The organism is Streptomyces gobitricini (assembly GCF_039532985.1).
Classification (GTDB): Bacteria; Actinomycetota; Actinomycetes; order Streptomycetales; family Streptomycetaceae; genus Streptomyces; species Streptomyces gobitricini.
Genome location: NZ_BAAASR010000013.1, coordinates 319,076 through 376,746 on the forward strand (window position 1 = coordinate 319,076; position 57,671 = coordinate 376,746).

At 72.9% G+C, this 57,671-nt stretch carries 45 protein-coding genes and 1 pseudogene (2 of these 46 running past the window's edge); 21 read left to right on the top strand and 25 right to left on the bottom strand.

Features of this window, described 5'->3' with window-relative positions:
• Both ABD347_RS11030 and ABD347_RS11035 read left to right on the top strand, forming a co-directional pair.
• Nucleotides 1–1,029, top strand: the 3' portion of a protein-coding gene (locus ABD347_RS11030; RefSeq protein WP_344359645.1) for a DegT/DnrJ/EryC1/StrS family aminotransferase. The gene continues 108 nt to the left of window position 1, outside the view; the window shows 1,029 of its 1,137 coding nt (coding positions 109–1,137); its start codon lies beyond the left edge, outside the window; it ends in the stop codon at nucleotides 1,027–1,029.
• 246 nt (nucleotides 1,030–1,275) lie between these two features.
• The gene (locus ABD347_RS11035) at nucleotides 1,276–1,560 is read left to right on the top strand and encodes a hypothetical protein (RefSeq protein ID WP_425575620.1); all 285 of its coding nucleotides are present in this window, start codon (nucleotides 1,276–1,278) and stop codon (nucleotides 1,558–1,560) included.
• Between the two features lie 5 nt (nucleotides 1,561–1,565).
• Here ABD347_RS11035 and ABD347_RS11040 read toward each other — a convergent pair whose 3' ends face one another.
• Complete coding sequence (locus ABD347_RS11040) at nucleotides 1,566–2,534, bottom strand: LLM class flavin-dependent oxidoreductase (RefSeq protein WP_344359648.1); 969 nt, start codon at nucleotides 2,532–2,534, stop codon at nucleotides 1,566–1,568.
• Nucleotides 2,535–2,630: 96 nt separating this feature from the next.
• Between ABD347_RS11040 and ABD347_RS11045 the strand changes: the two genes are divergently transcribed.
• Entirely contained in the window at nucleotides 2,631–3,692 is a 1,062-nt protein-coding gene (locus tag ABD347_RS11045) for a dihydrodipicolinate synthase family protein (RefSeq protein WP_344359651.1), read from the top strand.
• A gap of 98 nt (nucleotides 3,693–3,790) precedes the next feature.
• On the opposite strand, the gene ABD347_RS11050 is transcribed toward ABD347_RS11045, so the two are convergent.
• From ABD347_RS11050 to ABD347_RS11065, 4 genes are read right to left on the bottom strand one after another with little or no spacing between them, the layout of a single operon-like run.
• On the bottom strand, nucleotides 3,791–5,869 hold the full coding sequence (locus ABD347_RS11050; RefSeq protein ID WP_344359654.1) for an NHL repeat-containing protein: 2,079 nt from the start codon (nucleotides 5,867–5,869) through the stop codon (nucleotides 3,791–3,793).
• Nucleotides 5,870–5,903: 34 nt separating this feature from the next.
• A complete protein-coding gene (locus tag ABD347_RS11055; protein ID WP_344359657.1) occupies nucleotides 5,904–6,662 on the bottom strand; it encodes an amidohydrolase family protein in 759 nt (252 codons plus the stop codon).
• On the bottom strand, nucleotides 6,662–7,420 hold the full coding sequence (locus ABD347_RS11060; protein WP_344359659.1) for an amidohydrolase family protein: 759 nt from the start codon (nucleotides 7,418–7,420) through the stop codon (nucleotides 6,662–6,664). Before ABD347_RS11060 ends, ABD347_RS11055 begins: the two co-directional genes overlap by 1 nt.
• Complete coding sequence (locus ABD347_RS11065; RefSeq protein ID WP_344359663.1) at nucleotides 7,417–8,541, bottom strand: DegT/DnrJ/EryC1/StrS family aminotransferase; 1,125 nt, start codon at nucleotides 8,539–8,541, stop codon at nucleotides 7,417–7,419. Before ABD347_RS11065 ends, ABD347_RS11060 begins: the two co-directional genes overlap by 4 nt.
• 132 nt (nucleotides 8,542–8,673) lie before the next feature.
• Here ABD347_RS11065 and ABD347_RS11070 point away from each other — a divergent pair, with 132 nt between their 5' ends.
• The 3 genes from ABD347_RS11070 to ABD347_RS11080 all read left to right on the top strand — a co-directional run bounded on the left by ABD347_RS11070 (nucleotide 8,674) and on the right by ABD347_RS11080 (nucleotide 12,631).
• Nucleotides 8,674–9,930 carry a hypothetical protein gene (locus tag ABD347_RS11070; protein WP_344359665.1) on the top strand — a complete coding sequence of 419 codons (1,257 nt, stop codon included), beginning with the start codon at nucleotides 8,674–8,676 and terminating at the stop codon, nucleotides 9,928–9,930.
• 93 nt (nucleotides 9,931–10,023) lie between these two features.
• Entirely contained in the window at nucleotides 10,024–11,118 is a 1,095-nt protein-coding gene (locus tag ABD347_RS11075; RefSeq protein WP_344359668.1) for a mandelate racemase/muconate lactonizing enzyme family protein, read from the top strand.
• A gap of 310 nt (nucleotides 11,119–11,428) precedes the next feature.
• Entirely contained in the window at nucleotides 11,429–12,631 is a 1,203-nt protein-coding gene (locus ABD347_RS11080) for a heparan-alpha-glucosaminide N-acetyltransferase domain-containing protein (RefSeq protein WP_344359671.1), read from the top strand.
• Between the two features lie 207 nt (nucleotides 12,632–12,838).
• Here the strand turns inward: ABD347_RS11080 and ABD347_RS11085 are convergent, their stop codons facing one another.
• The 6 genes and pseudogenes from ABD347_RS11085 to ABD347_RS11110 form a co-directional block, all read right to left on the bottom strand.
• Nucleotides 12,839–14,710, bottom strand: a complete 1,872-nt coding sequence (locus ABD347_RS11085) for an ABC transporter ATP-binding protein (RefSeq protein ID WP_344359674.1) — start codon at nucleotides 14,708–14,710, stop codon at nucleotides 12,839–12,841.
• Nucleotides 14,707–16,401, bottom strand: a complete 1,695-nt coding sequence (locus ABD347_RS11090; protein ID WP_344359676.1) for an ABC transporter transmembrane domain-containing protein — start codon at nucleotides 16,399–16,401, stop codon at nucleotides 14,707–14,709. Before ABD347_RS11090 ends, ABD347_RS11085 begins: the two co-directional genes overlap by 4 nt.
• A complete protein-coding gene (locus ABD347_RS11095; protein ID WP_344359679.1) occupies nucleotides 16,398–18,020 on the bottom strand; it encodes an AMP-binding protein in 1,623 nt (540 codons plus the stop codon). Before ABD347_RS11095 ends, ABD347_RS11090 begins: the two co-directional genes overlap by 4 nt.
• A gap of 35 nt (nucleotides 18,021–18,055) precedes the next feature.
• Complete coding sequence (locus tag ABD347_RS11100; RefSeq protein ID WP_344359681.1) at nucleotides 18,056–19,987, bottom strand: condensation domain-containing protein; 1,932 nt, start codon at nucleotides 19,985–19,987, stop codon at nucleotides 18,056–18,058.
• Complete coding sequence (locus tag ABD347_RS11105; RefSeq protein WP_344359684.1) at nucleotides 19,984–21,717, bottom strand: carbamoyltransferase family protein; 1,734 nt, start codon at nucleotides 21,715–21,717, stop codon at nucleotides 19,984–19,986. Before ABD347_RS11105 ends, ABD347_RS11100 begins: the two co-directional genes overlap by 4 nt.
• A 138-nt stretch (nucleotides 21,718–21,855) precedes the next feature.
• Nucleotides 21,856–21,957 (bottom strand): annotated as a pseudogene (locus ABD347_RS11110) (XRE family transcriptional regulator); the annotation flags it as partial.
• Between the two features lie 893 nt (nucleotides 21,958–22,850).
• Here ABD347_RS11110 and ABD347_RS11115 point away from each other — a divergent pair.
• From ABD347_RS11115 to ABD347_RS11155, 9 genes are all read left to right on the top strand, one after another.
• Nucleotides 22,851–24,254, top strand: coding sequence for a KamA family radical SAM protein (locus tag ABD347_RS11115; RefSeq protein WP_344359687.1), 1,404 nt, complete (start codon nucleotides 22,851–22,853; stop codon nucleotides 24,252–24,254).
• 19 nt (nucleotides 24,255–24,273) lie between these two features.
• Nucleotides 24,274–25,434 (top strand): capreomycidine synthase, encoded by a 1,161-nt coding sequence (gene vioD / locus ABD347_RS11120; protein ID WP_344359689.1) that lies wholly within the window; start codon nucleotides 24,274–24,276, stop codon nucleotides 25,432–25,434.
• The gene (locus ABD347_RS11125) at nucleotides 25,431–27,368 is read left to right on the top strand and encodes an amino acid adenylation domain-containing protein (protein ID WP_344359691.1); all 1,938 of its coding nucleotides are present in this window, start codon (nucleotides 25,431–25,433) and stop codon (nucleotides 27,366–27,368) included. Before vioD ends, ABD347_RS11125 begins: the two co-directional genes overlap by 4 nt.
• Before the next feature lie 137 nt (nucleotides 27,369–27,505).
• The gene (gene vioC, locus ABD347_RS11130) at nucleotides 27,506–28,540 is read left to right on the top strand and encodes an arginine beta-hydroxylase, Fe(II)/alpha-ketoglutarate-dependent (protein WP_344359693.1); all 1,035 of its coding nucleotides are present in this window, start codon (nucleotides 27,506–27,508) and stop codon (nucleotides 28,538–28,540) included.
• 8 nt (nucleotides 28,541–28,548) lie between these two features.
• The gene (locus ABD347_RS11135) at nucleotides 28,549–29,292 is read left to right on the top strand and encodes a GNAT family N-acetyltransferase (protein WP_344359695.1); all 744 of its coding nucleotides are present in this window, start codon (nucleotides 28,549–28,551) and stop codon (nucleotides 29,290–29,292) included.
• Nucleotides 29,293–29,384: 92 nt separating this feature from the next.
• Nucleotides 29,385–31,409 carry an NAD-dependent epimerase/dehydratase family protein gene (locus tag ABD347_RS11140; RefSeq protein WP_344359696.1) on the top strand — a complete coding sequence of 675 codons (2,025 nt, stop codon included), beginning with the start codon at nucleotides 29,385–29,387 and terminating at the stop codon, nucleotides 31,407–31,409.
• Nucleotides 31,406–32,125 (top strand): PIG-L deacetylase family protein, encoded by a 720-nt coding sequence (locus ABD347_RS11145; RefSeq protein WP_344359698.1) that lies wholly within the window; start codon nucleotides 31,406–31,408, stop codon nucleotides 32,123–32,125. The genes ABD347_RS11140 and ABD347_RS11145 overlap by 4 nt, the downstream gene beginning before the upstream one ends.
• Complete coding sequence (locus ABD347_RS11150; protein ID WP_344359700.1) at nucleotides 32,118–33,350, top strand: ATP-grasp domain-containing protein; 1,233 nt, start codon at nucleotides 32,118–32,120, stop codon at nucleotides 33,348–33,350. The genes ABD347_RS11145 and ABD347_RS11150 overlap by 8 nt, the downstream gene beginning before the upstream one ends.
• A gap of 94 nt (nucleotides 33,351–33,444) precedes the next feature.
• Nucleotides 33,445–34,524, top strand: coding sequence for a glycosyltransferase family 2 protein (locus ABD347_RS11155; protein ID WP_344359702.1), 1,080 nt, complete (start codon nucleotides 33,445–33,447; stop codon nucleotides 34,522–34,524).
• On the opposite strand, the gene ABD347_RS11160 is transcribed toward ABD347_RS11155, so the two are convergent.
• Nucleotides 34,489–36,117, bottom strand: coding sequence for a CocE/NonD family hydrolase (locus ABD347_RS11160; RefSeq protein ID WP_344359703.1), 1,629 nt, complete (start codon nucleotides 36,115–36,117; stop codon nucleotides 34,489–34,491). The two genes, ABD347_RS11155 and ABD347_RS11160, sit on opposite strands and share 36 nt — an antisense overlap.
• A gap of 58 nt (nucleotides 36,118–36,175) precedes the next feature.
• Here ABD347_RS11160 and ABD347_RS11165 point away from each other — a divergent pair, with 58 nt between their 5' ends.
• From ABD347_RS11165 to ABD347_RS11180, 4 genes are read left to right on the top strand one after another with little or no spacing between them, the layout of a single operon-like run.
• Complete coding sequence (locus tag ABD347_RS11165) at nucleotides 36,176–37,699, top strand: AMP-binding protein (RefSeq protein WP_344359705.1); 1,524 nt, start codon at nucleotides 36,176–36,178, stop codon at nucleotides 37,697–37,699.
• Nucleotides 37,696–38,631, top strand: a complete 936-nt coding sequence (locus ABD347_RS11170) for a macrolide 2'-phosphotransferase (RefSeq protein WP_344359707.1) — start codon at nucleotides 37,696–37,698, stop codon at nucleotides 38,629–38,631. The genes ABD347_RS11165 and ABD347_RS11170 overlap by 4 nt, the downstream gene beginning before the upstream one ends.
• Nucleotides 38,628–39,419, top strand: coding sequence for an alpha/beta fold hydrolase (locus ABD347_RS11175; RefSeq protein WP_344359709.1), 792 nt, complete (start codon nucleotides 38,628–38,630; stop codon nucleotides 39,417–39,419). Before ABD347_RS11170 ends, ABD347_RS11175 begins: the two co-directional genes overlap by 4 nt.
• Nucleotides 39,409–40,209: a nucleoside 2-deoxyribosyltransferase domain-containing protein gene (locus tag ABD347_RS11180; RefSeq protein ID WP_344359711.1), complete on the top strand. Its 801-nt coding sequence runs from the start codon at nucleotides 39,409–39,411 to the stop codon at nucleotides 40,207–40,209. The genes ABD347_RS11175 and ABD347_RS11180 overlap by 11 nt, the downstream gene beginning before the upstream one ends.
• Here ABD347_RS11180 and ABD347_RS11185 read toward each other — a convergent pair.
• The 10 genes from ABD347_RS11185 to ABD347_RS11230 all read right to left on the bottom strand — a co-directional run bounded on the left by ABD347_RS11185 (nucleotide 40,185) and on the right by ABD347_RS11230 (nucleotide 50,520).
• Nucleotides 40,185–40,751 carry a GNAT family N-acetyltransferase gene (locus ABD347_RS11185; RefSeq protein WP_344359713.1) on the bottom strand — a complete coding sequence of 189 codons (567 nt, stop codon included), beginning with the start codon at nucleotides 40,749–40,751 and terminating at the stop codon, nucleotides 40,185–40,187. The two genes, ABD347_RS11180 and ABD347_RS11185, sit on opposite strands and share 25 nt — an antisense overlap.
• A 179-nt stretch (nucleotides 40,752–40,930) precedes the next feature.
• Nucleotides 40,931–41,818, bottom strand: a complete 888-nt coding sequence (locus tag ABD347_RS11190; protein ID WP_344359714.1) for a LysR family transcriptional regulator — start codon at nucleotides 41,816–41,818, stop codon at nucleotides 40,931–40,933.
• A gap of 107 nt (nucleotides 41,819–41,925) precedes the next feature.
• On the bottom strand, nucleotides 41,926–43,605 hold the full coding sequence (locus ABD347_RS11195; RefSeq protein WP_344359716.1) for an AMP-binding protein: 1,680 nt from the start codon (nucleotides 43,603–43,605) through the stop codon (nucleotides 41,926–41,928).
• Entirely contained in the window at nucleotides 43,602–45,458 is a 1,857-nt protein-coding gene (locus tag ABD347_RS11200) for an FAD/NAD(P)-binding protein (protein ID WP_344359718.1), read from the bottom strand. Before ABD347_RS11200 ends, ABD347_RS11195 begins: the two co-directional genes overlap by 4 nt.
• Nucleotides 45,455–46,747: a methylaspartate mutase gene (locus ABD347_RS11205; protein ID WP_344359719.1), complete on the bottom strand. Its 1,293-nt coding sequence runs from the start codon at nucleotides 46,745–46,747 to the stop codon at nucleotides 45,455–45,457. The genes ABD347_RS11200 and ABD347_RS11205 overlap by 4 nt, the downstream gene beginning before the upstream one ends.
• Nucleotides 46,744–47,220: a cobalamin B12-binding domain-containing protein gene (locus tag ABD347_RS11210; RefSeq protein WP_344359721.1), complete on the bottom strand. Its 477-nt coding sequence runs from the start codon at nucleotides 47,218–47,220 to the stop codon at nucleotides 46,744–46,746. The genes ABD347_RS11205 and ABD347_RS11210 overlap by 4 nt, the downstream gene beginning before the upstream one ends.
• 111 nt (nucleotides 47,221–47,331) lie before the next feature.
• Nucleotides 47,332–47,751, bottom strand: coding sequence for a cupin domain-containing protein (locus ABD347_RS11215; RefSeq protein WP_344359723.1), 420 nt, complete (start codon nucleotides 47,749–47,751; stop codon nucleotides 47,332–47,334).
• Entirely contained in the window at nucleotides 47,751–49,286 is a 1,536-nt protein-coding gene (locus ABD347_RS11220) for a vanadium-dependent haloperoxidase (protein WP_344359725.1), read from the bottom strand. The genes ABD347_RS11215 and ABD347_RS11220 overlap by 1 nt, the downstream gene beginning before the upstream one ends.
• 52 nt (nucleotides 49,287–49,338) lie before the next feature.
• Nucleotides 49,339–49,977, bottom strand: a complete 639-nt coding sequence (locus ABD347_RS11225; protein ID WP_344359727.1) for an HD domain-containing protein — start codon at nucleotides 49,975–49,977, stop codon at nucleotides 49,339–49,341.
• 63 nt (nucleotides 49,978–50,040) lie between these two features.
• Complete coding sequence (locus tag ABD347_RS11230; RefSeq protein WP_344359729.1) at nucleotides 50,041–50,520, bottom strand: HPP family protein; 480 nt, start codon at nucleotides 50,518–50,520, stop codon at nucleotides 50,041–50,043.
• A gap of 416 nt (nucleotides 50,521–50,936) precedes the next feature.
• On the opposite strand from ABD347_RS11230, the gene ABD347_RS11235 reads away from it, so the two are divergent.
• Nucleotides 50,937–51,464 carry a DinB family protein gene (locus tag ABD347_RS11235; protein WP_344359731.1) on the top strand — a complete coding sequence of 176 codons (528 nt, stop codon included), beginning with the start codon at nucleotides 50,937–50,939 and terminating at the stop codon, nucleotides 51,462–51,464.
• A 579-nt stretch (nucleotides 51,465–52,043) separates the two neighbouring features.
• Nucleotides 52,044–53,282, top strand: a complete 1,239-nt coding sequence (locus tag ABD347_RS11240; RefSeq protein ID WP_344359861.1) for a PP2C family protein-serine/threonine phosphatase — start codon at nucleotides 52,044–52,046, stop codon at nucleotides 53,280–53,282.
• 89 nt (nucleotides 53,283–53,371) lie between these two features.
• Here ABD347_RS11240 and trhA read toward each other — a convergent pair whose 3' ends face one another.
• From trhA to ABD347_RS11255, 3 genes are all read right to left on the bottom strand, one after another.
• On the bottom strand, nucleotides 53,372–54,205 hold the full coding sequence (gene trhA, locus ABD347_RS11245; protein ID WP_344359732.1) for a PAQR family membrane homeostasis protein TrhA: 834 nt from the start codon (nucleotides 54,203–54,205) through the stop codon (nucleotides 53,372–53,374).
• A gap of 475 nt (nucleotides 54,206–54,680) precedes the next feature.
• Nucleotides 54,681–55,019, bottom strand: coding sequence for a MerR family transcriptional regulator (locus tag ABD347_RS11250; protein WP_344359733.1), 339 nt, complete (start codon nucleotides 55,017–55,019; stop codon nucleotides 54,681–54,683).
• Nucleotides 55,020–56,374: 1,355 nt separating this feature from the next.
• Nucleotides 56,375–57,671: the 3' portion of a DEAD/DEAH box helicase gene (locus ABD347_RS11255; protein ID WP_344359735.1), read on the bottom strand. The gene runs 197 nt beyond the window's last position; the window shows 1,297 of its 1,494 coding nt (coding positions 198–1,494); its start codon lies off the right edge, out of view — the gene reads right to left on this strand; the stop codon is at nucleotides 56,375–56,377.

Sequence of the window (57,671 nt, forward strand, 5' to 3'; positions counted from 1 at the left end):
ACCGCGACCGAGGAGTTCGCCGCCGCGTTCGCCCGGCGGGCGGGGGCGGCCCACGGGGTGTGCACGGTCAACGGCACGGTGGCGCTGTTCCTGGCGCTGCGGGCGCTGGGCGTCGGGCCCGGGGACGAGGTGGTCGTCCCGGCGTACACGTTCGTGGCCACCGCGACGGCGGTGGTGCTGGCCGGGGCCACCCCGGTGACCGCCGACGTCACCGAGGACACCCTGCACCTCGACCCCGAGGCCGTACGCCGGGCTGTCGGGCCCCGTACGAAAGCGGTCGTGGCGGTGCACCTCGCGGGAGCGCCGGCGGACACCGAGGCGCTGCGGGCGCTGGGGCTCCCGGTCGTGGAGGACGCGGCGCAGGCACACGGAGCCGCGCGGGACGGCCGCCCGGCGGGGTCCCTCGGGGACGTGGCGTGCTTCAGCTTCCAGTCGGGCAAGGCGATGACCGCCGGGGAGGGCGGCATCGTGGTGACCGGCGACCGCGCCCTGTACGAGCGCGTGTGGTCGCTGCACAACGTGGGGCGGAGCCCGGAGGGTGGCTGGTACGACCACCCGGAGCTGGGCTGGAACCTGCGGATGACGGAGTTCCAGGCGGCGCTGCTGCACCCGCAGCTCGCCCTCCTCGACGGCTGGATCGACCGGCGGGCGCAGGGTGCCGCCGCGCTCGCCGAGGCTCTCGGCGACGTACGAGGGCTGGACCTGGTCCCCGCGCCGGCCGGGACCTCGCGTCACACCTGGCACCTGGCGATGCTGCGGTACGACCCGGCGGCCTTCGGCGGCCGTTCCAAGGCCGCGTTCCTGGCCGCGATGGCCGCCGAGGGGGTGCCGCTGGACGCCGGTTACCGGTCGTTGAGCCGGCTGCCGTACGTGCGGGCGGGGACACCGTGTCCGGTCGCGGAGGCCGCGGAGGACAGCGTGGTGTGGGTGCGGCAGCCGATGCTGATGGCGGGCGCGGCGGCGATGACGTACATCGCCCGCGCGGCACACGCCGTCCGCCTGCGTCCCGGTCCGCCCGCCCCGGCCTGACACCCTGCCGCCCGGCCACTCCCGAGAAGTTTTTACCAAATTCTGTTGGCGAAGTCGGCCCGCCACTCTACCGTCACCCGCGTGACCGACTCCTGATGGGCACGGGCCCGCGCCCTGTCCAGCGGGCCCGCCGAGGCGTGGTACGTCGACACCGTCCAGGCACACTCCGGTGCCGACGCCGAGCTGCGCACCGGACTGGCCCGCGGCGGCACCGCCTGCGCCGCCGCGCTCGCCGTCGGCCTGGGCATGGGCGCCGCCGGCCCGAACGAGAACGACCTGCTCCACCGGAAGGTGGGCAGCGCGACCCGCGCCACCGCCCTGTCCACGCAGTCCCTCGCCCTCCAGTTGGCCGGGGCCCTGGCCGGTCTGGTCGCCGGGTCCCTGCCGATCGGCCCGCTGCCGTGGCTGGTCGCGGCCGCCGTCCTCCTGGCGGGCGCGATGTTGTGGGCCGGGCGAGTGAGCCCCGTGCCCGCGCCGCCGGCGGAGGCCGGGCATCCGCCGGCCGCGGGCGGGGTGCTGCCGGGACGCTGAGGCCGTTACGACGTGAGCGCGCCGAACGCCTCGATCGCGCGGAGCGCGTCCGCCTGCGGCATACCGGGCGGCTGGATGCGCAGGATGATCCCGTCGGCGCCCATCTCCGCGTAGTGGCCGATCCGTTCCGCGCATTCGGCGGTCGAGCCGATGACCGAGCGGGCGGCGATGTCGTCCCACGGCTGGGCGTAGCGGGCGGCATCGGCGGAGGTGCGTTTCCAGTCGCCGTAGGCGTCGTACAGCCCGCGCAGCGGGCCCTCCAGGGCGGTGCGGGCCTGTGCGGTGGTGGGGGCGGCGTACCCCTCGCGGCAGACGATGACCTCGGCCCCCAGGGAGCGGGGGCCGCGGGGGAAGGAGCGGTAGAGGGCGATCTTCTTCGGCAGTTCCTCGTCGGTCTCGTTGAAGGAGGTCGTCCAGCCGTCGCACGTCCAGGCGGTGCGTTCCAGGGCGGCGGGCACGCGTCCGCCGTTCCAGAGGCGCGGCCGGGGGCGCTGGACGGGCCGGGGCGAGAGGAACGCGTCCTCGACCGCGTACCGGCGGCCCTGGTGGGTGACCTTGTCCTCGGTCCACAGCCGGGTGACGAGCTCCAGGCACTCCTCGAAGCGCGACACGCGCTCCTGCGGCCGGGTGCCGTAGAGGGCGAACTCCTCGGGGCGGTAGCCCAGGACGAACCCGGCGGTGAGGCGGCCTCCTGAGAGGACGTCGATGTGGGCGAGCGTCTCGGCCAGCGCCACCGGGTGGTGGACGGGGGCGATCAGGCCGGCGGTGGCCAGTCCGATCCGGTCGGTGTGGGCGGCGAGGTAGGCCAAGGAGGTGATGGCCTCGTGGTAACCGGGCCGGTGGAGGTGCCGTTCGCCGAGGACCGCCCAGGCGAAGCCGGCCTGTTCGGCGAGGCGCACCTGCTCGACGGCGTCGGCGAGACGCGGCCTGTCGGCCTGGTCGGCATAGAGGTTGACGTACAGACCGAGTCGCATCAGAGCGCCGTCCCTTTCCTCGGTGGCTCTTCCTTTACGGTCCGGACCGTAAAGGCTAGCGTGTCGTGGATGGCCGCGACAGACGGGAGCGCACCCATGTCGGCTTCTGAGGACCTGGTACGGCGGTTGCGCGGCACCGTCGTTCCGGCGGTGGTGACTCCGATGGACGCCGCCGGTGTGGTGGACGTCGGGGCGCTGCGCGGGTACGCGGAACGGATCGCCGCCGAGCCGGTGGGTGGGGTGGCGGTGTGGGCCCATACGGGTCGCGGGCTGTACCTGTCGGAGCGTGACCGGCGCCGGGTCCTGGCGGTGTGGCGGGAGACCGTCGACGCGCCGGTGGTGGCGGGCGTCGGGGTGCCGCGTGCGGCCGGGGCGGTGGACCTCGCCGGCGCGGTGGACGCGACGGTGGCGATGGCGGTGGCGGCCGCGGAGGGCGGCGCGGACGCGGTGATGGTCTATCCGCTGGCGCAGTTGGACGGGGACGACGACGCCGCGGTGGAGTTGCACGAGCGGGTGGCGGCGGTGAGCGGGCTGCCGGTGGTCGGGTTCTTCCTGCACGGGGAGGCGGGCGGTTACCCGTATCCGCCCCGCCTGGTGGAGCGGTTGCTGGCGCTGCCGTCCGCCGTGGGCGTCAAGCTGGCGACGCTGGACCGGGCCATGGCCTGCCAGGACGCGATCGGAGCCGCCCGGCCGAGCGGCCGTCTGGTCATCACCGGCGAGGACCGGATGTTCGGGCCGTCGCTGATGTGGGGGGCGGACGCGGCGCTGGTGGGGATCGCGGCGGCCCGGGTGCCGTTGACGAGCGCGGTGCTCGACAACTGGCGGGCGGCGGACTACGAGCGGTTCGTGCGGGCCTCGGCGCGTCTGGACCGGTTCGCGGGGGTCACGTTCCTCGCGCCCATCGAGGGTTATGTGCGGCGGATGCTGTGGGCGGCGGTGTGGGAGGGGCTGATCCCGGAGGAGGCCGCGCACGATCCGTACGGTCCCGCCCTGCCCGACAGCGAGCGTCGAGCCGTCGTCGACTGCCTGGAGGCGCTCGCGAAGGAGCCGTCCGGGGACCGACCGGCCCCGGACCGACCGGCCCCGGACCGACCGGCCCAGGACCAGCCGGCCCCCGACCAGCCGGCCCCGGACGAGCCGGTCCCGGACCTCGCCTAGGTCCGCGCCCGGGGCGGAGTACGGGCCGGGGGGACCGTCGCCCCCGCGGAGCGGACAGGTGCCCCCGGCGGATCGGCCGGGGGCACCTGGTGGGGCCTTCAGTTGGCGAGCAGGCCCTTCAGCACCGCCTCGTACTGCGCGGTGAGTTGCGACGGGGTGCCCGACGGGCACAGCGGGTCGAGCCGGAGCCGGGCGAGCGCGCGGGTGGCCACGCCCCAGGCGTACCACGTGGCCCGCTCCCAGGCCAGTTGCGGCGGGTTGTACCAGCCGTCGCCCAGTCCGCCGAGTACGAGCTCGGCCTCGCCGCTCCCGGGCTCGATCGGTCCGAGCCGGTAGACGGAGCCGCCGAAGACCGAGGCGTAGACCTGGCCGAAGTGGACGCTGATCTCGCCGTAGCTCGGGAGCTTGCCGGTCTTCAGGATGGTCCGGGTCTCGATGTCCATGGCGAACCAGGAGCCCGACCGCCGCTTGTAGACCCCGTACAGGACGCCCTTGTGCACCTCGATGTGCTGGATGCTGGCGTTGCCCTCGACGGGGGTGGCCTCCCAGAGCACGGTGCGGCGGCGCAGGTCGTAGGCGACGACCGTGGCGTCGGGGCGTGTCGGGGTGACGCTGCCGCCGCCCCAGGTGTCGCCGGCGAGGTAGGCGATGCGGTGGCCGGGCCGGTCATCGAGGGCGACGGACATCACGCTCTGGTCGGTGATGACGTCCTTGTGGACGGTGAGCCTGCCGCGTGAGCGCTCCACCAGGGTGAGGGCGCCCTTGAGGCCGCCGGCCGGGGGCGCGCTCGCCACCAGGACGAGGTCCTGCTCGGGGACGTAGGCCATGTCGGTGGGCCGTTGCTGGTCGTTCTCGATGAAGCCCATCGAGCGGACCCTGCCCCGGCGGGGGTCGATCTCCAGGAACTCGGTGCTCGGGTACATCGCCGCGTACACCTTGCCGCCGATGGCCCGGAGCTGCTTGGGCTCGCCGGGGATCCTGATGCGCTTGGAGGTGCCGTGCGCGGGCTGGTGGGTGGTCAGGGAGTAGTGCCCGCCGACGTGGACGCTGCCGCCGGACTCGTACGCGATCGACTGGACGGGGTCGGGGCCGGACAGCCCGACGTCGATCAGTTCGACCAGCTCCGACGTGCCCGTCCGCAGGTTCAGCCACCACAGCCGACCGCTGCCCACCGCGCCGAGCATCTTGCCGTCCGGGAGGGGGACGAGGGCGCGGTGCTCGTCGCCGGTGGCGGGGGCGGCGACCTTGACGAGGGTGTCGCCCTCGCGCCGGTAGACGGTGCCGCTGGGGCGGCCGACGCAGTAGAGGGTGCCGTCGGCGGTGACCGTCATGGCGTCGGCGATGCGCTCGGGGGCGGGGATGGGGATGACGTGGGCGTCGCTGCCGTCGGGTGCCAGGTCGACGATGGACCGGCCGAAGGAGCCGAGGACCCGGCCGCCACGCGCGATGAGCGCGGAAGCGCCGCCGTACGGTTCGGGGGTGATGCTCCGTCTGACTCCGGTGGTCCGGTCGTAGGCGACGATGTAACCGCGCGGGAGGGTGCCGGCGTAGACGTACTGGTCGTCGGCGGCGATGGCGCGGACGTACTGCTCGCCGGCCATCGCGGCGCCGAGGTTGCGGAGCGTGCCGGTCTGCGGCTTGTACTCCCAGACCTCGCCACGCGGGCTGGTGCCGGCGTACACCGTGCCGTCGGGGGCGGTGGTGAGGCACCAGACGAAGCCGCCGGCCGGGCCGATGGTGCCGATGCGGGTGACGGTGCCGGTGCCGGGGTCGATGCGGTGGATGTCGGGGAAGGGGTAGGTGCCGATGTACACCTGGCCGCCGGAGACGGTGGCCGCCCAGCCGCCGTCGCCGCGGTCGAGCCGGAAGGTTCTGGTGAGCTTTCTCGTCGTCAGGTCGATCTCGCCGACGAGGGTGGGGTTCTGGCCCCGGGCGACGAGGTAGGCGTGGTTGCCGAGGACGGTGGTGCCGACGATCGCCGCCGTCAGGGACGCGACGCCGTACGTGGAGACCGGGGCGCCGGAGCAGCGGTGTCCGGCCGTGCTCCTGTCGTCCGCCGGGGCGGTCGCGGCCTTTGGTGTCGTGGCGGCGTGTGCCGCGCTGGGGGTGATGGTCTGTCCCGCCACTGCCGCCAGGGTGAACCCGGCTCCGGTGTTGAGCAGTCGCCTGCGTTCCATGCGTCCCTCTCCTGTTCCGGTGGTTCGGATCGCCTCACACGACCGGTGGCAGTGCCGTGCCGACCTTCAGGCCGAACAGCTCCGCCGCGTTGCGCCACAGCACTCGCTCCAGCTCTTCCTCCGTGAACCGCGCGTCCCGGACCACGCCGAGGGACACGCAGGGGTCGATCAGTGTCGCGTCGGTGCCGAAGAGCATCTGTTCGATCGGAACCCCGGCCTCGCGGGCGTACGCGACGCGGCCCGCGTCGGTGGCCGTACGGCAGTGCTCCAGGTAGAGGCGGTCGCAGGCGGCCGCGGCGTGCGCCGCCTCGCGCCAGGCGTCGCCGCCCGCGTGTCCCATGATCACGCGCAGGCCGGGCCGCGCGTCCACGAGTTCCGGCAGGAGCGTCACCTCCCGCCCCCAGGTGTGCAGCAGCAGCGGTACGCCGGCTTCGGCGACCACGTCGAAGGCCTCCGCCATCTCGCGGCAACCGGGCATCCGCCCCGGGTAGTGGGTGTGGATCTTCGCTCCGACGAACCGGCCGGTGTCCAGGCAGCGCCGGAGGTCGGCGGCGCTCTGCTCGATGCGGTTGGGGTTGACGACGGCGTACCCGTACAGCCGGGGGCGGGTCTCCAGGGCCTCGCGGAGGGCCGCGTTACCGGCGACCGCGTCGTACACCACGGCTTCGGACGCCGAGACGATCTGCAGGTCGATGCCGTAGCGGTCCATCTGGGCGAGGTTGGTGTCCGCGTCACCGGTCGTCAGGTGGAACTGCCAGCGGCCCACGTGGGCGTGCACATCGATGATCGGCATCAGGCGAGCAGCTCCTCGACGTTCTTGGTGGCGATGGCGGCGCGGTCGTCGGGCGAGATGTCGGCGTACCGCAGCTTCAGCGTCTGCGGCGAGATGTCCATGAACGGGGTGCGGGATCCGAAGACGAGGTGGCGCGGGCCGACGGCGTCGATGACCCGTTCGATGGAGTCGGGGCCGGACAGCATGCGTGTGGTGGCCCGGAAGCCGGGCTCGTCGCGGGCCATGAGCAGGAAGTCGGCGAGCAGGTAGGCGTGCAGGTCGAGGAAGACCACGTCGGCGCCTCGGCCCATCAGGGGCGGTCCGAAGCGGCGCGGGTCGCCGTCGTGGAGGAGCACCATGCCGCGCTCGATCGCCAGCTTCACCACGCGCCGGTAGCCGGGGAAGCCGGGCTCGGCCGCCTGTTCGAGGGTGAACAGCCTCAGGAAGCGGACGCCGGCGGCGGCCAGTTCGTCCAGCCGGTCCTCGGCGGTCAGGGCGTCGCGTACGTCGACGGTGCCGACGGGCAGGAGCTCGGGGCAGCCGGCGAGGTCGCGGAGCGTTTCGGCGTTGCCGGCCCCGTCGTCGAAGAGCGGGCCGCGCGTGGACAGCGCCAGGGCGCCCGCGACGGGTGAGGCGCGCAGGTGGGCGCGGATCTCGTCGAGGCCGGTGTCGCGGTGGTGGCGGGGCCAGGGCCCGTACATGACGTCGACGTCCCAGCCGATGTGCTCCTCCGGGGTGGGCCTGAGCCACTCGTACACCCGTTGCGGCGACTCGCTCATGAGGTGGCGACCTTCCCCAGTGCCTGCGCGATCCGGTCCACGTCGTCCTCGCTGTAGGCCTCGTTCCACGGCAGAACCAGCAACGTACGGTCGATGAGCCGCTCGGCGCGAGGACACAGGCCCGGTGGGTACCCGGACAGTGCCGGATTGGCGTACAGCGGACGCTCCAGATAGCCGGGGAGGGCGGGGACACCCAGCTCCTCCAGTGCCGAGGCCCAGCGGGTGTTGTCGTCGACGAGGAGCGGGACGACCCACCAGGCGTGGCCGGGCCGCATCTGAGGCATCGTCACCCGGGGCAGCCCGGCGACGGCTTCGGCGAGGAGCCGCGCGCTCGCGCGGCGCCGGGCGACGACGTCGGCGACGCGCGTGAGCTGGACGCGGGCCACCGCCGCGACGAGTTCGGTCATGCGGTAGTTCAGGCCCATGGTGCGGTGGATGCGGCCCTCGGAACGGTCCCAGCCCTTGTCCATGAACAGCCGCATCCGGGTGGCGAGGGCGGGGTCGTCGGTGATGCTGAGACCGCCGTCGCCGGCCGTGATGTGCTTGTACTGCTGGAGGCTGAAGCAGGCGATGTCGCCGGCGGTGCCGAGCAGCCGCCCGTCGCCGTCCTCACCGAGCCAGGCCTGGGCGCAGTCCTCGATGAGCAGCAGGCCGTGCCGGTCGCAGATCTCCCGCAGCCGTACGGTGTCGGCGGCGCCGCCGAAGAGGTGGACGGCGATGACGGCCTTGGTGCGCGGGGTGACGGCCGCCTCGACGGCGGCCGGGTCGAGGTTCCCGTCGTCCTCGCGCACGTCGGCGAAGACGACCCGGGCGCCCTGGGCGAGGACCGGGGCGACGGTACCGAAGTCGGAGATCGGTGTGGTGACGACCTCGTCGCCGGGGCCGACTCCGGCGGCGGCGACGGCGAGGTGCAGCGCGGCGGTGCCCGAGCTGGAGGAGACGGCCTCGGCGCGCCCGTACAGGCGGGCCATCTCGCACTCCAGCGTCCGGGCCTCCCGGCCGAACGCCCCGCACAGGACGGCCGAGTCGAGGACCCGGAGCACCGCCGCGCGTTCCTCCTCGCCGAACGTCCTTCCCCGGGGATCCAGAACTGTGGGCAGCGGCATTTCCCGTTGCGGCATCGGGGGATTATCCTCTCGGCAGCACGCGATTATGGCCTGGGCCGAAAGTAGAACCCCTGTCGACGGCCGTCAATCAGGCGTCACCGAGCACGTCGCATCCGCGAGTACACCCGGCAGAACGGAGACCTGACCATGCCGCTCACGGTCGGCGTGATAGGTCCCGAGGACCTGGTCCACAAGGTGGTCGCGGTCGGTGACCGCGCCGGAACGGCACGGCTGCTGCCACTGCCGTACCGTCACGAGGACGAGACCACCGAGAGGGTGGCGGCCGCGCGGTCACGGGCGGACGCGCTGCTGTTCACCGGGGTGGTGCCGCACTCGCTGGCCGACGCGGCCGGCGTGCTGGACCGGCCGGCGATGTACGTGCCGTACAACGGGGCCACGCTGCTGCGGGTGCTGGTCGAGCTCCTGCGGCTCGGGCACGACGTGTCCCGGGCGTCGATCGACACGCTGCGCGAGGACGAGGTCCTGGAGACCATGACGGAGGCCAAACTGCCCACCGACCGGGTGCGGGTGCTGCCGTACCGGCCGGGGCTGACCTCGCAGGACATCGTCGACTTCCACCTGGACGCGCGCGACACGAAGAAGACCAGGGTGGCCATCACCTGCCTCGGTTCGGCGTTCCAGGTGCTGGACCAGCACACCCACGCGGTACGCCTCGCCCCGTCGAGGCACTCGATACTGGCGACCCTCCAGGCGCTCGTGCTGGCCACGGCCGGACGGCACAGCGGGGACGCCCAGGTGGCGCTGGGCATCGTCGATCTGCCGCCGGGCACGGGGGCGGACGCGCGACTGCCGGACGACATACGGGTGCTCGGCGGCAGTCTGGCCGAGTTGCCGGACGGACGGCGGCTGGTGGTGACGACCCGAGGGGTGCTGGAGACGGCCACGGAGCAGTTCACCCGCATACCGTTCCTCGACGCCCTGGCGTCCCGGCACGGCTGCGCGCACGTCGGCTTCGGAGTGGGCCGTACGGCGGCGGAGGCGGAGGCGCTGGCCCGACGGGCCGTCAACCGGGCCCGCTCGCTCGGCCCGGCGGCCGGGGTGGTGTCGATGGTGGACGATGTCGACATCGTCATCGCACCGGACGCGCCCACGGGGACGGACCCCGCCGGGACCGGGCCCACCGGGACGCCGGAGAGCCCCGCACTGCTGGCCCGCCGGGTCGGAGTGCACCCGCAGACCCTGGACCGGCTGCGGGAACTGGCCGCGGCGGACGGGGACGCGGGCGTCACGGCCCACCGTCTCGCCGAGCACCTGTCCGTGCAGCAGCGCACGGCCCGCCGCATCCTCAAGCGCCTGGAGCGGGCGGGCGTCGCCGTACCGACCGGCAGTCGTCAGGAAGGGCGGACCGGCCGCCCTCCCATCGTCTACCGGGTCCACCTGTAACCCGCGGCCCGCTGATCGCGGCCCGGGCCCGAAACCCGACATCCCAGCCGCCGCGGTGGGAGCGCCGTGCGGCGGAGAGCAAGGAGCTCGCGCGTGAGAATCGCCTCCTTCCGGACCCGTGTCGTCCGCGCCCGATACCGCCGCCCGTTCGCCATCAGCAGCGGCACCAGCCCCGAACTCGTCAGCCTCGTCGTGGAGGTGCGGACGACCGACGGCAGGTCGGGCTTCGGCGAGGCGTCGCCGATGACCGCGTACACCGGCGAGACCCTCGCGGGGCTCAGCGCGGCGGTGACCGACCACGTGGCACCGGCGCTCGTCGGCCGCGACCCGCGCGACCTGGCCGGCGCCCATGCCGCGATGGACACCGCCATCCGGGGCCAGCACCTCGCCAAGGCGGCTCTGGACCTGGCGTTGCACGACCTCGCGGCCCGCGACGCCGGGTGGCCGGCCCACCTGCTCCTGGGCGGCGGGCGGGTGACCGGCGCGGTCCCGACCACGTGGGTGGTGGGGCTGGGCACACTCGACGAGATGGTGGAGGAGGCGGCCCGGTACGCGGCGGCCGGGTTCGGGCACATCAAGCTCAAGGGCGGGGAGGACCCGGCGCTCGACGTGGAACTGGTGGCCGCCGTGCGCAAGGCGGTGCCCGAGTCGGTGGAGCTGTCGCTGGACGCCAACGAGGGGTACGCCCCGGGTGACGCGGGCCGCGCGGTGGGCCGGCTGGCGGACGCCGGGCTGGATCTGGTGGAGCAGCCGTTGCCGCGCTGGGACGTGGAGGGAATGGCGGCGCTGCGGGCGCGGGGCGGCGTGCGGCTCATGGCGGACGAGTCGGTCCAGTCGGTGCACGACGCGTTGGAGGTGGTGCGCAGGGGCGCCGCCGACGTACTGAACATCAAGATCCTGAAGGTGGGCGGGCTGTACCGGGCGCGTCAGATCGCGGCGCTGACCGAGACCGCAGGGCTCGCGGTGAAGGTGGGCACCATGCCGGAGCTGGGCGTGGCGACGCTCGCGGCCGCGCACCTGTCGGCTGCGCTGCCGCACGCCACGGTTCCGGCGGACCTGGTGGGCCCGTTGCTGGTGGAGGAGGAGCCGCTGGCGCCGTCGGCGTTCGCGGCGACGGTGGGCACGGGCCTGGTGGAGCTGCCGTCGGCGCCGGGGCTGGGGCACGGCCTGGAGGGCACCCCCGGCTGAGGGCGTCTCCGCCCAGGCGTATACAAATGGACCGACAAGGGGACGAAGAACGCGGGGGCGGGTCAGCACGGTGACGCACATATCCACGCCGGGTGCGGCGGACACGCCCGGCACGGCGGACACGCCCTGCACGGCAACCTCGTCGGGCGCGGTGAACGCTCCCGGTACGGCACACGCTCCGGGTACGACGCCCACGCCGGGCGGGGCAACCAGTTCGGGCGGGGCAACCACGTCGGGCACAGCGCCCGCTCCGGACGCGACGCCCACGCCCGGCGCGGCTGCCACGTCGGGCGCGGCGGACGTGTCCGGCGTGACGACCGGTGCTGCGGCTCCGGCGCCGAGGCGGCGCCTGGTCAGCGTGGACGTGGCCCGTGCCGTCGCCGTGTTCGCCATGTTCGCCGCGCACATCGGCCCGCCCGCGAAGCCGGAGGGGGCGGGCCACCTGCTGGTGGCGTTCGACGGGCGCGCGCCCGCCATCTTCACCCTGATAGCGGGACTTTCGCTGACGCTGTCCCGTGGCGGCACCCGGCCCCGTCCGCGGCCGGCCGGCGCGTGGCGCGGCACGCTGGTGCGGTGCGCGGTGCTGGCGGCGCTCGGGCTGGCCCTGACGGAGCTGCGGTCGGGTATCGCCGTGATCCTCACGTTCTTCGCGCTGTACTTCCTGGCCGCCGAGCCGCTCGCCCGGCTGAGCACCCGTGCCCTGACCGCGGTGGCCGCGGTGTCGGTGGTCCTCGGCCCCGTCCTGTCGTACGTGCTCGGTCCGCACTTCGGCTACCGCTCCACCGGCCGTGGGCGTTACCCCGGCTTCGAGGCGGTCACCAGCTGGCCGGGGTTCACCGACGCGCTCGACACGCTGCTGCTGTCGGGCGCGTACCCGTGGCTGACGTACTTCCCGTACGTCGTCGTCGGCATGGCCCTGGGACGTCTGGCCGACCTGCGCCGGTCCGGTGCCGCGCGCCGCCTCATCGGCTGCGGGGCGCTCCTCGCCCTCGCGGGGCACGGCCTGTCCGCGCTGGCGCTGGGACCGGGCGGCGGGCGCGAGGCGCTGCTGCGGGCGATCGCGCAGAGCCACGCGTACGCGGTGAACGCGCCCGACCCGGTGCAGGCCGTGCTCGCCGGGCAGGCGGGCGCGATCCCCAGCACCTCGTGGGCGTGGTTGCTGGTCGACGGACCCTACAGCCAGACGCCGTTCGAGACGGTCGCCAACATCGGCGCGAGCCTGCTGCTCCTCGGCGTGGCCGTCGCGGCCTGCCGCGGCCGGACGATGGAGACGCTGCTGCGTCCGGCGGCCGTCGTCGGCACGATGGGCCTGTCGGTGTACGCCGTCCACGTCGTCGCGCGCGCCCAGCTCCACCCCCATCACGGATGGCCCGCCCTGGCCGCCTTCTGCGGGGTGTCGCTGGTGGCGTGTGCCGTCTGGGCGTTCGTCTTCCGCGGGACACCGCTGGGACGGGGGCCGCTGGAGTGGGCGCTGCACGCGATGACGCCCAGGGCCGGGAAGCCCGGCGCCTGACCCGCTGCGGGTCGCCCGGGGTGCCGTGGCCGATGGAGCGAGGGCCCGGCTCGACCGCGCCGCGAGACCGGTGGGGCGCCGCCTTCCTGGGCACGCGGCACTCACGCGTGCTGCGGCGGACCACGGCGTACCTCCCGGCCACCGGCACCCTTTGGCGCCGGTCCGAGTCCATGACCGTCGGCACGGGAAGGGCCGGCGCGCCCCTCCTCACGCCTCCGGAGTGCCGCCCCCGCGCTTGGTCCACACCACCGGGTCCGACAGCCGGGCCGACTGCCAGGAGCGCCACAGGGACGCGTAGGCACCGTCCGCCGCAAGGAGTTCCTCGTGGCTGCCGAGTTCGACGATGCGGCCACGGTCCATGACCGCGATGCGGTCGGCGTCCCGCACGGAGTCCAGGCGGTGCACGACGGAGATCACCGTGCGGCCTTCGACCAGCGCCGCGAGCGAACGCTCGACCCGGCGGGAGGCGGTGGAGTCCAGCAGCGCCGTGGCCTCGTCGAGGACCAGCGCGTACGGGTCGGACAGCAGCAGCCTGGCCAGCGCCAGTTGCTGGGCCGCGGACGGGGACACCGGAGCGGCGCCCGCTCCGATCTCGCTGTCGAGGCCGTCGGGGAGCGAGCGTACCCAGTCCGTCAGCAGGACGGTTCCCAGCGCCTCCCACAGCCGCTCGTCCGGCGGGGCCTGCTCGCGGGCGAGGGTGAGGTTGTCCCGTACCGTGCCGCTGAACACGTGCTGCTCCTGGGTCACGAGCACGATCTCGCGCCGCAGTTGGTCCACCGGCAGGGTGCTGATCTCGGCACCGCCGATGCGCACGGTCCCCCGGGTCGCGTGGTGCACACCGGCCAGCAGCTTGCCGAGGGTGGACTTGCCCGCACCGGAGGCGCCGACGACGACCAGGCGCTCGCCGGGGGCGATGTCGAGGTCGATGCCGGACAGCACCTCGCGGCCGGGGCCGTAGCCGAAGCCGACGCCCTCCAGCCGGATGGCGTGGCCATCGAGGGCCGCGGGCGGCCGGGGCTCCTCGCACGGCAGCCGGTCCACGCCCAGGATCCGGCGCAGCGCGGCGTTACCGATCTGGAGTTCATCCGTCCAGGTCAGCAGATCGTTGAGGGGCTCGCCGAGTGCCTGTACGTACAGGACCACGGCGGTGAGCGCGCCCAGCCCCACCGCCCCGCGCTGGTAGGCGAGTCCGCCGATCAGCAGGGTCAGCGCCATCGGCACCATGGTGGCGAGATCCAGGCTGGGGAACCAGACGGTCTGGAGCCAGGTGGTGCGCTGCCGGGTGCGTACCACCTGGTCGACGGCCGCGCCGTGGCGCTCGGCCTGGCGGGGCCCGAGCCCGAGGGCCTCGACGGTGGCGGCGCCGCGGGCGGTCTCGTGCGTGATGGCCAGGACGGCGGCCTCCTGGGCGAGCAGTTGTTCGTACGCGCGGGTGGCGCGCGGCCGGTACCACCAGGTCGACAGGACGGCGAACGGCACCCCGGCGAGCAGCCCGAGGGCGAGCAGGGGCGAGGTCAGCAGGATCGCCGCGACGGTGAACACCAGGGTGACGGCGGCCAGTGCGATGCGCGGGACGGCCTGCCGGATGCTCTCGTTGAGCCGGTCGGCGTCGGTGATGGCGCGGCTGAGGAGGTCACCGGTACCGACGCTCTCCACCTCCGACAGCGGCAGCCCGAGGACCCTGCGGACGAAGTTCTCCCGGGTACGGGCCAGGACGCGCTCGCCGAGCAGGGTGGCCTGGGTGCGGGCGGCGCGGGCGAGAAGCGCGTGGCCGACCAGGATCGCGACGAAGGCCAGGGCGAGCAGGTCGACCCGGCCGGTGGTGGTGCCGGCCTTGACGGACTCGACCAGGTGACCGAGGAGCCGGGGGCCGGTGAGGCCGGCCACCAGGGCGGCGGCGAACAGCGCGAAGGTGAGGAACAGCCGGGCGGCCTCGCCGCGGAGGAAGGCGCCGACCCAGGTGCGGACGTCGGCCCGGTCGGCGAGGGGCAACCGCCCCGGGTGGCCGGGCGTGCCGCCGGGCGGCGGGGCCGGGGTGGACCCGGCGGTGGTGGAGGCCTGGGCGGGGGTCGTGGTCACGAGGGCACTCCTGCGGAGCGGTCGGGGCGGCCGGGGGCCCGGTCCGCGTCGAGGCGGATCACTCGGTCGGCGACACCGCGCCACAGCGGGCTGTCGCTGAACACGACGGTGGTCCGCCCCGCGCGCAGCGCGGCCACCCGCTCGACCAGCCGGGCCTCGGTGTGGGCGTCGACGGAGGAGGTCGGGTCCTCGAGCACCAGGACGTCGGAGGCCGCGAGCAGGGCCCGGGCGAGGACGAGGCGCTGGCGCTGACCGCCCGACAGGGCCCGGCCGCCCTCGTCCACGTAGGTGTCCAGGCCCGCGGGCAGGGCCTCGACCACGTCGGCGGCGTCGGCGGCGAACAGAGCCCGGTCCAGCTCCTCCGGGGAGCGGGCGGCTTCCGCGGTCAGCTCCTCCCGCAGTGTGCCGCTGAAGAGGGTGTCGGCGGGCCGGGACCGCAGCACCCGGGAGCGCAGTTCGGTCAGGTCCACCCGGTCGAGCGGGACGCCGCCGAGCCGGGTGACCGGGGTGTCGTCGCCGGGGCCGCCGGGGTGGGTGAGCCGGTCGGAGAGGCCCCCGGCCAGGTCCGCGGGGGCGGCGACCACGGTGAGTCGTCCTGCCTCGGCGGTGATGCCGGTGTGGGGGTCCACCAGCGACAGCGGTCCGGGCGGCAGCGGCTGGGGGTGCGCGGGCTGGGTGCTGCCCGGGGTGAGACGCAGCAGGGTGCAGACCCGGCCGGCGGCGACCTTGGCCAGGCTCAGGGTCTCCGCGGCTTCGGTGGCGGTGCTCACCGGCAGGGTGAGGAAGGCCGACGCGCCGTAGAACGCGACCAGTTCACCGGCGGTGATGGTGCCCTGCAGGGCGAGGCGCGCGCCCAGCCAGACGATGCCGACGGTGACGAGACCGGGCAGGAAGACGCCCGCCGCCTGGAGCCAGGCCTCCATCCGGCCGGCCGACTCGCCGGCGCGCCGCACCTCCTGGCTGGTGCGGCGGAAGCGTTCGGCGAAGTCGGCCTCGCCCCCGATACCGCGCAGGATGCGCAGGCCGGCGACGATGTCCCCGGCCTGGGAGGTGGCGACGCCCATGTGCTCGCGCTGGGCCTCGTCGCGTTCCTGGAGTGGCCGCAGCAGCGGTCCGATGCCGAGGACCGCCGCGGGGACGCCGATGAGCACGGCCAGCCCCAGCACGGGCGAGGTCGCGGTGAGGGCCACGGCCACGAGCGCGGCGGCGAACACCGCGCCGATGGTGCGGCCGACGACCTCGAAGGCACTGCCGATGCTTTCGACGTCGGCGGCGGCCGAAGCCGCCACATCGCCGGAGCGTGCCTTGCCGTGCAGGGCGCCGCCCAGCCGGACCACCTGCCGCATCAGCACGCGGTGGGTGTACGACAGGGCGTGCGCCTCGGCGCCCACGGCGGCCTGGATCAGCCCGGCGCCGGCGAGTGCCTGGAGGACGCCGAGGCCGAGCGCGAACAGCGACCACAGGTACACGCCCGCCTGACCGGCGCCCTGGCCCGCCTCGTCGATGGCCCGCCCGATGACGAGGGGGATCAGGGCGAGGGGGACCATCCAGACGGTACCGAGCACGGCGCTGAGGACCAGCGGCCAGGGCCGGACGCGTACCAGCCACCACAGGTAGGCCCAGGGGCCGCGGGCGTCCGCCTCGGGTACGGCGGCGGGGGCCACCGACGCGTCGAAGAGCCGGTTGGTCACAGGTACCGGTCCCGGGTGGCCGCGCGGTCGACCTTGCCGGTGCGGGTGTGCGCCAGTTCGGGGACCGCGACGATCCGGTCGGGGACGAGGTAGTGCGGCTGTGTGGCACGCAACCGCGCGCGCAGCGCTTCGGGTTCGGGCGCGACGCCGCCGTCGTCGGGGGCTGTGGCGCCGGGCGCTGTGGCGCCGGGCGCTGTGGCGCCGGGCGCTGTGGCATCGGACGCGAGGACCACGAAGGCGACCAGGGCGGTGTGCTCGGCCTTCGCGTAGGGGGCGGCGGCGACGGCGGTCACGCCGGGGAGCCGGCCGATGGCCTCCTCGACGTCCAGCAGGTCCACCCGATGGCCGCGGATCTTGACCTGGTGGTCGACGCGGCCGTGGAAGACGAGGGTGCCGTCGGCCGCCTCGTGGACGAGGTCACCGGTGCGGTACCAGCGGGTGGTGCCGCCGCCGAAGTCCGCCTCGACGAAACGGGCGGCGGTGCGGTCGGGGTCGTCGAGGTAACCGGTGGCGAGCTGAGGGCCGGCCACGAGCAGTTCGCCGTGGCCGTCGGGCGCGTCCGGGCGGGGCACCACGGCTTGTCGTACGGACGGCAGCGGCCGCCCGATCGGGACGCCTTCGGGGAAGAGGCCGCCGGCACCCGACGGCTCGGCGCCAGGTGCTTCGGCTCCCGGCGGCTGGGCCGCGGGTGCTTCGGCTCCGGGACCGGCGAGCACGACGCTGTGGGTGACGAGCGCGGTCTCGGTGGATCCGTACGTGTTGAGCAGCCGCACGCCGTCGGCGCCGAGCCGGTGCCAGCGCTCCAGCATGTCCGGGCGGACCGCCTCGCCGCCGATGACGACCGTCTCGACGCCGGCGGGGAGTTTGCGGCCGGTCTCCAGCAGGTGGCCGGTGTACACGTGCCAGTAGTCGACGGGCAGGTTGATGAGGGTGACCTCGTGGTCGGTGAGGACCCGGTCGAGGTCCGCCTCGGCGTCTCCGTCCAGGACCACGAGCCCACCCGCCAGCAGCGGCGGAAGGATCTCCTCCAGGCTGGTGTCGCCGTCCGCGCGGGTGAAGTTCAGGGACACGGTGTCCGGGCCGCTCCCGTACCGCTCGCCCAGATGGGGCAGTACGGCGTGCAGCGCACCATGCGGCACCGCCACGGCCTTGGGGGCACCGGTCGAGCCCGAGGTGAACAGTACGTAGGCGGGGTCGTCGGCGTGGACCGGCCGGCCGCTGTCCCGGACCGGGTGGCGGGAGGAACCCCAGTGGGGGCGCAGGACGCGGTCGACGGAAGGCAGAGCGCCGGTCTCGGCGGTGGCGATCAACTCCCGGCAGCCCAGGGCGCGCAGGGCCTGGCCCTCGTGGTCGCCGGCGTCGCCGGGCACCGCCACGTAGCAGCGGCCCGCCGCGAGGGTGCCGAGGATCGCGGCGATGTCCCGGACGCTGTGGTGGGCGATGATGGCCACGGGCGGATGCGGCCCCGGTGTGCGGGTGGTGACGAGATCGGCCACCGCGCCCGCCCAGGCGGCCAGTTGGCCGTATCCGACGGTCATTCCGTTGTCGACGACCGCCGGCCGCTCGGGGTGCGCGCGGGCGATGGCGAAGAAGGGGTCGAGCACGCTGGGCAGGGTCATGGCAGGGTGTCTTCTCTTGTCCGCTCGTCGGGTGTTCAGCTGCTCGGTGCCCCGGCCGCGCCGGGTTCGGCGGTCCCTGGGTCCGTTGACCCGGGGTCCGTCGTCCCGGGGACCGTCGTCCCGGGATCCGTCGTCCCGGGATCCGTCGTCCCGGGATCCACCGCGTCGAGGAGGGCGGTGAGGGCGGCCCGGTGGCGGGCGGCGAGGTCGCGTACGGTGGCCTCGTCGTGCAGGGCCGTGGCGTACCACCACTCGACGCGCAGCACCTCGTCCTCGGTCGTGGCGATCACCTCGATGAGGTGGGGCCGCGTCCAGTGCGGTGCGGTGATGTCGCCGACGGGCTCCGGTGCCACGTCCGTCAGCAGGGTGCGCAGCGGCAGGGCGTCCGCCTCGTCGCCCTCGAAGTCGAAGGAGATGTCGCTGGGAGGGGCCGCCCTCAGGGCGGCCGAGACGCGCGGCCGGCCGTGGCGGGCGAGCGCTCCGTATCCCACTCCCCCGCCGGGCAGGGCCGCGAGGTGGCCGACGGTCCTCGCGAGCCGTTCGGCCGCGGTGCCGGGTGCCAGATCCAGGCGGACGGGCACGGTGGTGGTGAACCAGCCGGTGGTACGGGCGAGATGCGAGTCGCCGACGGCCTCCTCGCGCCCGTGCCGCAGGACGTCCACCCGGACCGCCGTCTCGTCGAGCCACCCGGCCAGCACCTCGCCCAGGGCGTGGAGGACCAGGTCGCCCGGGTGGGCGCGGTGGGCGCGGGCGGCCGCCTGGAGGCGGGCGGTGACCTCCTGCGGGAACTCCTCGCGGTACGTCGCGGCCGTGCGGGCGGTGTTCGCGGCACGTGGGTCGGTGACGGTGCGGTCCAGCGGGATCGTCGCGGGGGTGCGGACCACGTCCGTCCACCACTCGGCCTCCGCCTCCGCCTCGGGGGTGCGGGCATGGGCGGCGAGCGCCTGGGCCCACTCGGGGTACGAGGTGCCCTCGGCGCACCAGACGTCGCGGCGGCCCGCCTGGAGCGCCGTGTACAACTCCTCCAGGTCCTCCAGGAGGACCGACCACGAGACCATGTCGCACGCGAGCTGATGGAGGACGATCAGCAGCCGCCCCGGGCGGGCCGGGCCCGCGTCGAAGCGGACGAACCGGGCGACGGGCCCGGTCCGCGGGTCGAGGGCACGCTGTTCGACCGCGCAGCGCAGGGTGACCGCGGCCGCCAGGTCGGCGTCGGCGAGTTCGGAGATGTCCACCGTGTCCAGCATCGGGCCGAGGGCCGCGCCGGGCGGGCCGTCGGCGGTGAGGGCCGCCGCCAGCTGCCGGGGGCGCCGGGCCGGGCGGGCCTCGACGGCCAGGCGCAGCGAGGCGTGCCCGGCCACCAGGCGGCGGACGGCCTCCGCGAACAGTTCCCCGTCGAGGTCCGGCCGGGTGGTGAAGAGCATCGACTGGTTCCAGTGGCCGCGGTCGCCGGTCTGCTCCTCCCACGCCTGTTCCTGCGGCGGGGTGAACACGACCGGGCCGTGCCCGGTACCGGGTGGCGCGGCGCCGGCGGTACGGCGCCGGGCGGCCCGCTCGGCGACGAGCGCGGCCAGGCGGGCCGTGGTCATCTCGGGGACGGCCAGCTCCCGTAGCCGCACCCGGACGCCGAAGGCGGCCTCGACCCGGCGGGCGGTGCGGATGAGGTCGAGGGAGTCCACGCCGAGGTCGAGCAGCGGGGCCGACGGGTCGGCCTCCGGCGTGAGGACGGTGTCGGCGAGCCAGGCGTCCAGCCGGGCGCGGATCTCCTCGACGGACGGGCCGGACGAACCGGATGAACCAGACGGAGCTGTCGCAGCTGTCGTACCGGACTGACCGGACTGACCGGACTGACCGGACTGACCGGACGGAGCGGCCTGGCCGGACGGAGCGGCCTGGCGGGGCGCCGGGTCCGTGGAGGCCCCGGCCTCCACGGCGGGGTCGTGGTGGGGGCGGGCCGGGGCGGTCATGCGCCGGCCTCCCCCGGGGCGCCGCCGGGGCGGCGTACCAGGAACGGCCCCAGGGCCAGGGCGTCCATCGGCAGCCGGTGGAAGGTGGCGAGGGCGTCGCGCGGGCTGCAGACGACCGGCTCGTCACGGCCGTTGAAGGAGGTGTTCAGGATGACCGCGGCTCCGGTGTGCTCGCCGACCTTGCCGATGAGCCGGTGGTAGAGGGGGTCGACCTCGGCGGAGACGGTCTGCGGCCGGGTGGTGCGGTCGCTGTGGACCACAGCGGGCATGACGGCGGCGCCGGCCTCGGTGACCGGGGTGGTGACGATCATGTACGGCAGAGGGGTGGTGGTGCCGATCAGGGCCTCGGCCGCCTCCTCCTGCATGCTCGGGGCGAACGGCCGCCACGCCTCGCGGTCCTTGATGCGGACGTTGACCCGGTCACGGGTCCGTTCCGGGTTCGGCACGGCGACCATGCTGCGGTGGCCGAGGGCGCGGGGGCCGCCCTCGGCCCGGCCCTGGAACCAGCCGGCGACCCCGCCGGCGGCCAGGACGTCCGCGGTCTCGGCGGCGATGTCGGCGGGCTCGGTGTAGGCGGTGCCGGACGCCTCCAGGACACGGCGGATCTCGTCCGGGGACCACTGCGGGCCCCAGGCCACCGAGCCCTTCATGGGCTGGATCCGGTCGCCTTCCTGGGCCGCGACCCGGACGGCCGCGCCGAGCGAGACGCCCTGGTCACCGGCGAGGGGCTGGACGAAGAGGTCATGGACCTCGGGCGTGCGCATGAGCTTGCCGTTGAGGGTGGCGTTGAAGCCGACGCCGCCGGCGATCAGCAGCGTGGTCTCGCCGCTCTCCCTGAGCAGGTCGCGTACGAGGGCCATGACCGCGCGTTCCAGGGCCGCCTGGGCGGTGGCCGCGATGTCGCGGTACTCGAACGGGTCCCGGTCGGTGACCCTGGTGTAGCGGCCCACGCGGGGGTCGAAACGGCGGGAGGAGCGGTTGGGGGCTTCGGGCAGGACCTTCTCCAGGTGCCGCAGCCAGTGCCGTATGGTGGCCGTCTCCTCGTCGGTGCTGCCGGTGGAGCGCAGGTCGGGCGGGACGACGCCGATGGTGAAGTCCTCCTCCGCGAAGGCGAAGGCGCCGCCGAAGGTGAGGTCCTGGGGAGTGCCGTACGAGGCCAGGCCCATCATCTTGCCCGCCGCGTCGGAACCCAGGCCGGCGTACTCGCAGACCGCGGCGTAGAAGTAGCCCAGGGACCAACCGGGTGTGTGGGTGCGCAGGGTCTTGATCTCCCCGTCGATGCCGACGGCGAGCGTGGTGCTCACGTCCTCGCCCTGACCGTCCAGGACGAGGATGGCCCCGCGGTCCCGCCCGGAGAGGTAGTAGGCGCTGGCGGCATGGGCGATGTGGTGGTTGACGAACGTCAGACGCGGATCGCGGGTGCGCGGGAACAACGCCTTGGGCAGCAGGCGTTCCAGTGCGTCGGCGTCGTCGGCGAACCAGTCCAGGCCGCGGTCGCGGAAGAGCTTGGGCAGGTCCCACCCGTGCGCGACGACGTCGATGTCGTCCAGGGTGAGATTTCCCTCCGCGAGGCAGTGGGCGGCGGCGTTGAGGGGCGCCTCTCCGTAGGCGTGCTTGTTCCGGGTGAAGCGTTCCTCCTCGGCCAGGGCGATGACTTCGCCGTCGACGACGAGGCAGGCGGCACCATCATGGCTGGCCCCGGGCCAGCCGTTGACTCCGAGCACACGCATGGTCAGTCCCCAAAGGTCGGTCGGGATCGTCCGGTGCACCCCGCGCCCACGAGGCGCGGGGTGCACCGGTCACGCCGACCGATCTTGTCGACCCGGTGGGTTGTACACGACCTTCGACGTTGTGCGGAGATCCGCGGCGAAGATCGCGGACGCCGCCTTGAGCACCTCGTTCGCGCGCCGCAGCTCCTCGACCTCGGCGCGCAGCCTGCGCAGTTCGGCCCGTTCGTCGCGGGTCAGCCCGTCCGCGCCGCGGCGATGCGCGGAGGCGCCGGCCGGGAGGGCGCCGGGGTCCCCCCGGCCTTCCGGGCCGCGGCCCGTCTCCTGGGCCGGGCCCCGCCCTGGGTCACGGTCCGGACGGGGCTTCGGAGCGCTCGGCGCGGGACGGCGGCGTCCACGGCCGAGGGGTTCCCGCTCCGCGCCGCCCGGCCGCCCCTGCCCCGCCGCGTCACGTGCTTCCAGTTCGCCGCTGACGGTGTGCCAGCGGCGTGCCCACGGCTCCGGGTCCCCGCCGCACGCGACGACATAGGCGAGGGTCACCTTCAGCGAGGGTTTGTGCAGTCCCCGCGCGGCCTCGGCAAGCGTGGCCACGGAGTAGTGCGCCCGTTTCGCCATGGTGCGGTACGACGGGTTCCCAGCCTGCCTCCGTAAGGTGCGCAAGTCGTTGGCGAACGCCTCCAGTGGTCCTGCAGTCGGGTCCAGTAACCGCTCTGGCCTGGGCACATTTCCCCCCTGGTACTCGGTTGTCTCGACGAAGAGCCGGTCTTGCGGGCCGTACAACCGTGGTCAGCGGCGTCCGGTCCCGACGGCGTGATCAGCCGGAGACTGCCGGCGCCCCGGCAGGGAAGCCTTCGCACCGATCTGGGGTCATTGGTACATGCCAGTGACATACACATCAACTCATCAACCAACGATTCAGGCCAGCCACGAAGCGGCACGCACCGCCGCGGAGACGCTGTCCGCTCCGTCTCGTCAACCCCGGCCGACCGCTTCCGCTTCCCGCCCTGCGGCCCGGAGTTGTACAGGGGCACTCGCCGTTCGCGCCCCGTACAACTTCCCCTCGTGTACAACCCCTCACGCTCTGCAAGATCGACGGCAGGCGACACGGCCGAAACCGATGGGATTGGTGGCGGGTGGTGGACACAGCACGCAGCCAGACGGAATCAGCAGCACTGGAAGGCGTCTACGAGTACCGCAATCGCCCACTTGTGGAGCCGGACTGGCGGCGACTGCCGGGGTGGCGGGACGTCACCGCCGCCCAGTGGGAGGACCCCCAGTGGCAGCGCGCCCACTGCGTGAAGGACGCCAAGGGTCTGCGCGCGGTCATGGGCGACCTGCTCGACGAGAGGTTCTACGAGGACTGGGAGCAGGACCGGTTGCACCGCGCCACCATGTCGGTGCTGCTGCCGCCCCAGATGATCAACACCATGGCCCCGGAAGCGTCCGGCACCCGGCCGGGCGAGCTCACCAAGGCGTTCTACGACGACCCGGTACGCCGGTACATGCTGCCGGTCCTCTCCGACCGGCACCCCGAGTGGCCCTCGCATCCGATGGCCAGCCGGGACTCCCTGCACGAGCAGGACATGTGGGTGGTGGAGGGGCTGACCCACCGCTACCCCACCAAGGTGCTCGCGGAACTGCTGTCCACGTGCCCGCAGTACTGCGGCCACTGCACGCGGATGGACCTCGTGGGCAACTCCACGCCCCAGGTCGCCAAGAACAAGCTCCAGCTCAAGCCGGCCGACCGGGCCGAACGCATCCTGGAGCACCTGCGCGCCTCCCCGGGCATCCGGGACGTGGTGGTCTCCGGCGGCGACCTGGCCAACATGCCCTGGCCACGGCTGGAGCGCTTCGTCGGCGGCCTGCTGGAGATCGAGTCGATACGGGACATCCGGCTGGCGAGCAAGGGACTGGTCGGGCTGCCCCAGCACTGGCGGTCCGGCCCGGTGCTGGAGGGTGTCGCGCGGCTCGCCCGCACGGCCCGGTCCCGCGGGGTGCGCATCGCGCTGCACACCCACGCCAACGCCGCCCAGCAGATCACCCCCGCGGTGGCGGAGGCCTCAGGGGCGCTGCTCGGCGCGGGGCTGCACGACGTGCGCAACCAGGGCGTGCTGATGCGCGGGGTCAACGACAGCGCGCACGACCTGCTCGACCTGTGCTTCGCGCTCGCCGACCACGCGGCGATCACGCCGTACTACTTCTACATGTGCGACATGATCCCGAACGCCGAGCACTGGCGGGTGCCTCTGCACCGGGCCCAGCTGATCCAGCGTCAGATCATGGGCTACCTGCCGGGTTTCGCCACGCCCCGCATCGTGTGCGACGTGCCGATGGCCGGCAAGCGCTGGGTGGATCAGGCCGACTCCTACGACCGCGAGTTCGGTATATCGCACTGGAGCAAGAGCTATCTCACCCCGCTGGAAGCGGCGGACCCGGAGGCCCGCAGCGGCTCGTACCACTACTACGACCCCATCGACACGCTTCCGCTCGCCGGGCAGCAGTGGTGGCGGGACGCCCATCAGGGCGCCCGCCAGGGGTAGAAGGGACAGTTGCACAGCCATGAGCAGTCTGCGTCCACCGCGTGAGGACCCTCCGGTGCTGGAGGAGTGGTACCGACGGCACCTGGGCCCCGACATCCACGACATCAGCTCCAGCGGCGTCCACCCGTACACCTTCGCCGAGATACGCGACCTGTGCGGCATCCCGGCCGAGGACCTGGACGCCGTCGTCATGGACGACAGCGTCTCCCAGGGCGGCGCGGGCATCCGGCAGGCGATCGCCGACCGGTACGCGGGCGGCGACGCCGACCGGGTGCTGGTCACCCACGGCTCCAGCGAGGCCATCGCGCTCACCCTGGGCACGCTGCTGCGGGCCGGCGACCGCGTGGTCGTCCAGCAGGGCATCTACCACTCGCTGGGCCACTACCCGCGGGCGGCCGGCTGCGAGCTCGCCGAGTTGCCGGCCGCCGCCGTGCGCGAGGGCGAGATCGACGAGGACGTACTGGAACGCCTGATCACACCGGGCACCACGGCCGTCATCGTCAACTTCCCGCACAACCCCTCCGGAGTGACGCTGTCGCCGCCGGGCCTCAAGGCACTGACCGAACGGACCGCCGCCGCCGGCGCGGCCCTGGTGTGGGACGCCGCCACCGCCGAGATCGCGCACCGCTGGGACGTTCTCCCGGATCCAGCCGCCACCCCCGGTGACACGGTCTCCTACGGCACCTTCTCCAAGACCTTCGGTCTGCCCGGGCTGCGGGTGGGCTGGGCGATCGCGCCACCGGAACTGATCACGGCCGTCTTCCCGCTGCGCGACCGGACCACGCTCTTCCTGTCCCCGCTGGTCGAGCTGATCGCCGAGCAGGCGATGCGCCACGCCGAGGTGCTGGTCGGCACGCGGGCGGCCGAGGCGCGGCGCAACCTCGCGTACCTCACCGAGTGGATGGCCGAACACCAGGACCTGGTGCGCTGGACGCCGCCGGAGGGCGGGGTGTGCGCGCTGCCCGTCTTCCGTGAGCTGGAGGAGGCCAAGGCCGGGCCGGCCGCGGTGGAACGGTTCTGCCTGGAGCTGCTGTCCCGCCACCGCACGCTCCTGGTGCCGGGGACGGCCTTCGGCGCACCGCACGGCGCCCGGCTCGGCTTCGGCGGTCCGGAGGAGACCTTCCGCGCCGGGCTCGCGGGGCTGTCGGAGTTCCTGCGCACCCGCGAGGCCGCCCGGTGACCGCCGCGGACGGATCCGACGTACTGGACATGTGGGACTCCCGCGTACGCGAGCACCCCGAAGCGCCCGCGCTGGTGACGCCGTGGCAGGTGTTCACGTACCGGGCGGTGGACCGGCTGACCGACGCCTGGGCCGGCTCCCTGGCCGGGCGAGGCGCGGGCCCCGGGCGGCTGGTGGGCCTCGCGTTCACCGACCCCGGCCGCACGGTGCTGGGCATGCTCGCGGCGCTGAAGGCGGGAGCCGGGTTCACCGTCCTGGACGACCGGCTGCCCGCCGCCGCGCGGGCCTCGCTGGTGCGCCGTACGGAGGCGGCGGTGTGGCTCGGCGACGGCGCCCACGCCCCGGCGACGGCGTATGTGCCCGCGTACGTGCCGTCGTGGACCACCGGCAGCGGGCCGGCGGACGCCGAGGGACCCGCGCCTCGGCGGCCGGCCCGGACGGCCGCCGGGAGCGACGTGGCGTACGTGCTGTTCACCTCGGGGTCCACCGGGCAGCCCAAGGGCACGGTCATCCAGCGGGACTCGCTGAGCGGATTCGCGCTCGCGGTCGCCGAGCGGCTGGAGCTGGCCGCCGGGGACCGTTGGCTCCAGGTGGCCTCGCTGGGCTTCGACGTCCTGATCGAGGAGGTGTTCCCCGCGCTGGTGGCCGGCGCGGCGGTCGTGTGCAGGGGCGACACGCAGGCCCTGGACGCGGAGGAGCTGCACACCACGATGGCCCGCACCGGGACCACGGTGGTGGAACTGTCCACCCAGTACTGGCTGGAGTACACCCGCTGGCTCGACTCGCGCGGCCTGACCACCCCCGCGGATCTGCGCCTGGTGGTGGTCGGCGGCGAGCGCATGGACCCGCGGCCCTACCGGGAGTGGCAGGCCCGCCAACCGGCCCGGCTGGCCCACGTGTACGGGCTGACCGAGTGCACCGTCAGCTCCACCTTCTACACCGGTCTTCTCCCGGCCGGCGCCGAGGAGGTCCCGCTCGGCACGCCGCTGCGGAACGTGGAGATCAGCGTCCGGCGTGACGGGCGGCCGGTACCCCGCGGTGAGTCGGGCGAGATCCACATCGGCGGGCCGCTGCTCGCGCGCGGCTTCCTCGGCGACGAGGCCGCCACCGCGCGCCGCTTCGTGCCCGACCCGCTGGCCGCCGCCCCCGGCGCACGTGTGTACAGGACGGGCGACCTGGGGCGGATCGACGCCGCCGGCGACCTGGTCTTCCTCGGGCGCCTCGACGACCAGGTGAAGATCCGTGGCCACCGGCTGGAACCGGCGCGGGTGGAGCGCGCCCTGTGCGAGAGCCCGGCCGTGGACCAGGCCGTGGTGTTCCCGGACCCCGCGACCGGGACCGTGCTGTGGGCCTTCACGGTCCCGGCCGACCCGCGGCACGCCCCGCTCCCCGGCGAGGCGGTCCGCCTGACGGGGGCGGAGAGGGACGCCCTGGTGGCGCCGCTGGAGGCGAGCCTGCCCGACTGGGCCGTACCCAGGGTGCTGTACCGGGTGTCCGTCCTGCCGAAGAACCCGCACGGCAAGATCGACAAGCGCCGGCTGAGCGAGTGGGCCACGGTGACGGGCGCGGTGACGGCCTCGGCCGGGCCCGGCGGTCCGGCGCAGGTACCGGCGCCGGTACCGGGCGTCGCCGAGGGACCGGACGCTCCGGGCACGGCCGCCGAGCCGCGGCTGCGCGACGATCCGCTCCCCACCGTCGTGGACCTGTTCCGCGAGGTCCTGGGGGCACCGGAGATCGGCCCCGACGACGACTTCTTCGAGCATGGCGGGCAGTCCCTGCTCGCCATGCGCCTCCTCGCGCGGCTGCGCGAGTCCTTCCCCCCGGCTGCCGGGCTGCGGGCGAGCGCCCTGCTCCGGTGCCCGACCCCCCGGCTGCTGGCCGGGGCGCTCACGGCCGGCGAGACGGCCGCGCCCCGCGAGACCGCCCGGCCCTGAGCCGCCGCGGCGTGCGCACCGCCTTCGCGCCGACCCCACCCACCATCGCGTCACACAGCACCACCCGAGGGCACGCGGGACCGGCTCCGGCCGCCCGCGAGCAGTAACCATCCCCGACCACTCAGCGAGAGTTGGCAATGTCGAACCTCACCGACCAGTCCACACGCAGCTACACCCTCACCTCCGACGAGGCCGCCGCCACCGCGGAGCTCACTCTCGAACTGGCCGCCGCGTACCCGTCCTTCGGCGACCCCGGACTGCTGCGCGACCTGCCGCGGCTCGCCGCCCGGCTCCCCCTGGGCGTGCAGCACTTCCTGCGCGACTTCAAGCTGGGCGACCGCCACGGTCATGTGGTCGTCCGCGGGCACGACTTCGACCAGCAGCGCATCGGGCCCACCCCCGAGCACTGGCGCGACCGTCACCGGCCCGGTCCGGAGTTCCCCGAGGAGCTGCTGCTGATGCTGTACTCGGCGCTGCTGGGCGAGCCCTTCGGCTGGGCCACGCAGCAGGACGGCCACCTCGTGCACGACATCTTCCCGATCCGCCAGCACGAGAACGACCAGCTCGGCATGGGCAGCAAGGAGTTGCTGACCTGGCACACCGAGGACGCGTTCCACCCCTACCGCAGCGACTACCTGATCCTGGGCGCGCTGCGCAACCCCGACCACGTGCCCACCACGGTCGGCGAGCTGGACCTGGCCTCGCTGTCCGATGAGGACGTCGACATCCTCTTCGAGCCGCGCTTCCACATCGCGCCGGACGAGTCGCACCTGCCGAAGAATAACACCATCACCTCCGAGGAGGAGGCCGCCCGCTTCGCCACCATCCAGCGGATGATCGACGAACGGCCGCTCGGCCCGCTGCTCTACGGCTCGCGGCGGGACCCGTACATGCGTCTCGACCCGTACTTCACCTCCGTGCCCGAGGACGACGCCGAAGCCCGGCGCGCCTACGACGCGCTGTTCAAGGTGGTGGACGCCGGGATGCGGGAGGTGGTCGCCGACCAGGGCGACGTGCTCTTCATCGACAACCACCGCGCGGTGCACGGCCGCCAGCCGTTCCAGGCCCGCTACGACGGCACCGACCGCTGGCTCAAGCGGGTGTGCGTCACCGCCGACCTGCGGCGCTCCCGCCCGATGCGGGCCACCGCCGAGACCCGGCTGCTGGGCTGAGCGCACCCGTGGCACTCACGCTCACCGACCTGTCCCGCGCCCCGTGGCTGCTGCCCGAGGTGGACGCCCTGATCGGCGCCAACATGCCCGCCTTCATGAGCTGGGAGTCCCCCGGCAACTGGCGCTGGCACGAGATGTACGAGCGCTACCCCGCCCACCAGCTCTGCCTGGTGGACGGCGACGGGAAGCTGGTCGCGGCGGCCAACGGGCTGCCGCTGCGGTGGGACGGCACCGCCTCGTCACTGCCCTCCGGCAGTGACGAGGTCCTGGTGGAGGCCGTCGACCACGGTCCCCCGGACCGACCGGACGCCGTGTGCATGCTGTCGGTCTCCGTCGACCCCGCGCACCGGGCGGCCGGCCACGCCGAGCGGCTGCTGACCGAGGCCCGCGCCAGGGCGACGGAGCGGTGCCCGCGCGGTGTGGTGATCCCGGTGCGGCCCACGCGCAAGCCGCGCTACCCGCTGATCCCGATCGAGGAGTACGCCGCGTGGCGCCGCCCCGACGGCCGCTGCTTCGACCCGTGGCTGCGCACGCACCTGGAGCTCGGCGCCCGGCAGCTGGGCATCGCCCACCGGTCCCTGGTGATCCGACAGCCCGTGGCCCGCTGGGAGGAGTTCCTCGGTCACGCGCTGCCCGGGCCGGGCGACCATCCGCTGCCCGGCGGCCTGGTACCGCTGCGGGTCACCGACGACGGCCACGGGACGTACACCGAGCCCAACGTCTGGGTGCACCACCCGGCCGACGCGCGGTGACCCCCGCCGCACGCCCCCCGCGCCGCGGCGTGCCCACCCGCTCCCGAACCGCTCCCCTCCGAGCCATCCCCTTCCGACCTTCTGGAGAACCCATGCCTCCCGTACGCCTCGCCATCGTCGGGTGCGGCGCCGCCGCCCGCGGCTGCCACGTGCCCGCCCTGCCGCCGCTGAAGGGCGATGTGCGGCTGACCGCGCTCATCGACCCGGACCCCCGCCAGGCGCGGGCCGCGCTGGACCTGTACCGCGAACTGGGCGGCACCGGCGCCGACGAGGTGGTGATCGCCTCCGACCCGGTCGAGGCCGCCGATGCCTTCGACGCCGCCGTGGTCGTCGTACCGCACACCGTGCACGCGCGGACCGTGGAGTCGCTGCTCGCGGCCGGCAAGCACGTCCTGCTGGAGAAGCCGATGACCACCTCGGCCGAGGACGCGCGGCGGCTGGTCGCCCTCGCCGCCGACGCCTCCGCGCCGCTGCTCGCGATGGCCCATCCGCGGCGGCTCTTCCCCGCGTACGCCTGGGTCAAGCGGCTCATCGAGGGCGGCGACCTGGGCGACGTGGTGCGCGTCGACTGGGCGGAGGGTCACCCGTACGCCTGGGAGCCGGTCTCCTGGTCGATGTTCGACCGGCGCCTCGCGGGCGGCGGGGTGCTCACCGACACCGCCTCCCACGTCTTCGACACGCTGCTGTGGTGGCTCGGCCCGGACGTCGAGGTCGTCCGCTACGAGGACAACTCGCTGGGCGGGGTGGAGACCGACGCCGGCGCCCATCTGCGCTTCGGTCCGGTCGACGCGTACTGCGAGTTCAGCCGGCTGCGCGACCTCGGCATCTCCTGCACGGTGACGGGTAGCAAGGCGACCGTCACCATCGGCACCGACTTCCCGGCCGGTGAGTGCACCCTGGTCACCTCCGACGGCGTGGAGCTGCACCGGGGCGACGTGGAGGCGGTGGACCCCGCCCAGGGCGAGTGGGAGCTGCTCTTCACCGAGCAGCTCGCCAACTTCGCCGCGGCCGTGCGCGGCACGGCGGCCGTGCACTCCGGCCCGGAGGACGGCCTGCGCGTCGTCGAGCTGATCCAGGAGTGCTACGGCGGCGCCCGCGAGGACGCCGTCCAGCCCTGGACCACCCGCGGCGGCGCGGCCGACGGTGATCCGGCGCTCGCCGGCCGCACCGTGGCGGTCACCGGCGCGAGCGGCTTCATCGGCGGTCGGGTCGTCGAGCGGCTGGCCCTGGGGACGCAGGCCCGCGTCCGCCCCGTGGTGCGTGGCTTCGGCCGCGCCGCGCGGCTGTCCGTACTGCCGCAGGAGCGGCTGGAGTTCCGCCAGGCGGACCTGCTGGACGCCGACGGGCTGCGGGCGGCCTTCGAGGGCTGCGACACCGTCGTGCACTGCGCGTTCGGCAGCGCCGGGGAGGAGGCGGACCGCTGGGCGGCCTCCGTCGACGGCACCGCCGAGGTCCTGGCCGCCGCCCGGGCCGCCGGGGTCCGGCGGGTGGTGCACCTGAGCACCGTCGACGTCTACGACCCCGCCGTCAGCGGTGACCTGACCGAGGAGTCGCCGGCCCGACCGACGGACCCCGCGGACCACGAGTACGAGCAGCAGAAGCTCGCCGCGGAGCGGCTGGTCCTCGACGCCCACGGCCACGGCCTGGAGACCGTCGTGCTCCAGCCCGGTGTGGTGTACGGGCCGTGGGGCGGCCAGTGGACCACCGCCCAGTTGCGGCGTGCCGAAGGCGACTTCGCCGCTCTGCCGACCGGTGAGGACACCGGCGTGTGCAACGCCGTGTACGTCGACGACCTGGTGGACGCGGTGCTCCTGGCCGTCGTCAAGGAGGCGGCCGCCGGGCAGCGCTTCCTGGTCGGCAACGGCGAACCGCTCGCCTGGGGCCGCTTCTTCGACGCCGTCCGCTCGCTGCGCGGCATGGGCGAGCCGGCGGCGCCGGCCACCGGGGACCCGGTGCCGGACTGGGAGCTGGAGCTGTACCGCTCGACCGCCCGGGCCCGGTACGACAAGGCGGAACGCCTGCTGGGCTTCACCGCGCGCACCCCCTTCACCGAGGGCGTCGGGCTGACCGGGCAGTGGGCGGGCTGGGCCCGGCAGGTGCCGGAGGCGCGGTCATGACCGGGGTCACCGATGTGCTGGTGGTCGCACCGCATCCCGACGACGACGTCATCGGGTGTGGCGGTTCCATCGCCAAACACGTCCGGGACGGCGCCCGGGTGACGGTGGTCATCGTCATCGGGCGCGAGCGCAGCGCCCTCGACGACGCGGTCACCGACGCCGAGTTCGCCGCCGAGACGGAGGCCGCCGCGAAGGCGCTGGGCGTGCACCGCTGCGTCCGTTTCGACGAGCCGTCACGGGACTTCGCGCTCTCCCGCCGCGTACACCTCGACCTGGTACGGGTGTTGCGGGAGGTGCGGCCACAGGTGGTCTACCTGCCCCACGACAACGACGACGACGTCGAGCACCGCATGGTGCACCAGCTGACCACCGAGGCGTTGTGGATGGCTCAGTCGGACTTCTTCCAGGAGGCGGGCGAGCGGCCGATGCCGGCGCCCCGGCTGGTGCTCGGGTACGAGGTGTGGGCGCCGATGGCCCGGTTCCAGTACGCGGAGGACATCGGCGGCCAGATCGAGACCAAGGTCGAGGCGATGCGCGCGTACGTCTCGCAGCTGCGCCACGCCGCCTGGGACGAGGGCATCCGGGGGCTGGCCCGCTACCGGGGCGCGGTCTCCGCGGGCTCGGGGCACGCGGAGGTGTTCCAGGTGCTGAGTCTGCGTACCCCGTCCGCGGCCGGCGGGCCGGCCGGCGACGGGCGGGGAGGCGACCGTGACTGAGCGGCTCCTGGTCTGCGGGATCGGCTCGGGGATGGACCACTCGCTGGCCGAACTCCGCTCGGGCGGGCGGGAACTGGTGGTGGTCACCGATACGCCCACCGGCCGGGCGCAGGCCGCGGCGGACGTCCTGCTGGTCTGCGACCCGACCGACGGCACGGCGGTCCTGGCGGAGCTCTCGGCGGCCGGCGTCGACCGGCTGGACGGCGTGTTCTCGCTCGGCGCCGACAACCCCCCGGTGATCAGTGTGCTGGCCGACCGGTTCGGCTGCCCCGGCCTGCCGCTGGAGACGGCGCTCAACTGCACGCTCAAGGACCGGCGGCTGGCGATCCTGCGTGAGGCGGGCCTCGACCTCCCCCGGTTCGCGACCGCCGAGAGCGTCGAGGAGGCGCTGCGGGCAGTCGCCGAGGTCGGCCTGCCTGCCGTGATCAAGCCCAGCGACCAGACCGGTTCGCTGGGGGTGATCAAGGTGGACTCGCCGGGGGCGGTACGGGAGCGGGCGGCCGAGGCACTCCGGCTCAGCCCCGTCGGCCGGATCGTCGTCGAGGAGTTCCTGGAGGGCACCGAACACACGCTGGCCGCCTTCATGGTCGACGGCGAGCTGCACCGGTTCGGTTTCGCCGACCGGGAGTACGGGCGCAAGGAGGAGTTCGCCCCGTACTTCTTCGAGGGCGGCGACACTCTCCCGAGCCGGCTCACCGAGGAGCGGATCGAGGAGATCACCGACACCGTACGGCGCGGGGCCCGGGCCCTGCGCCTGGACCCGGCGGTGATCAACACCGACATCCTGCGCACCCGTGACGGCCGGGTGGTGCTCCTGGAGATCACCTGCCGGCTCACCGGCGCGCGGATCGCCACCGAGGTGATGCGGCTGGCCACCGGGGTGAACCCGCTGCCGAACCTGGTCCGCCTGGCGCTGGGCCGGCCGCTGGACCTCTCCGAGTTGCGGCCGACCCGCGACGGGGCGGCGGTCCAGCGGTTCCTGCCGGCGGACGGCGGGGTGGTGGAGTGGGTCGGCAACCCCCGGGACGCCGCCCGCCGGGTGGGGGTGCACGACGTCTTCTGGGGCATCGAGCTGACGCCCGGCACCGTGGTACCGCCCTACCGCGGCGGGTCCGACGTCCTGGCGGGCGTGATCGCGTACGCCGACGAGCCGGCCGAGGCGGAGGCGATCGCCGAGCGCGCGCTGCGCGCGCTGCCCCTGCGGTTCAAGTCTTCGGCGCGATGACCACGACACCGGCGACGACCGCGTGCGGACCGCTGGGCGCGCACAGCCGCACGCGGACCCGCGCGCGCACACGAACACTACGAGGGAGAACGGGATGACCACCGACCTGGTGGACGAGGCCGCAGTCGACGAGGGGATCGCCCGCACCGCCGTGGTCATCGCCCTGCGGGACGACCTGCGGATCGCCGACTGCATCGCGTCGATCGACGAGGACGTCGAGATCGTCCTGGCGCTCAACGGCCCCAGTGACGCGGTACTGAAGCTGATCGCCGACCACCCCCGGCCGCTGACCGTCACCGAGATCGACGACGTCGGCAACCTGGGGGCGGCCTACAACGCGGGGGCCGCCGCCACCGACCGGCAGTACCTGCTCCTCATGGACTCCGACTGCACCTTCGCCCCGGGTGTGGTGCGGGCCATGGTCCGCGCGGTCCTGACCGACCCGGTGGTGAAGGGGCAGGTGGTGTACGGCGAGTCGGACGGCCTGCTCAGCAGGCTGACCGCCCGGGTGAGGGAGTTCGACGAGGGCGACTACGTCAGCGCCCTGTCCCCGCCGCTCATCTACAACAGGGCGATCGTCGACCACATCGGCGGCTACCACTTCGACGAACTCATCCACTGGTGCGAGGACCGGGAGTTCGACTTCCGGCTGCAGCTGGCCGGCATCCCGGTGGTGCACCTGCCCGAGGCACGGATCTTCCACGACGCCCAGCACGGCTTCGCGAACATGCGCAGCTACTTCCGCTACGGCGTCGGCGAAGGCATCGCCCAGGAGACGGGCGTGTTCACCACACCGGCCGTGCCGGTGCTGTGGCGGCTGTACGAGGCGACCAGGACCCTGGTGCACTGCGCACGTGACAAGGGCGCGGGCGCGGCGGCGTACTACGCGCTGCTGAAGGTCGCCTTCCACGCGGGTACCGCGCACCATCTGCTCAACGACCCCTACCGGGTGCGGGACCGCTACCCGGCCTCGGCCAAGCGGGCCCGTATGGTGCGGTCGATCCCGCAGCACAGCGCCCGCCTGACCAAGCCCCAGCTGCGGCGGCTGCGGCGGGCGCACTGGGAGGCGGGCCGGCGGATCGAGAAGGTGACCGACCTGTCGGTCTTCCGTCGGGGCTCCGCCGGCCCGGTCGCCGCGTCAGCCGCCGGTGAGGCGCGGCAGCAGCAGGCGTGAGGGATGGTCACCGCCGTGGTGGACCGTGTGGTGCGCGACCACCCGGGGGTGGACGTCGAAGCGCGGTGCGTTGCTGGCCGCGACCTCCAGACGGACGCGGTGGCCGGTGCGGAACACATGGCCGATCGCGCCCAGGCGGACGGTGACTTCGACCGGCCGGCCGGGGGCGGGCGCCCCGCCCGCCCCCGGTGCCGTCGTCGCGGGTGGCGCCGGTGCCGGTTCCAGCCGGTGGATGCCGTCGCACAGCAGCTCCGCCCGGCCGTCGGGCCGGACGTCGACGAGCTTGCCGGTCACGTCGGCGCCCGCCGCGTCGGGGGTGACGTACACGGTCAGGACGGTGTCGCCGACCACGGTCAGCGGGGCGGTGAGCGGTGCGCCGGTGAAGCACAGGACGTCGCCGCGCCGCTCCACCTCGCGCTGGTCGAGCGGGCCGCAGTCGGCGCCGGTGAACTGGCCTGGCAGGGCGGTGGCGCCGCCGGTGGTGGGCACCGGGTCGGCCGGGTCGTGGTGAAGCGCGTCGCGGCCGGGGGCGTGTGGCGCGGGGCCGGGTGTGAGCCGTCGGCCGTCCAGGTGGAGCACGTACTCCTCGGTGCCCGGGACGGGCCAGTCGGGGAAGGTGCGCCACTCGTCGGCGCCGGTGAGGAAGAGCCGTACCGGCTCGGGGGACGCCGGACCGGTGCGCCGTCCGCGCAGATGGCGGTCGAAGTGGTCCAGGTGCAGGCCGGTGACGTCGAGCCACTGCTCGTCGGCGGCGAGCCCGTAACGGCGCTGGGGGAAGATCCCCCCGGTGACGCAGTGGGACCACGGACCGACCACCAGGCGCGTCTCCACGCCCTGCTCCCGAATTCCCCGGAAATTCTCCAGGGCGCCCGCGAGGAATATGTCGTACCACCCCGTCAGATTGAGCACCGGAACGTTTATCGACGGATACGATTCGCGGGGTGCGGCGCGCTTCCAGTACGGGTGGCCGGTGGGATGTCCGGCCCATTCCCGGTAATAGGGCGCGAGCCGGTCCAGAAGGTCCGCGGCGGCTTCCGGGTCCGCGTACAGCTCGTCGATCCGGTCGACCGCGCCGGCCACCTCGGCCAGCTCCGGCCCGGTCAGGCCGGCTCCGTCGAGCAGCAGGTCGTACAGCACCCAGTAGAGGAGGAAGCCCAGCTGGAGGGCACCGCCCTGGCGGGTCCAGCCCTCGTCGAACCCGGACCCGGCCACGTGCGGGGCGATGGCGCCCAGGCCCGGCGGCCGCTCACCCGCCGCGAGCAGCGCGGCCATGCCCTCGTACGAACGGCCGAACAGGCCCGCCGAGCCGTCGCACCACGGCTGCTGCACCGCCCAGGCGACGGTGTCCGCGCCGTCCGCGGCCTCCTTCCAGTACGGCTCGAAGGTGCCGCCGGAGCCGAACCGGCCGCGGACGTCCTGCACCAGCAGGGCGTACCCGGAGCGGACCAGCCGCAGGCCGTCGACGGAGGCTCCGCCGGGACTTCCCCCTTTTCCGTAGGGCGTCCGACGGACGAGCACCGGCACCGCCCCGGCCGTTTCCGGCCGGTAGAGGTCGGCGCTCAATAACACACCGTCCCGCATGGGTATCTTCACATCGTGTTCCACAACAATACGCACCCGCCAATATTCCAACAGAATCCGGGAATTCACAATGGAGTCCTCCGCAGCCTCAGCCTCATTTCTGGAACCGTTCTTCGCGACGGCGCGCGCCGATCCGGGCCGTCCGGCCGTGGTCGACAACGGGCTCGTCCTCACCTACGGCACCTTCGCCGCCTGGGTGCTGGAGGTGGCGGGCGCCCTGGAGCCGCGCGCCGCGAAACCGCAGCCACCCGTGGGTGTCGTCGTGCACCACTCGGCGCGTGACGTGGCGGCGATCCTCGGCGTGCTGGCGGCCGGGCGGGCGTACGTGCCGCTGGAGGCCCACCACCCGGAGGCCCGGCTGGAGGCGATCCTGCTACGGGTCGGTTGCCGGGAGGCGGTGGCGACCGCGGAGACCGGCTGGCAGCCCCCCGTCGAGCAGGTGGTCAGGCCGCGCTGGGCGCCCGCCGCCGTGGCGTCCGTGACGGCCCCCGCGCCACGCCGTCCGGGCCCGCGGCCCGAGGACCCGGCGTACGTGCTGTTCACCTCCGGCTCCACCGGCGAGCCGAAGGGGGTGGTGGTTCCGTACCGGGCGGTGGCGGCCGTGGTGCCACCGCTGCGGGCCCTGTACGGCATCGGCGAGGGCGAGTTCGTGCTGCACTTCCACGGCGCGGGCGGTGACACCAGCCTGGAGGAGATCCTGCCGGCCCTGACGGGTGGCGCCACCCTCGTCCTGGACGACGGGGCGCGGGACGAGTTCGCGCGGGTGGCACAGGAGCAGCAGCTCTCGGTCGCCGTGCTGCCGACCGGGTTCTGGGACGGTCTGACGGGTGATCTGCTGCACCACGGCGACCGGTTGCCCGCGTCCCTGCGCACCGTGGTGATCGGCGGGGAGGCGGTGCGCGCCGACATGCTGGAGCGCTGGCGGCGGCTCGGCGGTACCGAGGACGTCCGGCTGCTCAACACCTACGGCTCCACGGAGACCGCGCTGGTCACGCACGCGGTGCAGCTCGCCGGACCGGGTGCCCCCGCGCTTCCGGAGACCGGCGGCGACCTGCCCATCGGGCTGCCGCTGCCGCATGTCGGCCAGCGCATCGACGAGACGGGCGAGTTGCACGTCTCCGGGCCCGGACTGGCGCTCGGCTACCACGACGCCCCGGAGGCGACGGCCGCCCGCTTCGGCGAACGGGACGGCGCCCGCTGGTACCGCACGGGCGACCTGGTCGACGAGGCGGCGGGGGGCGTCCTGGTGTTCAGGGGGCGCTCCGACCACCAGGTCAAGATCCGTGGCTTCCGGGTGGACCTGCTCGACGTCGAGGCGCTGATCGGACGGTGCCCGGGGGTGTCGTCGGTGGCGGCCGCCAGGGTGGACCGCGCCGGGCACTCGTCGCTGGCCGCGTTCTTCGTCCCCCTGCCGGACTCCGAGCCGGGCGAGGTCGCCGCGGGCATCCGCGACCGGCTGACGCGGACGGCGCCGCCGCACCTGGTGCCCAGCCTGATCGTGCCGGTCGGCGCGCTGGAGGAGACCCACACCGGCAAGGTGGACCGGAACGCGACCCGGGACCGCCACCTGAGCACCGTGGAGGCCACCCGATGAGCGCCGCCGCCATGGCCCCGGGCGCGGAGGCCGCGGAGCTGGCCGCGTACGCCTCGCGGAGGCTCGGCGTGACGCTCGTACCGGAGTCGGCACGGACCGACGACAGCGGTTGGGACTTCCGCGTCACCCACATCCGCGCCACCGACGGCACGCACTGGATCCTGCGGCAGCCTCGGCGGGCGGAGGCCTCCGCCCAGCTGGCCGTGGAGGGCGCCGTGCTGAGCGCCGTGCGCGACCGGGTCCCGGTGGCGGTGCCCGACTGGCGGCTGGACACCCCGGACCTGGTCGCCTACCCCCGTCTTCCCGGTGAGGCGGCGGGCGGCGAGGACCCGGGCACCCTCGTCTACGCCTGGTCGATGGACCCGCTGGCCCGCCCGGACCACTACCTGGAGCCGCTCGCCCGCTGCCTGGTCGCGGTGCACGCCACGCCCCTGGACGGCACATGGGAACTTCCGGGCGCACACCCGGCCGGCCCCGACGCCGTACGCTCCCGGATCGCGGACAAGCTGACCCGTGCCCGGACCGAACTGGACCTGCCCGCCGCCCGGTTGCGCGGCTGGCAGGAGTGGCTGGACGACGACCGGCTGTGGCCGGACCGCCTGGTGCTCGTCCACGGAGACGTGCACCCGGGCCACACCCTGGTGGAGCGCCGCGCGTCCGGCCCCCCGGTGCTGTCGGGCCTGCTGGACTGGGCGAACGCGGGCATCGGCGACCCGGCGGCGGACTTCGTCGACATGCTGTACGCCGGCGGCACGGACGTTCTCGGCCGGCTCCTGGACGCCTACCGGGCGGCGGGCGGCGAGGTCCGCGACGGCATGCGGGCGCACATCCTGGCACGGGCGTCCTTCATCTGGGTCCATGTGGCGCTGCGGGGCCTGGACACCGGCACCCCGGCGTGGGTGGAGACCGCGCTGCGGAGGCTGGCCCGGTGAGCGGCGGGACGGCGTACACGGTGCACGGCTCGGGGCGGCCGGTGGTCCTGGTCGCCGGCGCGGGAGGCACGGGCCGGATCTGGGAGCACCACCAGGTGCCCGCGCTCACCGCGGCGGGCCACCGGGTGATCACCTTCGGGCACGGCACCGGCGGCTGCTCGGCCGGCGAACTGGCCGCTGGGGTACGGGACGTGGTGACGGCGCTCGGGCTGCCGCCCTGCCCGCTGGTCGGCCACTCCCTGGGGGCCCTGGCGGTGCAGGAGCTGCTCCTCACCGATCCGCACCTGGCGAGCGGCGCGGTACTGGCCGCGACGCGGGGACGGCCCGACGCGGTCGGTGACGCGCTGGCTCGCGCCGAGGCCGCGTACGTGGCGGCGGGCAGCCGGCTGCCGCCGGAGTACGAGGCGTTCGTACGGCTGGTGCAGAACCTCTCCCCCAGGACCCTGGCGGACGAGGGGGCGGTCGCGGAATGGCTGGACTTGTTCGAGATCGCCTCGCTCGGTGGCACGTCCGCCGCGCACCGACCGCACCCCCCTGTCCCCAACCGGCTGGCCGCGTACCGGCGGATCACCACGCCCCTGCTGGTGGTGGGCTTCGCCGACGACGTGCTGGCCCCCGCCCACCTGGGCCGCGAGGTGGCCGCGGCGGTCGCCGGCGCCCGCTACACACAGCTGGCGGACACCGGCCATCTCGGCTTCCTGGAACGCCCGGATGTCTTCAACACCGTCCTGCTGGACTTCCTCGCCACCCTCCCCACCACCGATCCCGGAGCATCCCGTGTCCACTGAGCCCCAGAAGTCGCAGAAGTTCCCGGAGTCCTTGAAGCCCCAGGCGTCCCTCACGGAAGCGTCCGCCTCGGTCGAGGTGGTGTACGTCGGCCAGGAGCCGCCCGGGACCTGGGACGCGTCCGTGTACCTGTGCGGCCCCACGCCCACCGATCCGGCGGAGCGATCCTGGCGCCCGGCCGCCGTGGACGCCCTGCGCGCCGCCTGGGACGGCCCGGGGCGGCTGGCGGTCTTCCTGCCGGAGCCCGCCACCGGCGGGTCCTACCCGGTGTACGAGGACCAGATCGCCTGGGAGGAGGAGGCGATGCGCCGCTCCGACGTGGTCCTGTTCTGGATCCCCCGGGAGATGAACCGGCTCCCCGGGCTGGTCTCGAACATCAAGTGGGGGGCGTGGTACGACTCGGGCCGGGCGGTGCTCGGGACACCGCCGCGGGCCGAGCGCATGGCGTATCTCCTGCACTTCGCCGAGGCGCTCGGGGTGCCGGTGGAACGTACCCTTCCGGGCGCGGCGGCGGCGGCCCTGCGCGCGGTGGGCCACGGCTCCCGTCGCACCGGCCACGAGCGGGCCGTCCCGCTCACGGTATGGCGGACCCAGCCCTTCCAGAGGTGGTACGCCGCGCGCCGGGCGGAGGGCTGCCGACTGCTGGACGCGCGCGTGGAGTGGTACGAGCGGGCCGCGGCCCCGGACGGGGCCCCGGCCTGGCTGCTGACCGTCACGGTGGCGCCGGGCGACGGGGCCGCTCCCTCCGTGCACCGCCTGCTGTCGGCTCAGGGGCAGGGCATGCTCATGTAGAGCGCCTGCTCGCCCTCCGAGGGCGTGCCGTCGTAGAGGGCGGTGTCCAGCCCGCAGAAGGCGAAGCCCATCCGCCGGTACGCCCGGATCGCCGGTGCGTTGATGTTGGTGACCTCCAGCCAGATGTGCCCGGCACCGCGCTCGCGGGCGAACTCCACCGCGAGCCCCATCAGCGCGCGGCCGACCCCCCGCCCCCGGTGCTCCGGGGCGATCTCGATGTCCTCGATGGTCAGCCGGCGGTTCCAGCCGGAGTACGACACGGCCACGAACCCGGCCAGGTCACCGGCGGCCCCGTGGGCGACGAAGGTACGCGAGTCCGGGTCGCCCTCGTCGTCCTCGTCGTCGCCGTCCGACTCGTCGTCGGGGAACACCTTGGTCAGCGGCGGCTCCACCGGAACCTCCCGCAGTGTGAACCCGTCCTCGGTGACGGTCACCTGGAAGATGGTGCCGGTGGTGAAGGAGCCGTCCAGGGCTTCGATGGCCTCGGTGTCCTCGGGACCGGCGGTGCGGTACCGGTAAGCCGTGTCGTCAACAGTGGTCATGGCACGACGCTATGGCCGCTCCGACCACGACACGGCGCATTTCGGCCGCCCCCGCCGGCGCCCTCCTCCCAGAGCCCCGGCTCACGCACCACACCGGGCCCACCCGCGCCCGCGGACGCGCCGCTCGCAGGCACCGGCAGTCGGCACGGCGCCGCCGCCTTCCGCCGTCCGCCTTCCGGTCAACTCCAGTTGCGGGCGTTCTTCAGGAGGGTGCTGTGGACCTGGGAGAGCCGGTAGTCGGACAGGGACCCCGGCTGGACGGCCAGGTAGAGGGTGTTGATGGGCGGTATCTCGGGTTCCATGAGGATGGTGATGGCGCCGGACGCCAGGGCAGCGGAGCACAGGCATCTGGGCAGTACGGAGATGCCGGCGGAGGAGATGACGGCGGCGAGGATGCCGCGCAGGTCGGGGATGACGGCGGTGACGGGGCAGTCGGGTTCGCTGTTGAACACGGTCTGCCAGTAGAGGCGGATCAGCGGCATCGTGTCGGCGTAGGCGATCATCGGTGCTTTGAGGACGCTGTGTCGGTCGACGCCGGAGGGAAAGAAGTCCTCGACGGCTTCGGGCGAGGCGACGAGGATGAGTTCTTCGTCGGCCAGAGGGGTCGTCTCCAGCCCTCGCCGCGAGGGACGGACGGTGGAGACGACCAGGTCGAGAAAGCCTTCTTCGAGCTGCGGGAGGAGTTCGTGGCTCGCGCCGAGGGACAGCCGGATTCCCAGGCCGCCGGATACGAGGCTGGAGACGGCGGGGACGACACGGGCCGCGGTCAGTTCGGCGGTGGCTCCGATACGGATGGGGCGTTCCTCGTCCGCATGGCCGAAGTGCCGGTGGATCGCGGAGTTCAGACCCTTGAGGGACATCCGCACGTCACGGGCGAGGACGGAGCCGCTGGGGGTGGGAAGGGCCCCTTTGGCGGTCCGTTCGAACAGTGGACGCCCGAACTCCTGCTCAAGATTACGGATCTGCTGGGTGACGGTTGGCTGGGTCACGCCCAGGTGGCGTGCCGCTTTGGTGAAGGACCCGGTCTGGTACACAGCCATGAACGTTTGCAGCCAGGTGAGTTGCATGAGGATCCGGCCCCCGTGCCGGATTGCGCATGGCGCGCCGCACGGCGTGGTCCATGCTGAGCCCGTGGCGGTCCGTCATCAGGCCGGAGGGCCGCCACGCGCCGTTCCTAGTCGAGAGACCAGGTCTCCCCGGTGTTCTCGTGATGCCCGTTGCGCAGAGCGTTTCGCTGGATCTTCCCTGACGCGGTCAGAGGGAGTTCCGTGGTGAATTCTACGGCCCTGATCATCTTTTCGTCCGGGAGTTCCCGGGAGACGTGGGTGAGGATCTGCCGGGCGGTGGCCTTGGTCGCGGCCCATCCGGGGGCGAGCACGATGTGCGCTTTGGGGATGAACATGCCGATCGGGTCGGGTACGGGGACGACGGCGGCGGCAGCCACGGCGGGGTGGGTCAGGGCCGCGGTCTCCAGTTCCAGGGGGGAGATGCGGTGGTCGAACGACTTGAACATGTCGTCGTCGCGGCCCGAGTAGTACAGGGCACCGTCCGCACCCCGGGTGACGATGTCGCCGGTGTGGTAGATGCCGCCGGCGAACGCGCGGGCGGTTCGCTTGCCGTCGTCGTGGTAGCCGGCCATGACTCCGGCGGACATCTCGGACAGGTCCAGGCACAGTTCACCGGGTTCGTCCTCGCGGACCGGATTGCCGGTGGCGGTGTTCAGGACGGCGGCCCGGTAACCGGGCATGGGCCAGCCCATGCTGCCGGGCCTGCCTTCCCGCCCCGGTGGGATGCCGATCTGGCAGGTGGTTTCGGTCTGCCCGTAGCCGTTCCTGAGGGTGAGGCCCCAGGAGTCACGGACGGCGTCGACGAGACAGGTGTCGAGCGGTTCTCCGGCGGAGGTCGCGGAGGTGAGGTGGGCGGGCGGGTTTCCGAGGCCGTGGGCGACCATGGACCGCCACACGGTGGGGGGTGCGCAGAAGCTGGTGATGTCGTGCTGCTGCAGGGCCCGCAGGATGCGGTGGGGCTCGGATCCGGGGTGGGAAAAGGCGACAGCGGTGGCTTCGGCGTTGAAGGGGACGAAGAAGGAACTCCAGGCGTGCTTGGCCCAGCCGGGTGCGGCCATGTTGAGGTGCCGGTCACCGGGCCGGACTCCGTTCCAGTACATGCCGGACAGGTGTCCGACCGGGTAGCTGGTGTGGGTGTGGATGACCATCTTGGGCCGGGAGGTGGTGCCGGAGGTGAAGTAACAGAAGAGCGGGTCGTCTGCACCGGTGTGATGGACCGGTTCGAAGGGTTCGCGCGGGGCCTTGTAGGAGGCGAAGTAGTCGAGCCAGCCATCGGGAACGGGGCCGTCGGTGCAGATCCCGGTGAGGTGGTCGGAGATCCCGGCGAACTTGGGGGCGAGCTTGGCGGAGGTGACCACGTGGCTGACGCCGGCACGTTCGACACGGTCCTTCAGCTCCGCAGGGGAGGCGGTGGGGTAGGTGGGGACGAGGATCGCACTGATCTTGATGGCGGCGATCATCACCTCCCACAGGGGCAGCAGGTTGTGCAGGGCGATCAGGATGCGGTCGCCGCGGGCCACGCCGTGCCCGGTGAGCCAGTTGGCGACCTGATCGGAGCGCTGGGCGAGTTGGCGGTAGCTGGTGGCGTGGTCGGTGACGGTTCCGATCAGGCGGAGGGCGGTGCGGTCGTTGTCACGGGCGATCACGTCGAACCAGTCCAGCGCCCAGTTGAAGCGCGGGATCTGGGGCCAGGTGAACTTTTCCTGTGCGGTCTCCAGGTCGTCGCGGTGCTCCAGGAGAACGTCACGGGCGGCACGGAAGGCCCGGGTGGCGCAAGGACTCCTCATCGGATGCTTCCCATCATGGTGGCGTGTCGAGGGACGGAGACCTCGGCGTCGGCGCCGAGGGTGGCGAGCATGGAGCGGGCGATGGCATCGGCGTCCTGCTTGAACAGGGTGTTCAGGCCGGGCTTGCCGGAGCCGACCTGAGTGAACCAGCGGGTGTGCTCGGTGGGGATACCGAGCGCGTACAGGTCGGGCTGGACTTCCCCGTCGGCGCTGATCACGTGGAAGGGGGCGCGGGTGACGTTCAGTCCACCCGTCGGGGCGGGGGGCGCGGTGCCGGGTCCGGTGCGGAAGTACTCGGAGACAATGCCGGTGGAGACGAGGGAGGACGTCAGCTCGGAGGTGTCGCGGTGCAGGTCGGGGGTGGGGATGCGGGCGTCGATGAGGGCCGCGGCCCACCTGACGGCTCCCCGGACCTGCGGGGAGGAGATCTTGAACAGACCCTTGGCGTCGTCCTCGGCGAATACGGTCGCGGGTCCGACGATGTCGACCTGGCCGGCTTCGATCAATGCGTAGAGCTGTTCGACGCGTTCGGCGGGGGGCCCCGCGGACAACAGGGAGTTGACGGGAAGGAACTGGCGGTTGAAGTCCTCCTCGTGGGAGGCGGGGAGGAGCCCGTTGTAGTCGACGGCTTCGCGTACGACGTTGCGAATGTCGCGCAGGACGTCGAGGGCGGCCTTCAGCGGCCCCCGGGCGTTGCCGAGGGCGGCGTCGTCCAGGTCGGCACGCATCGTGCGCAGCAGGTGGGTGCGGAAGTGTCCGGGGCTGGAGAAGGACTTGCCCGCGAACGGGCGGGCGAGCTTGTGCAGATCGAGTTCAGGGAGAGGGCCGGTACCGCCCTGAGCGCGGTGGGTGTCCTGGTAGACCTGGTCGACTTCACGCATCAGCAGCGGCCAGACGTCCTCTGCGAAGGACAACTGGTCGTTGCCGGTGGTCTCCCGGCGGCGGACGCGGGCGGCGGCGACGGCCTGCTTGGTGAGGTGGCGTGCCTTGTGGCTGTGGTCGGGCCGCTTCTGGTTGACGCCCCGGGCGGGGATGGGCAGCCCGGAACGCGATCCGGCGACGATGTAGGGTTCGCGGCCCGAGGGGATGTAGGTCATGCGGTCGCCGTTCGTCTCGAACGTGCCGCCGCGCCCGATGGTCAGGTCCAGCATGACGTCGTAGAAGGACAGGCCGAGTCCGCGGATGGCGACGGTGGAGCCGGCCGGGACGGCACGTTCTCCGAGGTCCATGTCGGCGGCGGAGTCCCCGCACTCGTAGTGCGGGCCGTAGGCGTTGCGGGCACAGAAGTCGATCATTCGGCGTTCGAACGGGTCGGGGAGGTTCTTGGGATGACCGGTGGCCAGCAGGACATGGTCGGCGGCGATCACGTACGGGGAGCGGTCGACTTCGACGAACCAGCCTCCGGCCGGGCGGGCGGCGAGGGACTTGGCGCGGGTGCGGGTCGAGATCAGCTCCGTCCCTCCGGGGAGGTGCTGCTCGATGCTGCGGTAGACGTCGCGCAGGTAGTGACCGTAGGTGCGGCGCGTGGCGTAGTCGTCCGAGCCGAGCGGGAGGATGTCGGCGCGGCTGCGTGACCACTCGTCCAGCGCGGGGCCGGCGCCGGGCCGCCACGGGCCTTCGTCGGGGGTGCCGGAGTACATGGTGATCTGCCCGGCGACGGTGTTCATCGTGTACCAGTCGTCCTGGCTGGTACGCCAAATCCGTCCGGCGCCGATCTCGGTGTCGTCGATGGCGTGGATGCGCACCGGCCGGCCGGGCGGTGTCTCGGTGAGGCGGACGGCGAGGCGTTCGAGTACGGAGATGCCGCGCGGGCCGGTACCGATGACGGCCAGGGTCAGGGGCTGCATGGTCATGAAGCGTCCTTTGCTGCGGAGGCGAGGGCGAGGCGCTGGCCGGCTTCGAGGTGCGGGGCGTCGTAGTGGTGCTGGACGTGCCCGAGCATCGTCAGGAACCCGCCGGCGGTCAGCCGCGGCCTGGAGGCGGGGCGCTCCACGGAGATGGGCATCGATCCCGTGGTCAGCCACTTCAGGCGGCCGTCGGGGGCGATGTAGGCGCGGGTTCTCTGGGCGTTGTCGGCGTGCAGGCAGTACGGCACGTCGAGGTAGCCGCGCTCGAACGCCGTCAGGAGCCCTGGGCCGACGTCGTCGGACAGGTCCAGGACCGCTTCGACCAGCGCGCGGGCCTCCTCGTACAGGCCCTCCTGCGCCGGCCCGAAGACCAGCGGCGGCTCCTGCGATGCCGCGGACGCGGTTTCCAGGGCTGCGATGTTGTCGGCGATGGTCGGGATCCGGTGCGCTTCGGCAGGGGTTTTGACGATCATCCGCTCGACGCCGGTGGACTTCGCCAGCAGCGCCGAGGCACGCAGCAGGTCGAGAGCACCGCCGGAGGTCCGGGGGAAGACGCCCATGTAGGTGTAGAGGACGACGTGCCATTGCGTGCCGTCCAGGTGTTCGGCGGCCAGGCGGCGCAGGGCGGCGATGGCTTCGGCGTCCTGGTCCGGATGGGTCTGCTGCGCGTACGACAGGGAGATGCTGGTGATTCCGTGCCGGCGGAAGAAGATCCCTTCGAGGAGGGAGATGGCGATGAGGAGGCTCGGGGGGCAGAGCTGTCCCAGCATGCAGCCGCCGAAGCTCTCCAGGTGCGCGCCGGGGACCTTCTCCGCGAGGAGTTCGCAGCTCTTGGCCCAGGCGTCGTGGGCCTGGGCGAGCGGGGTGCGGCTGTAGGGCAGGCAGTAGGACACGGGCCCGCCCTCGGTGGCGTTCAGACCGGCGTCGATGAGTCCCTGGACGATCCCGGCCGGCAGCGGCGACCCGTGGCGTACCTGGATCGCGAACTCCGGCGCGTCGAGGCCGGCGAGCATCGCCCGGGTGACGTCCGCCCCGTGCGCGACGATCGGGAACCCGTTCAGGTCGCTCTTCTCGTCCAGGGCCTTGCGCGCGGACGCGTGGTCACCGACACGGGTGTAACTGTCCAGGGTGATCGTTCCCACCGTCGTCGCGCGGGCGCGGGAGACCGCGTACAGCCCTTCCCGCATCTGGGAGACGGCTGGCATCCCCATGCGGGGCTGCACCACCAGACGGCCCTTCCGCGCGGCCCGGGCGACAGTGTCCCCGAACAGCACCGCATCGTGTGCGCTGCTCATCCGGCGGCCTCCAGCTCACGCCGCGGGCCGGTCAGGGTGAGGTAGTCGCGGAAGGTGTCGATGCCCTGGCCGTCCTCGAAGACCGCCGAGAACCCGGCGTCCATCAGCTCCGGGCCGGCCTGGCCCCCCTCCCCCGCCTTGATGTCGAGCTTCCCGCCGATGACGACCGGAAGATCGGCGAGGTCGAGAAGGGCGCGAATGCGGGTGATAAGGCGTTTTCCATCGAGGGCGCCGTGGCCGTTGACGCTGGAGAGCACGACCACGTCCGGCCGGTGGCGGCGCGCTTGCTCGATGAGCAGGTCGTCGGGGACGCAGGAGCCGATATTGATCACCTCGTGCCCCATCTCCTCGAGGAGGATCTGGAGGAACACCAGATTCCAGGTGTGGGAATCGGATGAGGTGGAGGAGACCAGGACACGCCGTTTCGATTCCCGGTCGGGATGGATAGCCTGTGCGGGCGCAGGAAAAGTCATGCTGCGTGTTTCCACTCGTCATGGTGTGGTGGGTGGTGTGCGTGGGGCTTGGTGCGCAAAGGAAGGGGGCTGTGCCCCGGGGTGCCACCCGGAGCACAGCCCTTCGTCCGGTCAGGACCCGGCGGAGACGACCTCTCGGATGGGCTTCTTCGGGGCACGGGGGCTGGCCGGTCGGGTCCGGACGGCGAGCACGGTGCAGCCGGAGCCGGACGACATGCGGTGTTCGGTTCCGGGGCCTTCGACGACGAGGTCTCCCTTGAAGTAGGACACGCCGTCGCTGTGATCGAGCTGGCCGTCCAGGACGAGCATCAGCTCATAGCCGAGATGCTCGTGGAAGTCACCGTGGGCGGTCGGCGGGAAGCGCAGCAGCAGGCCGGCCGAGTCCTCGCCGGCCGCCTCGTCCGGTGCCCACAGGACGTGGTGGTCGACACCGATCCGGCCGGGCTCGGACCACGGGGTCCAGTCGATGTCGTTCAGCTCGAATCCGGAGCGGAAGACGTTCTTGATGTACTTCACTGCCTCTGTGGCCATTACCGCTGCTCCTTGGTGTGGGTTCCGTCGAAGTAGGACTGGGAGACCTTCCACACGTCCTTGGCCAGGGTGCGGCCCTGCTTGTCCGCGGAGACGTGGTCGAACTTCCAGTGGGCTCCGCCGTAGATGCGGGAGTCGCCGACTTCCTTGGCCGCCTCTGAGAAGGTGGCCCACTTCAGGGGGACGTCCTTGGACGGCATACCGGGCTCGATCTTGGAAGAGCCGGCCTTGATGACGCCGGTGTTCCCGTAGCGGTCGGAGCCGGTGTAGAGCTTGAGGGTCTCGGCGGCGACGGCGGTGAACCCGGTGTGGCCGGAGCCGTAGGCGGCGAACGCGGGGGTCTTGAGGTATGGAGTCCAGGTCTCACCCTTGATGGTCCGGGCGCCCTTCCCCGGGCCGGCCCAGCCTCTGATGTCCTTGCCGGCCATGGCGTAGCGGATCATGGTGATCGGGCGGCCGTAGTCGTAGGTGACCTTCGTCATCCAGTCGACGACGGACTCGTCTCCCTCGGCGAGGTTGAGGGCGAAGAACATCTTCACGTCATCGTCCAGGGTGTGCTTGTCGCGCTGGGAGACGAACGCGGCCCACTCCTGCGGGATGGAGGAGGAGGTGGAACCGGGGTACTGCCAGTGTTCGGCGACGGCCTTCTGGCGTTCGGTGAGGTTCGCGTTGACCCGCATCTGCTCAGCGATGGCCTTCTTGACCTCCGCGCTGCCGTACTTCGGCGGTTCCGGGGACAGGTAGGTCCTGGCATCCTTGATCGCGTACGGCTTCCCGGTGGCGAACTGCGGGGTCATGAAGTTGTGCACCACGCCGTCGGGCGTCTTGAGCGGCGCCCACCGGTCGGGGTGCTTCAGGGCCTCCTTGTCGAACTTCGCGATCTCCTGCGGCGGGTTGACCGGCGTGTAGTAGCCGACGGGGACCTTGTACGGCGGGTCGGCCTTCTGGTTGCTGCCGTCGTCGGCGCGGCCCTCGATGACCGCGTCGGCGGCCTTGAGCGCCACCTCCTGCGCCGAACCGGCCTTCGGGTCGTCGGTGTGGGCGATGCTGTGGCCGAGGTCCGTGAGCTTCTTGTCGAAGTCGGCCTTCTGCTCGGGGAAGATGTCCGTCAGAACGCGGTGGGCGGCGTAGCTGATCGCGGCCTGCTTGTTGGCGTCGGTGCGCTCGGCCGCCGGTCGGCGCAGGGCCGCCCCGTACTGGGTGCCCACGGCCTTGCTGTCGTAGGCGGCCCACGCGTCATACATGGCCATGTGGATGATGGCGAAGGCGCGGGCGCCGACGGGCGGGGAGGTGGGGTGCGTCTTCCCGGCCTGCGCGGTGCTCAGGGCACCGGTCATCATCTTGTTCCACTGAATGACGACGTTGGTGCTCCCGGCCTTGGCCGACGGCTTGGCCGTTGCGGTGCGTGCCGGGCTGGCGTTGGCGTTGGCGTTGGCGGTCAGGGTGACCGCGCCGGTGGCCAGGGCGACGGCGACGGCGATGCCGGCGCTCCAGCGGATGCGGTTTCTCTGTGTGCGGCGGTGCGCGGTACTCAAGGGTGTCCGTGTCCTCAGGGCTGGTGTGTGACGGGTCCGGGCGCGGGGGGATCTACTCGGGCCAGGCGGAATCCTCGATGACCTGCACGAAGTTGGGCCGTACGTAGCCGTCGGTGAAGCGCTCCAGGACGTCGGCCTTGACGTTGCCGAAGGTGGTGGCCGGGCGGCGGGTGATGCCGTCGTTGAAGGCCTGGAGGATCCGGCGCTTGAAGTCCGGTCGCGGGTGGGCGGCCGTGACGGCGGCCCGGGTCTCGTCCGACACGTCGTGGTAGCCGATGCCCAGGACGTCGAGTTCGACGCCGGCGGTGACCAGAGCGACCTCGGGTGCCATGAGGGCGGGGATCTCCGGGGTGGTGTGCAGGGCGATGCCCTCCCACACCAGACGGGCCTTGTCCTCGTCGATACCGTGGGAGAGGAGGAACTTGCGGGCCTCGTCGGCACCGTCGATCTCGAACCGGGTGCCGTTGTCGCGGTAGGGCTCGGTCAGGCCGAGGTCGTGGAACATGGCACCGACGTAGAGGAGTTCGGCGTCGAAGGTGAGGCCGCGGCGGCCCCCCTGGATCGCGCCCCAGATGAACACACGGCGGGAGTGGTGGTAGATCAAGTCGTCGGTGGCCTCGCGGATCAGCTCGGTCGCCTCTTCGGCGATCCGGCTGTCGGGAACGGCGATTCCGGCGATGGTTTCAGGCATGGGGGTACCTCGGTTTCTGCCCTGCATGGGGGCGACGGGGTGGACAAAGAGGGAGGGCGGGGCCTACCACCAGTAGGCGGGGTAGGCCGCCTGGGCCTTGACCCGGCTCGCTGCGACGCCGACGGCGACGAGGATGACCGACGCGAGCGCGAGGAGGGGCAGGAAGACCAGCACGTCCGGCGCTGTGGCGGCGACGATGACAGCGGTGGCCGCGGCCGGTGAGTGCGGGGTGCGGGCGATCATCATCACGCCGAGCGCGAGACCGCCGGCGACCGCCGCGGACCATACGGAACTTCCCGCTACCGCGAGGACCACGAACCCGGTGACGGCGGAGAGGAGTTGGCCTCCCACCACGCTGCGCGGCTGGGCGAGCGGGAGCGCTGGCGCCCCGTAGACGAGTGCCGCGCTGGCCGCGAGTGGCGGGATCAGCAGGACCTGCCCGGTGGCCTTGCCCACTGCGACCAGGGCGACCAGGCCGATCACCGCCGCCGCGGTGGCAGCGGTGATGACGTTCCATGAGGATCTGGGTGGTGCCTTACTCACAGGGACGGATACCACCTTTCCAATGTCGGTGTGTTTTCCAACCGGACATGGGAACGCTATTTCGAGTGCTGACGCAGGCTCAAATACGTCCATGCATGGGCCTCATAAGCCGACCGGCCCCTGAAGAATTCTTATGGCGGGGTTTCGATCGCCTATGGTTCCCTCCGTCACAGCCGTCCGGCTGTCCGTCCCGCCCTTCCAGCCACACCGGCACCGGCACCGGCACCGGCACCGGCAACAAGGGCGGCACGGCCGCCGCCCCGTGTCCCTCGTGACCGGGTTCGAACGCATGCCCCCGGCCGCAGGATGCTGCCCGCACGTCGGTAGCGAGGTGGTCGACGTCTGAACCATCTTTTGAGGTTGGCGGAATGGGCTTGAGGACACCCACTGGCCTAAATGCCTCCTACGGTCGGTCCATGACCACTTCGTCGCAGAGCCCAGACCCGTTTCTCCCGGACGAGCGCGGTGAGCTGCTGCACGCACTCGCGGAGCAGAGGGCGCTACTGCTGATCACCGCGCGCGACATCACCGACGCGCAAGCCGCCAAGCGCACGACCACGAGCGAGCTCACCGTGGGTGGGATCGTCAAGCACCTCACCCGGGGTGAGCAGGTGTGGACGCAGATCATGGCCAAGGGGGACGGAGAACTGCCGAAGGGCATGCTCGACCTGGAGCAGTACCGCATGGTCGAAGGCGAGACGCTCGCCGGGCTGCTCGAGCAGTACGCCGCCGCCGCTCGCAGGACCGAGGAGTCCGTGGCTGCCCTACCGGACCTCGACCGGAGCGTGCCCCTGCCCAGGACTCCGTGGTCCCCGCCGGAAACCGTCCACTGGTCTGCACGCCGGATCCTGCTGCACCTGATCAGGGAGACGGCCCAGCACGCCGGACACGCGGACATCATCCGGGAAGCACTCGACGGGGCGAGCACCACCGCTCAACGGTAATCACCCACGGGCAGGGTTCTTCGAGGAGTCCCCACGCAACGGCACCGTGCCGAGAAAAACGACATGCTGCCGACGGCCGTCCCGCCGGGATGCCCGGCGGGGCGGGGCGTCGCCGTCAGAGCATCGGCATCGTGAACGCCGCCTTCGTCGGCATTTTCCACGCCGGGCAACGATCGGTTGCGTCGCCGTACACGGGCGGGAGCACCGCGCTGTGGCTCGTCCGGGCGTCAACGAACATCCCGGAGCGCGAAAGCGGCAGGCAGGTTGGGGCGGCGCCTCCGGATCGGGCGTGGCGTGAACTCCGGTGGGCGGAGTGACCACGTGGCGGCCCGGGGGTTCCGCACGGCGCCGGGGCCGGGCCGTTCTCCGAGCGGTTGGCCGACTGGCGTATCCGTCGGGGGGCGCTGTGGTGCAATGGCAGCTGCCCGGCACCGGGCTTGGCAGCGGCCCCTCGCGTACCGGGCCGGAGCCTTGAGCACCCACGAGCAGCGAGGATTCACCGTGACCGTATCCGGTCCTGACGGGGACGGTGGGCCCACCACTCGCAGTCGCGAGGACGGGGGTGACCTGGGCAGGCCGATGACCTTGGCGGGGGCACTGGCGGCCGCCGAGACCGCGGCGCCCGTGGAATCACTCGACGTTGTCGCGCGCATGCTCAAGGAGCACCTCGGGGCCGCCTCGGTGTCGTTCCTCATCACCGACTTCACCGGCGGCTCGGTCGTACGGCTGGGGACGGCGGGCAGCGTCGACACCGATGAGCCCGCCCGGCGCATCACGCTGCACGGCACCCTGTACGACGACGTGATGCGCACGCAGCGGCCGGGCGTGGAGGACGGGGGCGGGGGCGCTCTGGTGCGGATCGTCGCCCCGGTGACCAACCGCGGCGACGCCATCGGCCTGCTCGAACTGTTCATGCCCGCGGCGCCGGACGCCGAGGTGATGCGGGAGATCGGCGAGACGGCGCACGCCCTGGCGTACATCGTCATCGCGAACAGGTCCTTCACCGACGTGTACCAGTGGGGCCGCCGTACCATCCCGCTGAGCCTGGCCGCGGAGATCCAGCACCGGCTGCTCCCGGCTTCGCTGGCGTGTGAGGCGGCGCAGTTCACGGTGGCCGGGGCGCTGGAGCCGGCCGACCACGTCGGGGGCGACACCTTCGACTACGTGATCGACCGGGACACGGTCCAGCTCTCCGTCACCGACGCCATGGGGCATGACGTCGACGCCTCGCTGCTCGCCACCCTTCTCGTGGGCGCCCTGCGCCGGGCACGACGGGCCGGTGCCGGCCTCGCCGAACAGGCCCGCCAGGCCGACCGGGCCATACGCGAGCACGGCCGCCAGGGCTACGTCACCGGCCAGCTCCTGCGCATCAGCCTGCTCGACGGCCGGGCCGAGTTCGTCAACGCCGGGCACCCCTGGCCCCTGCGGATGCGGGACGGACAGGTGCGGGAGATCACTCCGATGATCGATATGCCCTTCGGCTTCCACCCTCCCCACACCTACCGGGTCCAGTCGCTGGACCTGCGGCCGGGCGATCGGCTGGTGATGCTGACCGACGGCATGCTGGAGCGCAACGCCAGCAGCCTCGACCTGTCCGACCTGATCGTGCGCACCCGCGCGCTGCATCCCCGCGAGGCCGCCCGTTCCCTCATCACGGCGATCGTCGACGCCAACCACGGCAGCTTGCAGGACGACGCGACCGTCATGTGCCTGGACTGGCACGGCGTCGGCCACTCCCGGCGGAACGCCGACACCGGCGCCGACCTCGCCGACGCCTCCGCGCCGTCACGGCCGGGGCGGACCACTCCTCGGCGATGACTCGAGCGCCGCTCCGGGCAGCGGGCCTCGGCCACCTGACCGCCGCCACAAGCACATGCGCGGGCCGAGCAGATCAGCAGGTCAGTAGGTCAGTAGGCGGCCAGGGAGATGGCGGCGTAGTGGGCGGTGAAAGCCGCCACGGTCAGGACGTGGAAGACCTCGTGGAAGCCGAACCAGCGAGGTGAGGGGTCGGGCCGCTGGAGGGCGTAGACCACCGCGCCCGCACTGTAGAGGAGACCGCCGACCACGATCAGGACGACTATCGCCGCTCCGCCGGTGTGCAGGAAGTCGGGCAGGTAGCGCACCGGCGCCCACCCCAGGGCCAGGTAACACGGGGTGTACAGCCAGCGCGGAGCTCCGACCCACAGGACCCGGAACGCGATACCGGCCAGCGCGCCCACCCATACGATCCACAGCAGCACGGAACGCTGGTCCGGTGGCAGGAGGAGCACGGCCAGGGGGGTGCAGGTTCCGGCGATGATCAGGAAGATGTTGGCGTGGTCGAGACGTCGCAGCAGAGCCTCGCCGAGCGGCCCCCAGGTGCCGCGGTGGTAAATGGCGCTCGTCGCGAACAAGAGCCAGGCGGTGACCGAATAGACGGCGCAGGCCAGGGCCCCTTGCGGAGTACGGGCCAGGCAGATGAGTGCGACGCCCGCGATCAGCGCGGCGGGGACCATTCCGGCATGGAGCCAGCCACGCAGCCTCGGCTTGATCGGCTCGGCGAGGTCGGCCGCCCGCTCCACCAGAGCGGCGACCGGGTGAGCGGTCTGCCCCTCATCGCCATCCTGTGTTCCGCCCGGCAGCCCGTCCTCGTGGCGTTCTTCTCCACGCGCTGCGGCGGCGTGACCGCGTTCGGCTTCAGCGGCGTGGCGGGACACACCCCTCTGCTCTCCCTCGGGCCCCTGGGCGTCACTGGCAACCATGGGATCATGCTAGGAGACCCCACCGGTACAGCCGCGGGCACGGGGTGCTCCGCCGACGTGCGAACTCCGGACCCGATGACCCGGCGTTGGGCGTGTCGAAGCCGAGTGGATCGCGTCCGTGGCGGCGGCCCACTCCGACGACCATGCGGCCACCGGCCGTCTCCTCGGGCTCCTGGCCGCACTGCCCACGCCCGCGGCAGCGGCCGCGGCAGCAGGAGATCGCGACGCCCGGCACGGGAGCGAGACCCTCTGTCCGCCAGTCCAACGGTTCACGCGAGGACCGAGTCGGTCACTGCCGGTTCCTGCGGCACAGCACAGCACAGCGCCCGCACCAACGTGCGGGCAGAGGGGTACTTCGCACGACCACAGCTGACGCGGAAGCCACCCGCGCGTACATCACGTCACCACGGTGACGATCAGCCGGCCGGCGGGGCTGTACGTGCGGTGCCCGCCGGGAGCGGCGGGCGCGCTCATCTCATGCCGCGGCCGGGGGGTGGGGCGGCCCCGCGGCCCGGCGGTACTCCGCGTTGATGCGCTGGGCTTCCTCGAGCTGGTCTTCGAGGATGATGATGCGGCAGGCGGCCTCGATGGGGGTGCCTTGGTCGACCAGTTCCCGGGCTCGGGCCGCGATACGCAGCTGGTAGCGGGAGTAGCGGCGGTGGCCGCCCTCCGAGCGGAGCGGGGTGATCAGCCGGGCCTCACCGATGGCACGGAGGAAGTTGGGGGTGGTGCCGAGCATCTCGGCAGCTCGACCCATGGTGAAGGCGGGGTAATCGTCGTCTTCGAGACGGCCGAAGGAATCGTCTGCTGTCATCTCACCTCTCTGTGGAACGCGTGGAGGGGCCCTGGCGCCGTACTGGCACCAGGGCCCCGAAGGAACTGCTACACCATCTGCCGACCCTAGTGCTGCGTCGGCCTGCTTGCTCCGCAGGCCCACCCTGGAGCGGGAGGGCAGTGCGGGGATCGCGGATGCGTGACCGGAGACCACCTACCAATCGATGTCCTGCGGTACCCGGGCTCAAGGCTGCGGCCCGGGCGATCCTGATGGCGCCGAATTCCTCCGTTCTTCCCTCTGGAACAATCACTTGCCAAGCGAGGTACTGCGTACTGCGTGCACTGCGACTGCGTGTACTGCTTGTACTGCTGATACCGCTCACCAACCACTGGTGGCCTCTTACAGCGCCACTCCTCGGCAGCCGGCCCCGTGCCCGTCCTGCGTCTGCTCTGGGCTGGGAGCCCCGCTGCCGAACTTCCCGGTACGCGCGCCCGCAGCCGACGCCTTTACCGAGGTACCACTGACTACCGCACTGCGGGTTACAACAACCGCAACCGCTGAACTACCACTGCGTCAGCTGCGGTCCTGCTGATGGCGGCCCCTGATCACTGCGGGCCACCCGGTCCGGTCGTCAGTCCCGTCACCGTCCTGCGACAACCCTGGCTTCGGAACTCCACCACCGCACCGTCCTGCGTACTGCGTGTACCGATGCCCGGCAGTTCGTCTCTGCCGGGCCTTGCTCGATCTCGGCTACAAGAGAAACCATAACCACACCGCCACCCAATGTCTACTCCGGCGGGAATAGATTTTCTGCATCTCTCAAGGTGAGGTCAGCCGCCTTCGCCGGTCCATTGGATGGTCGGAGCAGCTCCGGAGCCCAGGTCCAGCGTTCGGAGCGACCAAGGCGCGCCGTCCGTCGGGCTTCCCGCGGCGCCACCGACCGCGCCACCGACCGCGCCACGGCTGCGGCCGACGGGCACCGGCCACCGCCGGGCATGCGCGCTTCCCGCCGTATCACCCCCGCGGGCCGACCGGTCCCCGCTCCCTCCGCGCGTGAGCGCCCTGACGCGGCTCGACTCCTTCGCCCGTGGCCACGTTCTCCGGATCGCCCGGCTGCCCGTGCTCACCCGGAGGCGGGCGGGATGTCCGTGCCGCGATCGGGACGTCAGTACCTCGCGCCTGGGCCCCCTGGGCAACCACTGCGGCAAGGACCCGTACAAGCAGTGTGGGTCCGACCGGCGTTGCGCCGGTCGGACCCACATTGCTGTTCACGTGTCGGCCCGTGCCTGTTCCCTCGCTCGGACGGACCCTGGGGTGCCGGGCACCGGGAGGGATGTGCCTCCCACCGGGCGGGGCCGCGTCGGAGCGGGCGTCAGAAGCCGACGGCGAAGACCCTAGGCCGCCGCGTCGAAGGCGGGACGGCGTACGGGGGCGCGCCGGGCAGCCGACGCGGGACGGCGTCGGCCTCGGGAGGAGGCGCCGCGCTTGGGGCGTTCGACCACCGGTGCGGTGATCACGACCGGGATGCCGGACGGGGCCTGGGCACCGGTGATCCGGCTCAGGGCTTCCTCGCCCAAGCGGATCTGCGTGGTCTGCGGCCGGATTCCGGCGTCGGACATGAGCCGGTCCATGCCGCGGCGCTGGTGCGGTGTGACGAGGGTCACGACGCTGCCGGACTCGCCGGCGCGCGCGGTACGGCCGCCGCGGTGGAGGTAGTCCTTGTGGTCGGTCGGCGGATCGACGTTGACGACGAGGTCGAGGTTGTCGACGTGGATGCCGCGCGCCGCGACATTGGTCGCCACCAACACGCTGACGTGCCCCGTCTTGAACTGCGCCAGTGTGCGGGTGCGCTGCGGCTGCGACTTGCCGCCGTGCAGCGCGGCGGCGCGGACTCCGCTGTTGAGCAGGTCCTGGGTCAGCCGGTCGACGGCGTGCTTGGTGTCCAGGAACATGATCACGCGGCCGTCGCGGGCGGCGATCTCCGTCGTGGCGGCGTGCTTGTCGGCGCCGTGGACGTGCAGGACGTGGTGCTCCATCGTCGTGACCGCACCGGCCGACGGGTCGACCGAATGCACCACGGGATCGGTCAGGTAGCGGCGCACCAGCAGGTCGACGTTGCGGTCCAGGGTCGCGGAGAACAGCATCCGCTGTCCCTCCGGACGCACCTGGTCGAGCAGCGCGGTGACCTGCGGCATGAACCCCATGTCAGCCATCTGGTCGGCCTCGTCGAGCACCGTGATGCCCACCTGGTTCAGCCTGCAGTCGCCGCGGTCGATGAGGTCCTTGAGCCGGCCGGGCGTCGCGACCACGACCTCGGCACCGCCTCGCAGCGCGCCCGCCTGCTTGCCGATCGACATGCCGCCCACCACCGTGACCAGCCGCAGCCTGACGGAGCGGGCGTACGGAGTGAGCGCGTCGGTCACCTGCTGCGCCAGCTCGCGCGTCGGTACGAGGATCAGCCCCAGCGGCTGGCGGGGTTCAGCACGCTGTCCGGCTGTACGGGCCAGCAGGGCGAGGCCGAAGGCGAGGGTCTTGCCGGACCCGGTACGGCCGCGGCCCAGGACGTCACGGCCCGCCAGGGCGTTCGGCAGCGTCGCGCCCTGGATCGGGAACGGTGCCGTCACGCCCTGCTTGCCGAGTTCGGCCAGTAGCTGCCCGGGCATGTCGAGGTCGGCGAAGCCCTCGACGGCC

Excerpts from the sequence above, each read along its gene's own strand:
- ABD347_RS11035 (WP_425575620.1), top strand. The coding sequence starts at position 1,276 with ATGGGCGCCGCCGGCCCGAACGAGAACGACCTGCTCCACCGGAAGGTG.
- ABD347_RS11040 (WP_344359648.1), bottom strand. The coding sequence starts at position 2,534 with ATGCGACTCGGTCTGTACGTCAACCTCTATGCCGACCAGGCCGACAGG.
- ABD347_RS11045 (WP_344359651.1), top strand. The coding sequence starts at position 2,631 with ATGTCGGCTTCTGAGGACCTGGTACGGCGGTTGCGCGGCACCGTCGTT.
- ABD347_RS11050 (WP_344359654.1), bottom strand. The coding sequence starts at position 5,869 with ATGGAACGCAGGCGACTGCTCAACACCGGAGCCGGGTTCACCCTGGCG.
- ABD347_RS11055 (WP_344359657.1), bottom strand. The coding sequence starts at position 6,662 with ATGCCGATCATCGATGTGCACGCCCACGTGGGCCGCTGGCAGTTCCAC.
- ABD347_RS11060 (WP_344359659.1), bottom strand. The coding sequence starts at position 7,420 with ATGAGCGAGTCGCCGCAACGGGTGTACGAGTGGCTCAGGCCCACCCCG.
- ABD347_RS11065 (WP_344359663.1), bottom strand. The coding sequence starts at position 8,541 with ATGCCGCAACGGGAAATGCCGCTGCCCACAGTTCTGGATCCCCGGGGA.
- ABD347_RS11070 (WP_344359665.1), top strand. The coding sequence starts at position 8,674 with ATGCCGCTCACGGTCGGCGTGATAGGTCCCGAGGACCTGGTCCACAAG.
- ABD347_RS11095 (WP_344359679.1), bottom strand. The coding sequence starts at position 18,020 with ATGACCCTGCCCAGCGTGCTCGACCCCTTCTTCGCCATCGCCCGCGCG.
- ABD347_RS11100 (WP_344359681.1), bottom strand. The coding sequence starts at position 19,987 with ATGACCGCCCCGGCCCGCCCCCACCACGACCCCGCCGTGGAGGCCGGG.
- ABD347_RS11105 (WP_344359684.1), bottom strand. The coding sequence starts at position 21,717 with ATGCGTGTGCTCGGAGTCAACGGCTGGCCCGGGGCCAGCCATGATGGT.
- vioD (WP_344359689.1), top strand. The coding sequence starts at position 24,274 with ATGAGCAGTCTGCGTCCACCGCGTGAGGACCCTCCGGTGCTGGAGGAG.
- vioC (WP_344359693.1), top strand. The coding sequence starts at position 27,506 with ATGTCGAACCTCACCGACCAGTCCACACGCAGCTACACCCTCACCTCC.
- ABD347_RS11140 (WP_344359696.1), top strand. The coding sequence starts at position 29,385 with ATGCCTCCCGTACGCCTCGCCATCGTCGGGTGCGGCGCCGCCGCCCGC.
- ABD347_RS11145 (WP_344359698.1), top strand. The coding sequence starts at position 31,406 with ATGACCGGGGTCACCGATGTGCTGGTGGTCGCACCGCATCCCGACGAC.
- ABD347_RS11155 (WP_344359702.1), top strand. The coding sequence starts at position 33,445 with ATGACCACCGACCTGGTGGACGAGGCCGCAGTCGACGAGGGGATCGCC.
- ABD347_RS11165 (WP_344359705.1), top strand. The coding sequence starts at position 36,176 with ATGGAGTCCTCCGCAGCCTCAGCCTCATTTCTGGAACCGTTCTTCGCG.
- ABD347_RS11170 (WP_344359707.1), top strand. The coding sequence starts at position 37,696 with ATGAGCGCCGCCGCCATGGCCCCGGGCGCGGAGGCCGCGGAGCTGGCC.
- ABD347_RS11185 (WP_344359713.1), bottom strand. The coding sequence starts at position 40,751 with ATGACCACTGTTGACGACACGGCTTACCGGTACCGCACCGCCGGTCCC.
- ABD347_RS11190 (WP_344359714.1), bottom strand. The coding sequence starts at position 41,818 with ATGCAACTCACCTGGCTGCAAACGTTCATGGCTGTGTACCAGACCGGG.
- ABD347_RS11195 (WP_344359716.1), bottom strand. The coding sequence starts at position 43,605 with ATGAGGAGTCCTTGCGCCACCCGGGCCTTCCGTGCCGCCCGTGACGTT.
- ABD347_RS11200 (WP_344359718.1), bottom strand. The coding sequence starts at position 45,458 with ATGACCATGCAGCCCCTGACCCTGGCCGTCATCGGTACCGGCCCGCGC.
- ABD347_RS11205 (WP_344359719.1), bottom strand. The coding sequence starts at position 46,747 with ATGAGCAGCGCACACGATGCGGTGCTGTTCGGGGACACTGTCGCCCGG.
- ABD347_RS11210 (WP_344359721.1), bottom strand. The coding sequence starts at position 47,220 with ATGACTTTTCCTGCGCCCGCACAGGCTATCCATCCCGACCGGGAATCG.
- ABD347_RS11215 (WP_344359723.1), bottom strand. The coding sequence starts at position 47,751 with ATGGCCACAGAGGCAGTGAAGTACATCAAGAACGTCTTCCGCTCCGGA.
- ABD347_RS11225 (WP_344359727.1), bottom strand. The coding sequence starts at position 49,977 with ATGCCTGAAACCATCGCCGGAATCGCCGTTCCCGACAGCCGGATCGCC.
- ABD347_RS11235 (WP_344359731.1), top strand. The coding sequence starts at position 50,937 with ATGACCACTTCGTCGCAGAGCCCAGACCCGTTTCTCCCGGACGAGCGC.
- ABD347_RS11240 (WP_344359861.1), top strand. The coding sequence starts at position 52,044 with ATGACCTTGGCGGGGGCACTGGCGGCCGCCGAGACCGCGGCGCCCGTG.
- trhA (WP_344359732.1), bottom strand. The coding sequence starts at position 54,205 with ATGGTTGCCAGTGACGCCCAGGGGCCCGAGGGAGAGCAGAGGGGTGTG.
- ABD347_RS11250 (WP_344359733.1), bottom strand. The coding sequence starts at position 55,019 with ATGACAGCAGACGATTCCTTCGGCCGTCTCGAAGACGACGATTACCCC.